The 56394-nt window shown below is 72.9% G+C and carries 53 protein-coding genes and 4 pseudogenes (2 of these 57 only partly in view); 26 read left to right on the top strand and 31 right to left on the bottom strand.

Annotated features, from left to right (window positions below; all coding sequences use genetic code 11):
- The 6 genes and pseudogenes from Prum_RS52595 to Prum_RS52585 form a co-directional block, all read left to right on the top strand.
- A protein-coding gene (locus Prum_RS52595; protein ID WP_178132681.1) for a glutamate-cysteine ligase family protein crosses the window boundary here: on the top strand, positions 1-140 show its 3' portion. It extends 352 nt beyond the left edge of the window; the window shows 140 of its 492 coding nt (coding positions 353-492); its start codon lies beyond the left edge, outside the window; the stop codon is at positions 138-140.
- Positions 137-1438 carry an ergothioneine biosynthesis protein EgtB gene (gene egtB / locus Prum_RS37890; protein WP_173081497.1) on the top strand — a complete coding sequence of 434 codons (1302 nt, stop codon included), beginning with the start codon at positions 137-139 and terminating at the stop codon, positions 1436-1438. Before Prum_RS52595 ends, egtB begins: the two co-directional genes overlap by 4 nt.
- Entirely contained in the window at positions 1438-2172 is a 735-nt protein-coding gene (egtC, locus tag Prum_RS37885) for an ergothioneine biosynthesis protein EgtC (RefSeq protein WP_173081495.1), read from the top strand. The genes egtB and egtC overlap by 1 nt, the downstream gene beginning before the upstream one ends.
- Positions 2169-3131, top strand: coding sequence for an L-histidine N(alpha)-methyltransferase (egtD, locus tag Prum_RS37880; protein ID WP_178132680.1), 963 nt, complete (start codon positions 2169-2171; stop codon positions 3129-3131). The genes egtC and egtD overlap by 4 nt, the downstream gene beginning before the upstream one ends.
- A 6-nt stretch (positions 3132-3137) precedes the next feature.
- Positions 3138-3785 (top strand): annotated as a pseudogene (locus Prum_RS52590) (aminotransferase class V-fold PLP-dependent enzyme); the annotation flags it as partial.
- The gene (locus Prum_RS52585; protein ID WP_246278683.1) at positions 3698-4303 is read left to right on the top strand and encodes an aminotransferase class V-fold PLP-dependent enzyme; all 606 of its coding nucleotides are present in this window, start codon (positions 3698-3700) and stop codon (positions 4301-4303) included. The pseudogene Prum_RS52590 and the gene Prum_RS52585, both read left to right, overlap by 88 nt.
- On the opposite strand, the gene Prum_RS37870 is transcribed toward Prum_RS52585, so the two are convergent.
- Complete coding sequence (locus tag Prum_RS37870; protein WP_173081493.1) at positions 4292-5494, bottom strand: S8/S53 family peptidase; 1203 nt, start codon at positions 5492-5494, stop codon at positions 4292-4294. The two genes, Prum_RS52585 and Prum_RS37870, sit on opposite strands and share 12 nt — an antisense overlap.
- Before the next feature lie 99 nt (positions 5495-5593).
- Between Prum_RS37870 and Prum_RS37865 the strand changes: the two genes are divergently transcribed.
- The gene (locus tag Prum_RS37865; RefSeq protein WP_173081491.1) at positions 5594-8170 is read left to right on the top strand and encodes a CHAT domain-containing tetratricopeptide repeat protein; all 2577 of its coding nucleotides are present in this window, start codon (positions 5594-5596) and stop codon (positions 8168-8170) included.
- 507 nt (positions 8171-8677) lie between these two features.
- On the opposite strand, the gene Prum_RS37860 is transcribed toward Prum_RS37865, so the two are convergent.
- The 8 genes from Prum_RS37860 to Prum_RS52575 all read right to left on the bottom strand — a co-directional run bounded on the left by Prum_RS37860 (position 8678) and on the right by Prum_RS52575 (position 17092).
- Positions 8678-9253, bottom strand: a complete 576-nt coding sequence (locus Prum_RS37860; RefSeq protein ID WP_371871320.1) for an RNA polymerase sigma factor — start codon at positions 9251-9253, stop codon at positions 8678-8680.
- Between the two features lie 128 nt (positions 9254-9381).
- Entirely contained in the window at positions 9382-10164 is a 783-nt protein-coding gene (locus tag Prum_RS37855; RefSeq protein ID WP_173081487.1) for an ABC transporter permease, read from the bottom strand.
- Positions 10161-11126 (bottom strand): ATP-binding cassette domain-containing protein, encoded by a 966-nt coding sequence (locus Prum_RS37850; RefSeq protein WP_173081485.1) that lies wholly within the window; start codon positions 11124-11126, stop codon positions 10161-10163. Before Prum_RS37850 ends, Prum_RS37855 begins: the two co-directional genes overlap by 4 nt.
- A gap of 31 nt (positions 11127-11157) precedes the next feature.
- Complete coding sequence (locus tag Prum_RS37845; RefSeq protein ID WP_246278362.1) at positions 11158-14163, bottom strand: AfsR/SARP family transcriptional regulator; 3006 nt, start codon at positions 14161-14163, stop codon at positions 11158-11160.
- A 294-nt stretch (positions 14164-14457) separates the two neighbouring features.
- Positions 14458-15015, bottom strand: a complete 558-nt coding sequence (locus Prum_RS37840) for a hypothetical protein (protein WP_173081474.1) — start codon at positions 15013-15015, stop codon at positions 14458-14460.
- The gene (locus Prum_RS37835; protein WP_173081473.1) at positions 15012-15533 is read right to left on the bottom strand and encodes a methylated-DNA--[protein]-cysteine S-methyltransferase; all 522 of its coding nucleotides are present in this window, start codon (positions 15531-15533) and stop codon (positions 15012-15014) included. Before Prum_RS37835 ends, Prum_RS37840 begins: the two co-directional genes overlap by 4 nt.
- 144 nt (positions 15534-15677) lie before the next feature.
- Positions 15678-16628 carry a glycoside hydrolase family 43 protein gene (locus tag Prum_RS52580; RefSeq protein ID WP_246278361.1) on the bottom strand — a complete coding sequence of 317 codons (951 nt, stop codon included), beginning with the start codon at positions 16626-16628 and terminating at the stop codon, positions 15678-15680.
- Positions 16571-17092: an RICIN domain-containing protein gene (locus tag Prum_RS52575; protein ID WP_246278360.1), complete on the bottom strand. Its 522-nt coding sequence runs from the start codon at positions 17090-17092 to the stop codon at positions 16571-16573. Before Prum_RS52575 ends, Prum_RS52580 begins: the two co-directional genes overlap by 58 nt.
- A 252-nt stretch (positions 17093-17344) precedes the next feature.
- Between Prum_RS52575 and Prum_RS37825 the strand changes: the two genes are divergently transcribed.
- Both Prum_RS37825 and Prum_RS37820 read left to right on the top strand, forming a co-directional pair.
- On the top strand, positions 17345-18001 hold the full coding sequence (locus tag Prum_RS37825) for a response regulator transcription factor (protein ID WP_173081471.1): 657 nt from the start codon (positions 17345-17347) through the stop codon (positions 17999-18001).
- A gap of 12 nt (positions 18002-18013) precedes the next feature.
- Positions 18014-19393: a sensor histidine kinase gene (locus Prum_RS37820; RefSeq protein ID WP_173081469.1), complete on the top strand. Its 1380-nt coding sequence runs from the start codon at positions 18014-18016 to the stop codon at positions 19391-19393.
- Here Prum_RS37820 and Prum_RS37815 read toward each other — a convergent pair.
- Entirely contained in the window at positions 19383-20372 is a 990-nt protein-coding gene (locus tag Prum_RS37815; protein ID WP_173081467.1) for a TAXI family TRAP transporter solute-binding subunit, read from the bottom strand. The genes Prum_RS37820 and Prum_RS37815 overlap by 11 nt on opposite strands.
- 199 nt (positions 20373-20571) lie before the next feature.
- Here Prum_RS37815 and Prum_RS37810 point away from each other — a divergent pair, with 199 nt between their 5' ends.
- Entirely contained in the window at positions 20572-21204 is a 633-nt protein-coding gene (locus Prum_RS37810; protein WP_173081466.1) for a hypothetical protein, read from the top strand.
- A gap of 322 nt (positions 21205-21526) precedes the next feature.
- Here the strand turns inward: Prum_RS37810 and Prum_RS37805 are convergent, their stop codons facing one another.
- Genes Prum_RS37805 through Prum_RS37795 form a run of 3 tightly spaced genes read right to left on the bottom strand, consistent with a single transcriptional unit; the run spans position 21527 to position 23252 of the window.
- A complete protein-coding gene (locus tag Prum_RS37805; protein ID WP_173081465.1) occupies positions 21527-21931 on the bottom strand; it encodes a hypothetical protein in 405 nt (134 codons plus the stop codon).
- 24 nt (positions 21932-21955) lie between these two features.
- Positions 21956-22402 carry an ATP-binding protein gene (locus Prum_RS37800; protein ID WP_173081464.1) on the bottom strand — a complete coding sequence of 149 codons (447 nt, stop codon included), beginning with the start codon at positions 22400-22402 and terminating at the stop codon, positions 21956-21958.
- Complete coding sequence (locus tag Prum_RS37795; protein WP_173081462.1) at positions 22389-23252, bottom strand: MEDS domain-containing protein; 864 nt, start codon at positions 23250-23252, stop codon at positions 22389-22391. The genes Prum_RS37800 and Prum_RS37795 overlap by 14 nt, the downstream gene beginning before the upstream one ends.
- A 104-nt stretch (positions 23253-23356) precedes the next feature.
- Between Prum_RS37795 and Prum_RS37790 the strand changes: the two genes are divergently transcribed.
- The 5 genes from Prum_RS37790 to Prum_RS37770 all read left to right on the top strand — a co-directional run bounded on the left by Prum_RS37790 (position 23357) and on the right by Prum_RS37770 (position 30633).
- Positions 23357-25897 (top strand): winged helix-turn-helix domain-containing protein, encoded by a 2541-nt coding sequence (locus Prum_RS37790; protein ID WP_173081460.1) that lies wholly within the window; start codon positions 23357-23359, stop codon positions 25895-25897.
- Between the two features lie 55 nt (positions 25898-25952).
- A complete protein-coding gene (locus tag Prum_RS37785; protein ID WP_173081458.1) occupies positions 25953-26633 on the top strand; it encodes an SDR family NAD(P)-dependent oxidoreductase in 681 nt (226 codons plus the stop codon).
- The gene (locus tag Prum_RS37780; protein WP_173081456.1) at positions 26630-28222 is read left to right on the top strand and encodes an MFS transporter; all 1593 of its coding nucleotides are present in this window, start codon (positions 26630-26632) and stop codon (positions 28220-28222) included. The genes Prum_RS37785 and Prum_RS37780 overlap by 4 nt, the downstream gene beginning before the upstream one ends.
- Positions 28223-28258: 36 nt before the next feature.
- Entirely contained in the window at positions 28259-28810 is a 552-nt protein-coding gene (locus tag Prum_RS37775) for a DsbA family protein (RefSeq protein ID WP_173081454.1), read from the top strand.
- A gap of 140 nt (positions 28811-28950) precedes the next feature.
- Positions 28951-30633 carry a dihydroxy-acid dehydratase gene (locus tag Prum_RS37770; protein ID WP_246278359.1) on the top strand — a complete coding sequence of 561 codons (1683 nt, stop codon included), beginning with the start codon at positions 28951-28953 and terminating at the stop codon, positions 30631-30633.
- Here the strand turns inward: Prum_RS37770 and Prum_RS37765 are convergent.
- Positions 30625-31584: an acetylxylan esterase gene (locus Prum_RS37765; RefSeq protein ID WP_173084615.1), complete on the bottom strand. Its 960-nt coding sequence runs from the start codon at positions 31582-31584 to the stop codon at positions 30625-30627. The two genes, Prum_RS37770 and Prum_RS37765, sit on opposite strands and share 9 nt — an antisense overlap.
- A gap of 157 nt (positions 31585-31741) precedes the next feature.
- Here Prum_RS37765 and Prum_RS37760 point away from each other — a divergent pair, with 157 nt between their 5' ends.
- The gene (locus Prum_RS37760; protein WP_173081452.1) at positions 31742-32263 is read left to right on the top strand and encodes a helix-turn-helix transcriptional regulator; all 522 of its coding nucleotides are present in this window, start codon (positions 31742-31744) and stop codon (positions 32261-32263) included.
- Positions 32264-32356: 93 nt separating this feature from the next.
- Here the strand turns inward: Prum_RS37760 and Prum_RS37755 are convergent, their stop codons facing one another.
- Together Prum_RS37755 and Prum_RS37750 are read right to left on the bottom strand one after the other, a co-directional pair.
- Positions 32357-33676 (bottom strand): glycoside hydrolase family 18 protein, encoded by a 1320-nt coding sequence (locus Prum_RS37755; RefSeq protein ID WP_173081450.1) that lies wholly within the window; start codon positions 33674-33676, stop codon positions 32357-32359.
- A gap of 27 nt (positions 33677-33703) precedes the next feature.
- Positions 33704-34273: a protein-tyrosine phosphatase family protein gene (locus tag Prum_RS37750; RefSeq protein ID WP_173081448.1), complete on the bottom strand. Its 570-nt coding sequence runs from the start codon at positions 34271-34273 to the stop codon at positions 33704-33706.
- 211 nt (positions 34274-34484) lie between these two features.
- Here Prum_RS37750 and Prum_RS37745 point away from each other — a divergent pair, with 211 nt between their 5' ends.
- The 3 genes from Prum_RS37745 (at position 34485) to Prum_RS37735 (ending at position 36007) form a co-directional block, all read left to right on the top strand.
- Positions 34485-35168 (top strand): GntR family transcriptional regulator, encoded by a 684-nt coding sequence (locus Prum_RS37745; RefSeq protein WP_173081446.1) that lies wholly within the window; start codon positions 34485-34487, stop codon positions 35166-35168.
- Positions 35168-35467, top strand: coding sequence for a cupin domain-containing protein (locus tag Prum_RS37740; RefSeq protein ID WP_173081444.1), 300 nt, complete (start codon positions 35168-35170; stop codon positions 35465-35467). The genes Prum_RS37745 and Prum_RS37740 overlap by 1 nt, the downstream gene beginning before the upstream one ends.
- Before the next feature lie 273 nt (positions 35468-35740).
- On the top strand, positions 35741-36007 hold the full coding sequence (locus Prum_RS37735) for a hypothetical protein (protein ID WP_246278358.1): 267 nt from the start codon (positions 35741-35743) through the stop codon (positions 36005-36007).
- A gap of 1125 nt (positions 36008-37132) precedes the next feature.
- On the opposite strand, the gene Prum_RS37730 is transcribed toward Prum_RS37735, so the two are convergent.
- Together Prum_RS37730 and Prum_RS37725 are read right to left on the bottom strand one after the other, a co-directional pair.
- On the bottom strand, positions 37133-37771 hold the full coding sequence (locus tag Prum_RS37730; RefSeq protein ID WP_173081440.1) for an SRPBCC family protein: 639 nt from the start codon (positions 37769-37771) through the stop codon (positions 37133-37135).
- A complete protein-coding gene (locus Prum_RS37725; protein WP_173081438.1) occupies positions 37768-38103 on the bottom strand; it encodes an ArsR/SmtB family transcription factor in 336 nt (111 codons plus the stop codon). Before Prum_RS37725 ends, Prum_RS37730 begins: the two co-directional genes overlap by 4 nt.
- Positions 38104-38203: 100 nt before the next feature.
- Here Prum_RS37725 and Prum_RS37720 point away from each other — a divergent pair, with 100 nt between their 5' ends.
- The gene (locus Prum_RS37720) at positions 38204-39154 is read left to right on the top strand and encodes a DUF6528 family protein (protein ID WP_173081436.1); all 951 of its coding nucleotides are present in this window, start codon (positions 38204-38206) and stop codon (positions 39152-39154) included.
- 65 nt (positions 39155-39219) lie between these two features.
- On the opposite strand, the gene Prum_RS37715 is transcribed toward Prum_RS37720, so the two are convergent.
- Positions 39220-40458, bottom strand: coding sequence for a vanadium-dependent haloperoxidase (locus Prum_RS37715; protein WP_173081434.1), 1239 nt, complete (start codon positions 40456-40458; stop codon positions 39220-39222).
- Between the two features lie 164 nt (positions 40459-40622).
- Between Prum_RS37715 and Prum_RS37710 the strand changes: the two genes are divergently transcribed.
- From Prum_RS37710 to Prum_RS54675, 4 genes are all read left to right on the top strand, one after another.
- A complete protein-coding gene (locus Prum_RS37710) occupies positions 40623-42548 on the top strand; it encodes a PPC domain-containing protein (protein ID WP_173081432.1) in 1926 nt (641 codons plus the stop codon).
- A 164-nt stretch (positions 42549-42712) separates the two neighbouring features.
- On the top strand, positions 42713-42925 hold the full coding sequence (locus tag Prum_RS37705) for a hypothetical protein (RefSeq protein WP_173081430.1): 213 nt from the start codon (positions 42713-42715) through the stop codon (positions 42923-42925).
- Positions 42892-43773, top strand: a complete 882-nt coding sequence (locus tag Prum_RS52570) for an AAA family ATPase (RefSeq protein WP_246278357.1) — start codon at positions 42892-42894, stop codon at positions 43771-43773. The genes Prum_RS37705 and Prum_RS52570 overlap by 34 nt, the downstream gene beginning before the upstream one ends.
- 104 nt (positions 43774-43877) lie before the next feature.
- Positions 43878-45668 carry a LuxR C-terminal-related transcriptional regulator gene (locus Prum_RS54675; protein WP_308785448.1) on the top strand — a complete coding sequence of 597 codons (1791 nt, stop codon included), beginning with the start codon at positions 43878-43880 and terminating at the stop codon, positions 45666-45668.
- On the opposite strand, the gene Prum_RS37695 is transcribed toward Prum_RS54675, so the two are convergent.
- Together Prum_RS37695 and Prum_RS55420 are read right to left on the bottom strand one after the other, a co-directional pair.
- On the bottom strand, positions 45573-46919 hold the full coding sequence (locus Prum_RS37695; protein ID WP_246278356.1) for a YibE/F family protein: 1347 nt from the start codon (positions 46917-46919) through the stop codon (positions 45573-45575). The genes Prum_RS54675 and Prum_RS37695 overlap by 96 nt on opposite strands.
- 634 nt (positions 46920-47553) lie before the next feature.
- Positions 47554-47975: pseudogene (locus Prum_RS55420) on the bottom strand (DinB family protein).
- 117 nt (positions 47976-48092) lie between these two features.
- Here Prum_RS55420 and Prum_RS37685 point away from each other — a divergent pair.
- Positions 48093-49876, top strand: a pseudogene (locus Prum_RS37685) (VanW family protein).
- Here the strand turns inward: Prum_RS37685 and Prum_RS37680 are convergent.
- From Prum_RS37680 to Prum_RS52550, 4 genes and pseudogenes are all read right to left on the bottom strand, one after another.
- Positions 49873-50616, bottom strand: a complete 744-nt coding sequence (locus tag Prum_RS37680) for a TIGR03089 family protein (RefSeq protein ID WP_173081428.1) — start codon at positions 50614-50616, stop codon at positions 49873-49875. The pseudogene Prum_RS37685 and the gene Prum_RS37680 overlap by 4 nt on opposite strands.
- A gap of 9 nt (positions 50617-50625) precedes the next feature.
- Positions 50626-50994 carry a winged helix-turn-helix transcriptional regulator gene (locus tag Prum_RS37675; protein ID WP_173081426.1) on the bottom strand — a complete coding sequence of 123 codons (369 nt, stop codon included), beginning with the start codon at positions 50992-50994 and terminating at the stop codon, positions 50626-50628.
- Position 50995: 1 nt separating this feature from the next.
- On the bottom strand, positions 50996-51373 hold the full coding sequence (locus Prum_RS52555; RefSeq protein WP_246278355.1) for a zinc-binding dehydrogenase: 378 nt from the start codon (positions 51371-51373) through the stop codon (positions 50996-50998).
- 323 nt (positions 51374-51696) lie between these two features.
- Positions 51697-51957 (bottom strand): annotated as a pseudogene (locus Prum_RS52550) (alcohol dehydrogenase catalytic domain-containing protein); the annotation flags it as partial.
- Between the two features lie 50 nt (positions 51958-52007).
- Between Prum_RS52550 and Prum_RS37665 the strand changes: the two are divergent.
- The gene (locus tag Prum_RS37665) at positions 52008-52769 is read left to right on the top strand and encodes a PH domain-containing protein (protein ID WP_173081424.1); all 762 of its coding nucleotides are present in this window, start codon (positions 52008-52010) and stop codon (positions 52767-52769) included.
- Here Prum_RS37665 and Prum_RS37660 read toward each other — a convergent pair.
- The 6 genes in view from Prum_RS37660 to Prum_RS37635 are tightly spaced (at most 19 nt apart) and all read right to left on the bottom strand, a layout consistent with a single transcriptional unit that may run on beyond the window.
- Positions 52732-53280, bottom strand: coding sequence for an NAD(P)H-dependent oxidoreductase (locus Prum_RS37660; RefSeq protein ID WP_173081422.1), 549 nt, complete (start codon positions 53278-53280; stop codon positions 52732-52734). The genes Prum_RS37665 and Prum_RS37660 overlap by 38 nt on opposite strands.
- 16 nt (positions 53281-53296) lie before the next feature.
- Positions 53297-53572, bottom strand: coding sequence for a hypothetical protein (locus Prum_RS37655; RefSeq protein ID WP_173081420.1), 276 nt, complete (start codon positions 53570-53572; stop codon positions 53297-53299).
- Entirely contained in the window at positions 53569-54126 is a 558-nt protein-coding gene (locus Prum_RS37650) for a heparinase II/III domain-containing protein (protein ID WP_173081418.1), read from the bottom strand. The genes Prum_RS37655 and Prum_RS37650 overlap by 4 nt, the downstream gene beginning before the upstream one ends.
- Complete coding sequence (locus tag Prum_RS37645; RefSeq protein WP_173081416.1) at positions 54126-55025, bottom strand: hypothetical protein; 900 nt, start codon at positions 55023-55025, stop codon at positions 54126-54128. Before Prum_RS37645 ends, Prum_RS37650 begins: the two co-directional genes overlap by 1 nt.
- Complete coding sequence (locus Prum_RS37640; protein ID WP_173081414.1) at positions 55013-56206, bottom strand: DNA polymerase domain-containing protein; 1194 nt, start codon at positions 56204-56206, stop codon at positions 55013-55015. Before Prum_RS37640 ends, Prum_RS37645 begins: the two co-directional genes overlap by 13 nt.
- A gap of 19 nt (positions 56207-56225) precedes the next feature.
- Positions 56226-56394, bottom strand: partial view of a TapB family protein gene (locus Prum_RS37635; protein ID WP_173081412.1) — the 3' end only. 590 nt of this gene lie beyond the right edge of the window; the window shows 169 of its 759 coding nt (coding positions 591-759); its start codon lies off the right edge, out of view; its stop codon occupies positions 56226-56228.

Below are 56394 nucleotides of genomic sequence, written 5' to 3'. Positions count from 1 at the left end.
ACGGCCTGGCCGATCCCGTGATCGCGGCGGTGGCGCCGCGACTGCGGGCGCTGGCGTGCGAGGCCCTCGCCGACACCGACCTGACGACCGAGACCGCCGAGGCCATCAGAGAACGCCTGACCCAAGGAGGCTTGTCATGACCGACACCGACGTCCGCACGCTGGTCGCCGCGGAACTGGACCGCGCCCGGGTCCGCAGCCTGGCGCTCACCGACGCGGTGGACGACGACGATCTGACCCGCCAGCACTCCCCGCTGATGTCGCCGCTGGTGTGGGACTTTGCCCACGTCGGCAACCAGGAGGAGTTGTGGCTGGTGCGCGACGTGGGCGGGCGCGAGCCGGTGCGGGCGGACATCGACCACCTCTACGACGCGTTCCAGCATCCGCGGGCGGACCGGCCGGCGCTGCCGCTGCTGGGGCCGGCGGAGGCGCGGGTCTACACCCGGACGGTGCGGGACAAGGTGCTGGACCTGCTCGACTCGGTGACGCTGGAGGGGCGGCCGCTGGTGGAGCGGGGGTTCGCGTTCGGGATGATCGTGCAGCACGAGCAGCAGCACGACGAGACCATGCTGGCCACCCACCAGCTGCGCGCGGGCCCGCCGGTGCTGCCGGCCGCGCCGCCGCCGCGGCCGGTCGCGCCCGTCGTCGGCGAGGCGCTGATCCCGGGCGGGTCCTTCAGCATGGGTACGTCGACCGAGCCCTGGGCGCTGGACAACGAGCGCCCGGCGCACACCGCCCGGGTCGGGGCGTTCCTGATCGACCGGGCGCCGGTGACGAACGCGCTCTATCAGGAGTTCGTCGACGCGGGCGGCTACGACAACCCGCGCTGGTGGAGTCCGGACGGCTGGGCGCATCGCAAGCGCGCCGGCCTGACCGGACCGATGCACTGGCACGGCGACGGGACGTACACGCGGTTCGGCCGGCGGGAGCCGATCGTGCCGGACGAGCCGGTGGTGCACGTCTGCTGGTACGAGGCGGAGGCGTACGCGGCGTGGGCCGGCAAGCGGCTGCCGACCGAGGCGGAGTGGGAGAAGGCGGCCCGCTTCGACCCGGCGACCGGCCGGTCCCGGCGCTACCCGTGGGGCGACGAGGATCCGGCCGAGCGGCACGCCAACCTCGGCCAGCGGCACCTCGCCCCGGCCCCGGTCGGCGCCTACCCCGAGGGTGCGTCGCCGTACGGGGTGCACCAGCTCATCGGCGACGTCTGGGAGTGGACGGCGTCCGACTTCCGGGGGTACGCCGGGTTCGCCGCGTTCCCGTACCGGGAGTACTCGGAGGTCTTCTTCGGGCCGGACTACAAGGTGCTGCGCGGCGGGTCGTTCGGCACCGACCGGTCGGCGTGCCGGGGCACGTTCCGCAACTGGGACTACCCGATCCGGCGACAGATCTTCAGCGGCTTCCGGTGCGCCCGCGACCCGCTGCCCGGCGAGGCGGCTTGATGTGCCGGCACCTGGCCTATCTCGGGCCACCTGTCAGCCTGGCGGCGCTGCTGCTCGACCCGCCGCACGGGCTGCTGCGCCAGTCCTGGGCGCCCCGGGACATGCGCGGCGGCGGCACCATCAACGCCGACGGCTTCGGCGTGGGGTGGTTCACCCCCCACGGCCCGGTGCGCTACCGGCGCGCGAGTCCGATGTGGAGCGACCCGGGCTTCGCGGAGCTGGCCCGGGTCGTGAAAACAAAAGCCACCCTGGCCGCGGTGCGCTCCGCCACCGTGGGCATGCCCGTCGCCGAGGGCGCCTGCGCACCGTTCGGGGAAGGCGATTGGCTCTTCAGCCACAACGGTGTCGTCAAGGGCTGGCCGCACAGCGTCGCCAAGCTCGCCGAGCGGCTGCCGGTCACCGATCTGCTCACCCTGGAGGCGCCCACCGACGCGGCGCTGCTGTGGGCGCTGGTGCGGCACCGGCTGCGCGGCGGCGCCGACCCGGCGGCCGCCCTGGCCACCACCGTGGCCGAGGTGACCGCCGCCGCGCCCGGCTCCCGGCTCAACCTGCTCCTGACCGGCGGCCGCCGGGCGTACGCCACGACGGCCGGGCACTCACTGTCCATCCAGGCCAGAACGGGCGCGGTGACCATCGCGTCGGAGCCGTCCGACGACGACCCCGCCTGGCAGACCGTTCCCGATCGCCGGCTCCTCGTGGCCGACCCCTTGACGTACACAGTGGAGGATCTGTGAGGCTCGACATCCATCTGACCGAGGCCGACCAGAGCCGGGCGCTGCGCGCGGACGCCCGCACCGGCCTGACCGCCTCGCCCAAGTGGCTGCCGCCGAAGTGGTTCTACGACAAGTGCGGCAGTGAGCTCTTCGAGCGCATCACCGAGCTGCCGGAGTACTACCCGACCCGGGCCGAGCGGGCCGCGCTCACCGCCCACGCGGCCGACATCGCCGCGGCGACCGGCGCGAAGACGCTGGTCGAGCTGGGGTCCGGCTCGTCCGACAAGACCCGGCTGCTGCTCGACGCGCTGCGCCGGTACGGCACGCTCGGGGCGTTCGCGCCGCTGGACGTGTCCGAGCCGGCGCTGCGGGCGGCCGCCACCGCGATCGACGCGGACTACCCCGACCTGGATGTGCACGCGATCGTCGGCGACTTCACCCGGCACCTGGACGAGATTCCGGCCGGCGAGGCGCGGCTCGTGGCGTTCCTGGGCGGGACGATCGGCAACCTGGTGCCGGCCGAGCGCGCCGAGTTCCTGTCCGGGCTGCACGCCGTGCTGGCACCGGGCGAGTGGTTTCTGCTGGGCACCGACCTGGTCAAGGACCCGGCCGCCCTGGTCGCCGCGTACGACGACGCGGAGGGCGTCACGGCCGAGTTCAACCGCAACGTGTTGTACGTGCTCAACCGGCAACTGGGCGCCGACTTCGACCCGGAGGCGTTCACCCACGTGGCGCTCTGGGACGCCGAGCGGGAGTGGATCGAGATGCGACTGCGCGCCGACCGGGACATGACCGTCCACATCGGAGAGCTGGACCTGGACGTGTCGTTCGCGGCCGGCGAGGAGCTGTACACCGAGGTGTCCGCCAAGTTCCGGCGGGAAGGGGTATTCGCCGAGTTGAGTGCCGCTGGCTTCGCGCCGCTGCACTGGTGGACCGACCCGGAGGGCAGGTTCGCGGTGACCCTGGCCCAAGCCCAGTGAGCCACTGTGACCTTGGACGTTGAGCGGGCGCGGCGGGAGACGCCCGGGTGCGCGCACGTCGTACACCTCAACAACGCCGGCGCGGCGCTCCCGCCCGCCGCGGTGACCGACGCCGTCGTCGACCACCTGCGCCTGGAGGCGCGGATCGGCGGGTACGAGGCGGCCGCCGCCGCCTCGCCCGCCGTGGAGAACGCGTACACCGCGATCGCCCGCCTCCTCGGGTGCGGGCCGCACGAGGTCGCGGTCATCGAAAACGCCACCCGCGCGTGGGACATGGCGTTCTACGCGCTGCGCTTCCGGCCCGGCGACCGCATCCTGACCGCCCGCAACGAGTACGCCAGCAACGTCATCGCGCTCCTGCAGGTGGCCGCGAGGACCGGCGCCCGGATCGAGGTGCTGGACACCGACGAGCACGGCCAGCCGTCCCTTGTGGACCTTTCCCGGCGGGTCGAGGGCGCCGCGCTGGTCGCCATCACGCACGTGCCCACGCACAGCGGGGTGGTCAACCCGGTCGCCGAGATCGGCGCGCTGACCCGGGCGGCCGGCGTGCCGTACCTGCTCGACGCGTGCCAGTCCGCCGGCCAGTTGCCGCTCGACGTCGGCGAGATCGGCTGCGACATGCTGGCCGCGACCGGTCGCAAGTTCCTGCGCGGGCCGCGCGGCACCGGCTTCCTGTACGTCTCGGAGCGGCTCGTCGAGCGCCTCGAACCGCCGTTCCTGGACCTGCACGCGGCCACCTGGACGGCCCCGACGAGTACGTCATCCGCCCGGACGCCCGGCGCTTCGAGACCTGGGAGACCAACTACGCCGGCAAGATCGGCCTCGGGGTGGCGGTGGACTACGCGCTCGGCTGGGGCCTTCCCGCGATCGAATCCCGGGTCACCGCGCTGGCCGCGCTGCTCCGGGAACGGCTGGCCGCACTGCCCGGCGTCACCGTACGCGACGAGGGCGTGCGGCGCTGCGGCATCGTCACGTTCACCGTGGACGGTGAGCCGGCCGAGCGCGTGCGGGACCGGCTCGCGGCGGCCAGGATCAACACGAGCGTGTCCCCCATCACGTACGCCCGCTACGACCTGGCCGCCCGCGGCCTGCCCGACCTGGTCCGCGCCTCGGTGCACTACTACAACACCGAGGACGAGCTGGACCAACTGTGCACGCAGCTACGGCAATAGCACCGCTCCGACGCCCGGCACCGCCTGCTCCCGCGCCTGCGCGAGCAGGGCGGCCGCCGCGGCCCGGCCGTTCTCGCCGGTGCGCGACATGCGCGCGGCGATCAGGCCGGCGACGAGCGGCGTGGAGAACGACGTGCCGCTCCACATCGCCATGCCGGAGAACTGCTCCACCCGCCCGACGTGCGGCGGCTCCTGGTAGGTGAACTTCCCGTTCGGGAACGCGTTGACCAGGTCCTGGCCCGGCGCGTACACGTCGACCCAGCCGCCGAAGTTGCTGAAGTCGGCCCGGCTGCGCCCGTCCGGGGCCAGCGCGCCGACCGACACCGTGTACGGCGAGGCCGCCGGCCAGAAGAACGACCGCTCGCCGTCGTTGCCGGCCGCCACCACCAGCGCCACGCCCTTGTAGTGGCTGAGCCTGTTCTCCCAGAAGACGTTGAACGCCAGCAGCCCGCCGTTCTGCGCGCGGGTACCGGCCGACATGCTGATGATGTCGGGGAACTCCTCGTGCAACGCCCGGTCCAGGTTTTGCACGAGGGTCGACTCCCAGGTGGCGCCGGCCCGCGGGAAGTAGTTCAGCACCCGCACCTCCGCGCGCGGGGCGACCGACCGCACCACGCCGGCGATGAACGTGCCGTGTCCCGCGTACGGCTCCAGCGTCCGGGGCGGGCCGGCCTTGACCAGCCGATCCTGCTCGCCGGTCACACCGTGCAGCCAGTGCGCCTTCGGCTGCATCGTGTTGTCCAGCCCGGTGTCGATGACCAGCACCTTCACCCCGGCGCCCGCGCCCGGGTCGGCCGCCGGCGGCGGGACCGGCGAGCCACCCGCCGACACCGGCTCCGGTTCGTTGGCCGGGCAGTTGGCGGCGTCCCCGGAGATGTGTACGACGTAGTCCGGCGCCGCACACCCGGAGCCGAGGCCGGCGATGTTGAGGTTTTCCTCCCCGTCGCGGATCACCCGCAGCGCGTCCAGGGTTTCGAGCCCGTCGAGGCGGAGCAGCCGGACCCCGGCGACCACCCGCTCGACGTCCGGGACATCGGTGGGCCGCGTCCGCGGCACGCCGATGCTCTCGCTGTACCGCAGCAGGATCTGGCGCGCCGGCTCCAGGTACTGCTCGCGGACCAGGATGTGCTTCTTCCGGTACAGGTACTGCATCTCCGGCGGGTCACCGTCGTTGCGGCCGACGCCCACCACGTCCCGCCCCCAAGCTGCCGGATGATGTGGTCGGCCTGAATCTGCTGCTTCGACCGCGCGTTGTCGGCCATTGCGTCCTCCCCCTCTACGATGATTCCCGTGGACGAGCCCCTGCTCGCGCTGGCGGTGTCCCGGCCGGCCGACGCTATCGCCAAGGCCGTCGCTTTGCTGTCCCAAAAGCCCGACGCGGGCACCCGGTCTATCGCCCATCAGGCCCGCGCGATCGTCCTGCGCGACTCCGGGCGGGTCGACGAGGCGATCGCCGAGCTGCGGGCGGCCCTGCGCGCGGCCAAGCGGTCCGGTTCGCCCGGCCGCGCGGTCGACGTACAGGCCACGCTGGGCCTGACCCTCGGGCTCGCCGGGCGCACGTCGCTGGGTCTGGCCACATTGGACACCGCCGTCGCGGGCAGCACCGGCGTCCTCGCCGGCCGGGTGCTGATGCGCCGGGCCAGCCTGCTGCGCCTGCTCGGCAAGTACGACGAGGCGCTGACCGACCTGCGGCGGGCGATCGGCCTGCTGCGCCGCGGCGGCGACCGGATCTGGGAGGCGCGCTCCCGCACCCACCGGTTCCTCGTGTACGCCGCCCTCGGCCAGGCCGCCCGCGGCGACCGCGACCTGGCGACCGCCGAACGCCTGCTCACCTCGGCCGGGCAGGAGATGGAGTCGGCGATGGTCGTGCACAACCGCGCCGACCTGGCCCTGCAGGGCGGCGACGTGCCGCGGGCGCTCGGCTTCCTGGACGAGGCGGCCGAGCGGTACGCGGCCATCGGCGTCGTCCGCCCGAACCTCGCGATCGACCGGTGCGCGGTGCTGCTCGCGGCTGGCCTGCCCGCCGAGGCGGTCGCGGTGGCCGACGCGGCGGTCCGCCGGGCCCGGTCCACCGGCGAGGCGACCAAGCTGGCGGAGCTGCTGCTGTCCGCCGCGCGCGCGGCGGTGGCGGCCGGGCAGCCCCGCGACGCCGCCGAGCGGGCCGCGTCCGCCCGCGACCTCTTCCGCCGGCAAGGCCGCCGCTGGTGGCAGGCCAGGGCCGCGTTCGTCGTCGTGCAGTCCCGGTACGCCGCGGGCGAGCGCGGCGGGCGGCTCCTTAGCCAGGCCACCCGGCTCGCCCACGAGCTGGACGCGGTACGGGCCGAGGAGGCGCCGGCGGCGCACCTGCTCGCCGGCCGGGTCGCCGCCGAGCTGGGCCGCGCCGCCGACGCCGACGCGCACCTGGCCCGGGCGGCGCGGTTCCGGCACCGGGGCCCCACGTTCGGGCACGCCGCCGGCTGGCTCGCGCACGCGATCCGGGCGCAGAGCCACGGCGCCACCGCGGCCACCCTGGTCGCCTGCCGGCGCGGGCTGGACGCCGCCGCCGAGCACCAGCGCACGCTCGGGGCGCCGGAGCTGCGCGCGCACGCCGCCGCGTACGGCACCGAACTGGTCGCCATCGCGCTGCGGCACGCCGTCCGCCGGGGCGACGCCCGGATGCTGCTCGGCTGGACCGAACGCTGGCGGGCCAGCGCGCTCGCCGTACCCCCGGCTCTGCCGCCCGACGACCCGGAGCTGACCGCGGAGCTCGGGGCGCTGCGCGACGTCGTACGCCGGCTGGATGGTGCGCACGCGGAGGGTGCGCCCACCGCGCGCCTGGAGCAGGACCGGGGCCGGCTGGAGGCCGCGATCCGGTCGCGGACCCGGCGCGCGGCCGGCGCGTCGGCCGGTCAGCTCTCCCGCTTCGACCTGGCGGCGCTGCTGGACGGCCTCGGCGACCACCAGCTCGTGGAGATCACCGCGGTGGACGGCGTCCTGTACGCGACGACCGTGGTCGGCAAGCGGGTCCGCATGCACCGGATCGGGGCGGTCGCCGACGCGGTCCGGGAGGTGGACTTCGCCCGGTTCACGCTGCGCCGGCTCGCCCACGGCCGGCCGCCGCTCGGGGCGCTGGACATGCTCGACCGCACCGGCGTGGCCCTGCAGCGGGCCCTGCTCGGCCCGGTCACGGTCGGCGATGGGCCGGTGGTCGTGGTGCCACCGGCGCAGCTGCACGCCGTACCGTGGGCGCTGTTGCCGGCGCTGCGCCGGGCGCCGCTGACGGTCGCCCCGTCGGCCGCCACCTGGCTGCGCGCGGGCGCGGTGCCGGCGCCGCGACGCCGCCGGGTCGCCCTGGTCGGCGGCCCCGGCCTTGCGGCGACCTCGGTCGAGGTGAAGCAGGTCGCGGCCGGCTACCCGGACCCGGTCGTGCTGAGCGACGGCGCCGCCACCGCGGCCGCCACGCTGGCCGCCCTCGACGGGGCGTGGACCGCGCACATCGCCGCGCACGGCACGTTCCACCGGGAGAACCCGCTCTTCTCCGCGCTCGCCCTCGACGACGGCCCGCTCATGGTGTACGACCTGGGCCGGCTCCGGCGGGCGCCGGTGCGGCTGGTGCTGTCCAGTTGCGAGTCCGGCGTCGCCGGCCCGGTCGCGGCCGACGAGCTCCTGGGCATGGTCAGCGCGCTGGTGCCGCTGGGCACCACGAGCCTGCTGGCCAGCGTCGTGCCGGTCAACGACACCGCCACGACCCCGCTGATGGTGGGCTTTCACGAGCGGCTGCGGGCCGGCGACTCGTTCGGCGCGGCGCTCCTCGCGGCTCGCGGCGAGGCCGCCGACGATCCGGTCGCCACCGCGACGGCCCTCTCCTTCCTCGCCCTCGGCCGCTGACGTCATGACCTCGTCGGGCTCACGGCGTGATCCACGCGGTCCGCACCAGGTCTCCGGTCGCGGACCGGTAGCGCAGGCGGACCGGACCGGCGGGTAGGTCCTCGACGGCGAAGCGGCCCAGGTCGTCAACGGCGACCGGGCGGCTCGTGCCGTCGCCCTGCTCAAGGGTGCACTCGGCGACGGGGCGCCGCTGAACTGGCCGATCAACCTCAGCCCGCCGCCGGACGGGCTGAGGTCGAGGTCGACCTGGACGCCACCCCCCTCGTACGACACCAGGCGGCTCTCCGTCTCGCGGGCGGGACCGCGGACGGCCTCGAAGGACCGGCCCAGGTCGGCGTCCGCGGAGTCGGCGACGAGCCGAGCCAGCTCGTGGTCGAGGTTTCGGGTCGTGATCGCGGCCCGCGCCGCGGCGACCACCACGGCGGGTACGGGGTCCGCCTCGCCGGCGACCCGGCGCAACTCGGCGATCAGAACGTCGTCATCGTCGGAGGTCATGGGGGTGCCTCCTCATGCGTTTCCGGGGGAAGGGGCTTCGAACGGGTGCGCACCGCGAAACATGATCTTGCGGAGCGCGTCGAGGCACCGGCGCCGCGTGGGGCCGATGCCGCCGATGGGCATGTCGAGTGCTTCCGACACCTCCGCGTACGACGGCGCCGGGTCGGCCATCAGCACCCGCAGCAGGGCCTGGCACCGGGGGCCCAGCGCGCGGAACGCCCGCCACAGCGCCGCGTCCCGCTCTTGCCGCAGGAGCGCGTCGTCGAGCGGGGCGGCGTCGTCGGGGATCAGGTCCCACCCCTCGGCGGCGACCGTACGGTTGCGCCGCCGCAGGATGGCCAGGCACTCCCGGCGGATCGTGGTGGCCAGCCACGCGCCGACCCGATCCGGGTCGCGCAGCGTGTCCAGCCCTTCCACGAGGTGCAGCCAGGTGGTCTGCACGGCGTCCGCGGCGTCCGCCTCGGACAGCCGCATGCCGCGGGCCACCGACCAGAGGAGGTTGACGTACCGGTCGGTCAGGGCGACCCACGCGGCCTCGTCACCGGCGCGCACCCGCTCGACGAGTTCGCGCGCGCCAGCCTCGCTCAACGGATCCATTCCATCCCCCAGGTTCGCCGGAACCATTCTGGCGAAGGGGGGACCAGCAAGTCCACGCGAAACGGATCCTGACATCACGCAAACAAGAGCAGCGACGCCCGAGCCTGATACAGACACTGTCAGCGGCTGAGCCGCCGGTACCGGCGTACCGCGAGCGGCGCGAAGACCGCGATGAGCACCACCGGCCAGGTCACGGCAAGCAGCAGCGGGTGCTGCGCCACCCACGAGTCGCCTCCGGCGCTCGGGTTGCCGAAGAGCTCGCGGCTCGCCGCCACGGTGGCCGAGAGCGGGTTCCACGCCGAGATCGCGCCGAGCCAGCCCGGCATGAGGTCGGGTGCCACGAAGACGTTGGAGATCGCGGTCAGCGGGAAGGCCAGCGGAAACACGATGATCGGTACGACGTCCGGGTTGGGCACGACCAGTCCCATGTAGATGCCCATCCAGGTCAGCGCGACCCGCAGCAGCAGGATGAGCCCGACCGCGACCAGCGCGTCGACCACGCCGTCGCGCCAGCGCCAGCCAACCAGCAGGCCACATACCACCAAAGTGGACATTTCAAGCAGGGCGCGCATCAGGTCGGCGCCGCTGCGCCCGGTCAGCAGCGCGGATCGGGCCACCGGCATCGACCGGAACCGGTCCACCACGCCCCTGTTGACGTCCAGCGCCACGGCGTTCGCGGTGGCGCCGAGGCCGTACAGCATGGTCATCACGAAGATGCCGGGCAGCAGGTACTCGCGATAGTTGCCGCCACCGGGCACCGCCATGCCGCTGCCGAAGACGTACCCGAAGACCAGCACGAACATGATGGGCAGGGAGAAGTAGATGACGATCTCCTCCGGCGCCCGCACCACGTGGGCCATGTTGCGCCGGGTCATCGTCCAGCCATCCACCAGGGCGGTCATGCCGCCACCTCCTCGCGCACGCGGTCGCCGGTCAGGTGCAGGAACGCCTCGTCGAGGGTCGGCCGGCGCAGGCCGATGTCCTCGACCCCGATGCCGGCGTCCTGCAACGCCCGCATCACGCCCGCCAGCGCGGCCACCCGGTCGGTGACCGGCGCGCCGAGCCGGCGTACGTCGATGTCGACCGCTGGCGTGGCCAAGCAGATCTCCCGGATGATCCCGGCGGCGGCGCCCAGGTCGGCCGCGTCGTGCACGACCACCTCCAGCCGGTCCGCGCCGATCCTCGACTTCAGCTCGTCCGGCGTGCCCTCGGCGACCACGTGGCCGGCGTCGACCACCGAGATCCGGCCGGCCAACTGGTCGGCCTCCTCCAGGTACTGCGTGGTGAGCAGCACCGTCGTGCCGCCGGCGACCAGCTCGCGGACCGCGTCCCAGAGCTGGTTGCGGCTGCGCGGGTCGAGGCCGGCGGTGGGCTCGTCGAGAAAGAGGACCTGCGGGGTCCGGATGAGGCTGGCGGCCAGGTCGAGCCGGCGGCGCATCCCGCCGGAGTACTCCCTGGCCGACTTGTCCGCCGCGTCCGCCAGCCCGAACCGGTCCAGCAGCTCGTCGGCCCGCTGCCGGGCGGCCCGCGGGCGCAGGTGGTAGAGGCGTCCGAAGAGGACCAGGTTCTGCCGGCCGCTGAGGATCTCGTCGACCGCGGCGTACTGCCCGGTCATGGCGATCAGGTCGCGGATCCGCTCCGGCTGGCGCGCCACGTCGTACCCGGCGACGAGGGCCCGGCCGCCGTCGAAGCGCAGCAGCGTGGACAGGATCCGCACCGCCGTGGTCTTGCCGGCGCCGTTCGGCCCCAGCAGCCCGTACACCGTGCCGGCCGGCACGCTCAGGTCGAAACCGTCGAGGGCGGTGGTCGCGCCGTACCGCTTGCGCAGCCCCTCGGCGACCACCGCGGGTGTCTCTGTCGTCATGCGGCTTACGGTCGCGGGCGGCGCTGACCGGTCACGCACCGTCCGCTGACAGCGCCCTGATCGCCTCCTCGCGGGTCATCGCGACGCCGCGGGCGAAGGCCGCGGCGTCGCCCGCCCGCTCCCGCCCGGCGTCCGCGTCCACCGCGCCCAGGGCGGCGCCCGCGCCGAGCAGCAGCGCGGCCCGCTCGCCCTCCGCGAGGCCGACCAGTCCCTCGACCGCGTCGGTCAGCGCGAACATGCTGCGCGTGCCGGCGGTGCCGGCCAACCCGCGCCGATACCAGGCACGCGCCGCGGCCGGGTCACCCTCCGCCTCCGCGATCCGACCAAGCGCCACGTGTACGGCGAACCGCGTCGCCTCCGCGCTGAACCACCCGGTCGGGCACTCGGCGAGCGCCGTCTCGCAGAGCGTCCGGGCCCCGGCCAGGTCGCCGCGGCGCCGGGCTACCTCGCCGAGCCCCAGGTGGGCCGCCGCCAGCAGCTCCAGCGCGCCCGACCGCCGGGCGTGGGCCACCGCCTGGAGGTAGTCGTCCCGCCCGCCATCCAGGTCGCCGGCGTACACCCGCCCGTCCGCGCGGATGCGCAGCAGGTCGGCGATGTCCACCGTGGAGTCCAGGGCCTCGGCCAGGCGCAGCGCCTCGCCCATCGGGGCGGCCGCCGCGGCGTGGTCGCCCCGCCAGTCGGCGAACTCGGCCAGCGCGGACAGGGCGACCATCATGCCCCAGCGCTCCCCCAGCGCCCGGAACCCGGCGAGCGCGGTGGCGATCTCCCGCTCGGCGGACTCGACGCGCCGGTAGTACAGCAGCGTCAGCCCGACGCCGATCGACCCCAGCGCCAGGATCCACGGATCCACGCCGAGCATGTCGCCCCACAGCTCGAGCATCTCGTTGCCGGACATGGGCCCGCCCTCCGGCGGCCCGGTGGCCAGCGCCGACAGGTACAGCAGGAACGGCTGCGCCGGCGGGCGATCGAGCTTGGGCAGGACCTCGCCGGCCGCCCAGACGCTGACCGGCAGCTGCGGGCACCCGGCCCCGCCCAACGAGGCGGTCAGCGCGCACAGCGCGTACTCCTCCGCCAGGCCGGGCGGTGGCTCGGTCCCGACCTGCGCCAACAACCGTGTGGCCAGCGCCGCGCTCTCCGTACGCAGGCCGCGCAGCCACCAGTAGAACGCCAGCGCCGCGACCAGCCGCAGCGCCGCCGGCGGGTCGTCGGCGGTCGCCCGGCGCAGCGCCGCGTGCAGGTTGTCGCGGTCCGCGTCCAGGCGGCGCAGCCACTCCAACTGCTCGGCGCGGCGCAGGTGCGGGTCCGCGGTCCGGGCCAGATCCAGGAAATACGCCGCGTGCGCGGCCCGCAGCTCCGCGATCTCGCCGGCCTCGGCCAGCCGCTCGGCGCAGAACGCCCGCACGGTCTCCAGCATCCAGTACCGGTCACCGGTCGCCACCACGAGCGACTTGTCGACCAGGCCGGTGAGCACGTCGACGTCCGCGCCGCACACCGCCTCGGCCGCGGCGAGCGTGGCCCCGCCCGCGAAGACCGTCAGCCGGCGGGCCAGCCGCTGCTCGGCCGCGTCCAGCAGATCCCAGCTCCACCCCACCACCGCCCGGAGCGTCTGGTGCCGCGGCTCGGCGGTGCGGCTCCCCCGGTTCAGCAGGCGAAACCGGTCGTCCAGGCGGGCCGCGACCTCCGCGACCGGCAGCGCCCGCAGCCGCGCCGCGGCCAGCTCGATGGCCAGCGGCAGACCGTCGAGGGTACGGCAGATCCGCAGCACCGCATCGTGGTTGTCGTCGACCGCGAAACCGGGTGCCACGTCGGCGGCCCGATCGGCGAAGAGCCGCACCGCCGGGTACACCACCAGCGCGTCCACGGCGTCCGGCGGCGGCACGGCGAGCCCGACGACCGGGCAGAGCGCCTCGCCGGTCAGGCCGAGCGGCTCCCGGCTGGTGGCCAGGATCCGCAGCCCGGGACAGGCACCGAGCAGCCGAGCGGCCAGCCGGGCGGCGTCCGCGACGACGTGCTCGCAGTTGTCCAGCACGATCAGCAGCCGGCGGTCGGCGAGCGCCGCGACCAGCCGTTCGGTGGCGTCCCGCCGGTCCGCCGTGCCGCGCAGGCCGGCCTCCCGCAGCCCGAGCGCCGCCAACACCGCCTGCGGCACGTCCTCGCCGGGCGCCACCGGTGCCAGCTCGACCAGGCACACATCGCCGTCCTGGCGGCCGGCGGCCTCGATGGCCAGCCGGGTCTTGCCCGCGCCGCCGGGCCCGTGCAGCGTGACCAGCCGCGCCTCGCCCAGCAGCTTGCCGACCCGGCGCAGCTCCTCCTCGCGCCCGACGAAGCTGGTGAGCTGGCCCGGCAGGCGCGGCGCTCGGATCGCCTCGTCCCGCAGGATGGCGACGTGCAGCGCGGACATCTCCGGCGAGGGGTCGACGCCCAGCTCCTCGGCCAGGATCCGCCGGCCCTCCTCGTACGCGGCCAGCGCCTCGGCCTGCCGCCCGCTGCCGTGCAGCGCGCCCATGAGGTGGACCCGCAGCCGCTCCCGCAGCGGGTGCGCGGCGACCAGGTCGCGCAGCTCGGCGACCAGCCCGGCGTGCCCGCCCAGCCCCAGCTCGGCCGCGACCTTGTCCTCGACCGCACCGAGGCGCAGCTCCTCCAGCCGGGCGGCCGGCGCGGTCGCGTACGGCGCGTCCGCCAGCGCGGGACCCCGCCACAGCTCCAGCGCCTCGCCCAGCGCGGCGGCCGCCCCGGCGAGGTCACCCGCCTGCAGCGCGCGCCGCCCCTCGCCGGCGAGCCGCGCGAACCGGTGCGCGTCGACGTCGTCCCGCTCCACCGCCAACCGGTAGCCCGCCGCCGGGTCGAACTCCACCCGGGCGTACTCGCCCAGCGTCTGGCGCAGCCGGGAAACCTGCGACTGGAGCGCGTTCGCGGCGCCGGCGGGCGGGTGGTCGCCGTACAGGCCGTCGATCAGCCGCTCCGCGGGGACGAGCCGGCCCGCGTCGAGCGCCAGCAGCGCGAGCAACGCCCGTACCCGCGGCCCACCGAGCGCCAACCGCCCCCCATCGGCCCCCGCACCTCCGTCCCGCCAAGCACCCCCACCCACACCCGCATCCCCCCATCCTCCCCACCCCCGTACGCCGCCCCGCCCTCCGCCGCCCCGCCCTCCGCCGCCCCGCCCTCCGCCGCCCCGCCCGGCACGCGCCGATCAAGGACTTTGGCGTCGATCAAGGGCAAACGGTCGTGGATCGGAGATCAAAGCACGGCCGTTCGCCCTTGATCGACGCCAAAGTCCTTGATCGGCGCGAACGCCGGCCGGCCGGTCGCGACGCGCGAGGCCGGGGCGGGGTCAGTAGCGGTACGAGTTTTCGTAGTCGCCGTCGTAGTTGTTGTCTTCCTTGACGAGGTCGAAACGCCCATCGCCGTTCAGGTCGTACGACAGGCGGTCGAGTTGCCCGTCGTAGTTGCGGTCCTCGGTCATCACGTCGTACGCGCCGTCGTGGTTGCGGTCGCGCGCCTCGAGGTCCATCACGCCGTCGAAGTTGGTGTCCCGCTTGTGCAGGTCCCAGCCGGGCTGCCCGTCCAGGTCGTACGTCAGGTGGTCGAACCGCCCGTCGAGGTTGGTGTCGAGCGCCCGCACGTCCCAGCGCCCGTCCTTGTTGATGTCCTCCCACGAGGCGTCGATGACACCGTCCTCGTTGCGGTCGTCTTGGACGACGTCGAACTGCCCGTCGTAGTTGGTGTCCTGCTCGTACCGCTCGTAGTGTCCGTCGCGGTCGTAGTCGTGGACCACGTAGTCGGTGAGCCCGTCGGAGTTCGCGTCGCTGCGGATCTCCGCCGGCAGCTCCGTGTACTGGTAGTTCTCGTGGTATTCGACAACGCCGGTGTCGAACGTGAAGTCGGTCATGGGTTTGAGGTTAGAAATAGCTCGACGCCCATTGATCCCAGCATCGTGCCACCCTCCAGGTTCAGCAGGTAGCGCTTGCGCTCCAGGCCGGCGGCGTACCCGGTCAGCTTGCCGTCCGCGCCGACCACCCGGTGGCAGGGGCGCAGGATCAGCAGCGGGTTCGCGCCGACCGCGGCCGCGACCGCGCGGATCCGGTCGCGCGGCGCCCCGACGCGCTCGGCCAGCGCGCCGTACGTGGCCGTCCGGCCGTACGGGATCGCGTCGACCGCGAGCCACACCCGCCGCTGGAACGCCGTGCCGCTGGCCGCGTACGGCAGGTCGAACGCGCGGCGCTCCCCCGCGAAGTACGCCCGCAGCTGGTGCCCCGCGTCGGCGAAGGCGTCCTGGTCGCGCCGCCACTCCGGCTGTGGTCGCGCGTCCACGGCCAGGCGGGTCAGCGCCGGGCCGCCGGGACCGGCCGACCCGACCAGCAGCAGGTCCCCGAGCGGGCTGTCGAATGTCGCGTAAACGGTTGCCATGACTCAAGTCTTCGCGGCCCGCGGACGAGATGCTGGCGGGTTTCGGACGTCACGCACAGGGCCACCGCCGCCCCCGAAGCAGAGGCGGCGGTGGCAGGCGACGCGGTCAGGCGGGTTCGCCGCTTGGTACGGCGAGTGCGGTGTTCAGGGATGCGGGGGTGCCGAAGTTGGGGTGCCGTCGGCGTTCCAGGTGAATTTTTGGGCGCGGGTGGAGCGGTTCATGTCGCAGCCGCCGCTGGTGGAGCTGTTGGCGTGGTAGACGATCCAGTCTTCGGTGCCGTCGGGGGATTTGAAGAAGCCGTTGTGGCCGGGTCCGTAGACGCCGTTGGCGTTGGAGCGTTGGAAGACGGGGTTGGCTGATTTGGTCCAGGAGGAGGACAGCAGGGGGTCGCCGCCGTTGTAGGTGAGCATGCCGAGTTTGTAGTCGGGGGTGGAGCAGTGTGAGGCGGAGTAGATGATGAAGGTTCTGCCGTTGCGTTGCAGGACTTCGCCGCCTTCGTTGACCGCGCCACCCACGGTTTCCCACGAGTAGGTGGGGGTGGACAGGGTCCGGCGGGTGCCGGACGCGGTCCAGGGGTTGGACAGCGGGCGGATGAACATGGGTTGGGATCCGTTGTAGAACGTGCCGAGCAAATAGAGTTGGCCGTTGAGTTGCAGGATGCCGGGGTCGAGTTCCCAGGTGTTGTCCGCGGTCGGGTCGAGCATGTCGGCCTTGAACGTGTAGGGGCCCATCGGGTCCAGGCCGGCGCTTTCCAGCACGTGGATGCGTTGGGTGCCCAGGTTGTAGGGCTCTTGGCCGGCGGTGTAGTAGAAGTACCAGCGTTGCCCGCTCGGCCCGTTGAGCAGATGGAACTCCGGCGCCCACATCGTGCCGGCACCGTTCGGCCGGGTCAGCGTGAACAGCAACGTGTCGGGGGCGGTGCGCAGCCCACCCAGCGTGGCCGACTTGCGCATCGTGATCGTGTTGTTCCACGTCGTCGTGGCCAGGTAGTAGAAGCCGTTGTAGTACGTCAACCACGGATCCGGACCCTGCACCTTCAACGGGTTGTTGAAGGTCCCCGTAGAGGTCCCGGCGTGTACGACGGCAGCCGCCATACCCGGGCGGTCGCGGTGGTGCACGGCAGCTGCACCAAGCGGTTGTCCGCCGCCGGCGCGATGCACTTGCTGGAGTGGACGGCTACCACGTTGAACGTGTTCGTCTGGCCGGCCACGGTCACCGCCTGCAGCCGGAACCGCTGGTTGTTGTTGCTGTGGCAGGCGTACTGGATGACGGTGGCGTTGTCCGCGGTCGAGGCGCCGAAGATGTCGACGCAGCTGCCGCTCGTCAGCGTCCGGATGTTGTACGTGTTGGCGACGCCGGCGACCGGCACGAACGTGAACGACTGCCGGGCCGCGCCGGACGCGCAGGTGGCCTGGGCGAGCTGCAGCGCACTGGTGGAGGCGCCGCCCGGCACCTCGGCGCACAGCCCGGAGCCCGAGTTGACGGCGGTACTGGTGAACGTGACCTCGGCGAGGGCCGGCGTGGCGGTCAGGACGGCCGGCGCGAGCGCAGCGACCAAGACGATTGGCAACGTAAAAGAGAGGGAGGACAAGCGGGGCACTGGGCATCACATCCCGTACGTGGACGATCGCTGCCCGGCTAGTCGGCAGCACTGTACCCCACCAAGCGGCGTCCACGATAGACGTCCACCGTTACCTTCCCGTTACCGAGCAGGCCCTATGGACGCCGATACGTTGAGGGAAACATCCGTGAGCTACATTCTCGGCCGCAAGCTGGAAAGGCAAGCATGACGGGCGATGGGCGGAAGCCGATGCGGATACTGCTCGTAGAGGACGACCTGCGGGTGACGGCGGTCATGACGTCGATGCTGCAACGGCGCGGGTACGACGTGGAGCACGCCGCGACGGCCAGTGCGGCTCTCGCGGCGGCCCCGTGCGACCTGGTGCTGCTGGACCTCAACCTGCCGGACGGCGACGGCGTCGACGTGTGCCGCACGCTCCGGGCGCGCAGCGCGCACCTGGGGATCATCGCCGTGACCGCGCGCGCCGAGGAGCGCGACCGCGTCACCGGGCTGCGCATGGGCGCCGACGACTACGTGGTCAAGCCGTTCTCGATGGCCGAGTTGCAGGCCCGCATCGAGGCGCTGCTGCGCCGGGCCGCCCGGCAGGCCCCGCCGCAGGAGGCCGTCGAGTGCGGGCCGCTGCGCATCGACCACGCCTGCCGGACCGTGGAGGTGAACGGCCGCGCGGTCTCGCTGACCCGCAAGGAGTTCGACATCCTGGCGTCGCTGGCCCGGCAGCCCGGCGTCGCGGTGACCCGCGAGCGCATCCTGCTGGACGTCTGGCAGACCACCTGGTCCGGCCGGCACACGCTGGAGGTCCACGTGGCGTCGCTGCGCGCCAAGCTCAGCCACCCCGACCTGGTGCAGACCGTCCGTGGAGTGGGCTACCGTCTGCGCACCGGGTAACAGGAGGCACCCTTGCGCAGGCGGCTCGTGAGCACGTACGTGCTGCTCTTGTGCTTGGTCCTGCTGGCCTTCGAGGTGCCACTGGCGGTGTCGCTGACCAACCGGGAGACGCAGCGCGTGCTCGCGGACCGGCTGGCCGACGCCACCCGGTTCGCCGCCCTCGCCGCCCCCGCGATGCGCAGCGGCGAGCTGGATTCGCTCACGGACGAGCTGCGCCGCTACCACGAGCTGTACGGCATCGGCACCATGCTGGTCGACCAGGATCAGCAGGTGTTGAGCGTGTTCGGCGCGCCGGCGCCCGACCCCGAACGCACCCAGGTCGCGATCCGCGGCGCGCTCGCCGGCCGGCAGGTCGGCACCCCGCCGACGCTCTGGCCGTGGCAGGAGCACCCGCTGGTCGTGGCCGTGCCGGTCAGCGACGGCGGCGCCGTACTCGGCACCGTGCTCACCGTCTCGCCCACCTGGCGCAACCGCCGCGAGGTCATCTCGTCGTGGCTGGAGCTGGGCCTGGTCAGCCTGCTCGCGCTCGCCGCGTGCGTCATCATGGCGCTGCGCCTGGCCGGTTGGGTGCTGCGGCCGGTGACCCGGCTCGACGCGGCCGCCCACGAGATCGGGGCGGGCGACAGCGCCGCGCGCGTCCAGCCCGGACTCGGGCCGCCGGAGCTGCGCCGGCTCTCGGCCAGCTTCAACGAGATGGCCGACGCGGTGGCCGAGGCGCTCGAACGCCAGCGCGCCTTCGTCGCCCACGCCAGCCACCAGCTGCGCAACCCGCTCACCGTGCTGCGCCTGCGCGTCGAGGACCTGGGCACCAAGCTCGTCGACGCGGACGACCGCGCCGACCACGAGATCGCCCTCGCCGAGACGGACCGGCTGGCCGACGTACTCGATGGGTTGCTCGCTCTGGCCCGGGCCGAACGCGGACAGCAGCGCGTCGAGGTCGTGGACGCGGTCGCCGTCGCGCGGCAGCGCGGCGAGGCGTGGGGGCCGCTCGTCGAACGGCGCGGCATCGAGCTGGTCACCCTCGTCCCGGACGAGCCCCGGTACGCCCGGCTCGTCGCCACCGCGCTCGACCAGTCCCTGGACGCCCTGATCGACAACGCGCTCAAGTTCACGCCGGCCGGCGGGCGGGTCGAGGTGGAGGTGGCGTCCCGGGACGGCGGCGTGGAGGTGGCCGTCCGGGACACCGGGCCGGGGATGACGCAGGAGCAGTGCCGGCTGGCGACCGAACGCTTCTGGCGCGCCCCCGACGCCCAGAACGTCGACGGCGCCGGCCTCGGCCTGCCGATCGTGACGGTGCTGGTGGAGGCGTCCGCCGGCCGCTTCACGCTGGCGCCCGCAGAATCCGGCGGCCTGGAGGCGCGGGTCTGGTTGCCGGCTGCTACTAAGGCTTGACCGACTTGAAGTAGCGGGCCGCGCCCGGATGCAACGGCACCGGCAGCGTGGCGATCGCCGAACGGATGTCGAGGCGCTCCGCCGCCGGGTGCGCGGCCGCCAGCACGTCCCGCCGCTCCATCAGCAGCCGGGCCAGGTCGAACGCCAGATCGTCCGGCATCGACGCCGGCACGACCAGCAGGTTCGGCACGGCGACCGTGGCCACCGGCGGCAGCTGGTACGCCGACGTGGGCACGTCGCGCACCACGTACACGTCGCTGTAGGCGGCGCGCAGCGGGGCGGCCCAGTCGGACAGGTCGATGATCCGGGTAGCGGACGCGCCGCTGAGCTTCTTGATCCCGGCGACCGGCAACCCGCCGGAGAAGAAGAACGCGTCGATCTCCCGGTTGGACAGCGCGCGGACCGAGTCGTCGAGGCTGAGCCGCTCCTGCCGGATCACCCCGGGCTCGGCCATGCCGGCGACCGACAGCAGCCGCCCGACGGTCACGCCGGTGCCCGAGCCGGGCGCGCCGACCGAGACCCGCCGGCCGCGCAGGTCCTGCAGCCGCGTGATCGGGCTGTCCGCGCGCACCACCAGGTGCAGCAGGTCGTCGTACACCCGGGCCAGGGCGGCCATGTTGGGCGCCGGTGAGACGCCCGAGACCAGGATGTCCGCCTGCGTGAACCCGATCTCCGCGGCGTTGCTCGACACCAGCTGCACGTTCTCCGCCGACGCCGCGGTCACCAGCACGGTCGCGTCGACCTCCGGCAGCTCCTGCTCGATGACGGACGCCAGCGCGGTGCCGACCGCGTGATAGACCGCCGTCGGGCTGCCCGTGGCGATGCGGATCTGGCGGTGCTCCGGCGTACCCCCGACGCAGGCCGCGGTGAGCGCCAGGACGATCAGGGCCTGTATCAAAGTGGGGGCCGGAGCGAGGCGAGGCCCAGGCGGCGATCCGGCGCCGCCGGTCGTCGTCTGGGTCCGCCGCAGCCCGGTCATCCACTTTGATACAGGCCCTAAACCCGACAGCGAGGCGCGGCGCGCGGCAGCGCGACGCCGGTGGGGTCTGGTGTGGGGGTCACCCAATGTCCCTCGGGTAGCGGTCCGCGCAAGTTTCCCTCAAGTCCTCGCCGCCGGTGTACCGGCCGAACGGTTCGATCGGCGACGGTGGACCCGTGACCGCCGGAAGGGGACAACCATGAACCACCAGACGGTGCCCGCCGACCTGCTGCCCGCCGCGTTCGAGTCGGCGTCGCTGATCCAGTGCACGGACGCCGGCCGCCCACCCGCGCGCCGGCGCCCCATGAGTGGAGTCGTCCACGCCCCGCGCCCCTTCGCGGAATTCGATCACGAAGACGCCGCCGGCCGCTTGGCCGGGCTGCTCGACGAGCTCGGCCTCGACGCCACCCACGAGGCGCGCATCGGGGGCGGCCGGCGGCGCTACACCGTCCAGCGGGTGCTGGTGCCACCCCGCCGCCGCGAGGACGCCGACCGGCTGCTGGCCGCCGCCTGGCACCAGGGCCGCCGCATGCTGCTGAGCACCGACCCGCTCGGCGCGTCCTCGCCGCGCAACGCCCAGCGCGTCACCCTGGCACGCGCGGCCTGGCGCGCCGCCCTGCTCGCCGGCGGCCGCCGGCTCCGTCCCGACTTTTTGGGGGTACGCCTTGGCGGTCAGGAGATGGCGGCGATCCTTGTGCGTGCGGCGCGGGTGCTCGGCGCGACCGCGACGGTCATGTCCCGCCCCGGCTGCATCCTGGTGACCGTCGCCGACCCCACCGACCGCACCCGGGTCCTCACGACCCTGACCCCCCGCCTCCCCCAAGCCGCCTAACCCCGCCCGCGCGCCCCTCCCCTCCCCGCGCCCCCTCCCCGCGCCCCCTCCCCTCCGCGCGCCGTCCGCGCGCCCCGCCTCCTCCTCCGCGTCGATCAAGGGCAAACGGCCGTGCTTCGATCTCCAAACCACGACCGTTTGCCCTTGATCGACGCGAAATCCCTTGATCGGCAAGGCGGGCAAGGCCGGAGCGGGGCAGGGCGGATTGGGCTGGGCCCACCGGTGATCATGGGGTTGGCGGTGGAGAGAGCGCTTGCCCGGACGCTAACTTCATGATCACCGCAGCGATCTGGCCCCTACCAGGTGGCGAGGCGGTACGTCGCTACGCCGACCACCAGGAGGGCGGGGATGGTGAGGACGTTGAGGGTGAGCAGGGTACGGGCGAAGGTGGGCACCGTGGCGGTGTAGCGCCCGAGGTCCATGTCGAACGGGGACACGTCGGGGCGCCGGGGCCGGCGACGATGCGGTTCGCGACCGCCCGGTACAGCTGCCGGTACAGGCGCTCCCCGCGCAGGTAGTACGCGTCGAGGCCCCAGAAGACCAGGGCCGGTACGAGGGCGATCGGCGCCAGCCCGGCGGAGCTGTCCTGGGTGCTCAGCACGGCGAGCACCACCGAGACGAGGCTGACCGACCAGCCGCGCACGGTGAACGAGTTCTGCGCCAGGCGGGTGATGATGCCCTGGATGTGGTCCAGATGCCGGAGCCGCAGTTCCTCGTCGCTGGTCATCCGCCCATTGTGGACCGGCGACGCTCAGCGGTCGATCGGGATCGCGGCGGTGACGGTGGCGCCGCGCGGGCCGGTGGTGACGTCGACGTCCCGGGACATCTGCCGGACCACCCACAGGCCGCGCCCGCCGTACGCGGTCAGGGGCGCGCGTTCGTGGCCGGCGGCGGGGTCGACGCCCGGCCCGCCGTCGCTGACCTCGCAGCGGATCACCGGCCCGTCCCGCCACAGTCGCAGCCGGCCGGCGCCGCCGCCGTGGCGGATCGCGTTGGTGGCCAGCTCGTTGGCGATCACCACGAGCTCCTCGACGGTCTCCTCGCCGGCGCCGAGCTGGGCGGCGTGGGCCGCGACGGCGGCGCGCAGGGCGTACAGGCCGTCGGCGTCGAACCGCTGGTCGAGGGCGGTCACGGCGTCCGGAGCCACCGGCGGGCTCGACCCGTCGTGGAAGCGCGCTGCGTGGTCACGGCCGACCATGGACCACCCTTACCCGAACGGCCGGCAACTCACTCGCGCCGACCAGGGCGAACATCTTGGCCACCAGGCGCGGGCCGGTGACGACCATCGAGCGGCCGGGCGGGAGCCCCGCCGCGGCCCTGCCGATCGCCGCCGCGGCGGCCGCGTCGAGGAAGCGCAGGTGTACGAGGTTGACGTGGATGTCGCCGCCGAGGCGCAGCGCCTCGGCGAGCGCGTGGTTGAGCTCCGGCAGGCGCTGGTAGTCGATCTCGCCGGCCAGCCGGATGCCGGGCGGCACGTGTTGGCGGCAGATGCGCAGCAGCGGGTCTTCGTAGTAGACGGCGGCGGCGACCGCACGCGGGTGCGCCTTGGCCGCGAAGGCGAGCGTGACCTGGTCGAAGCTCTGCCGGTCGTACTGGCAGATCGCGGTCAGCCGGCCACCGGTGAAGAGCCCGGCGACCTTGGACTCGAAGACGAGCAGCTCGTCGACCGCCGCCACCGGCTGGGTCGCCCAGCACATGTCCGCGGTGACCCGCAGCCCCGCGTACCCCTGCTGGTCGGCCATCGCCAGCTCGCCGGCCAGCACGTCGATCATCCCGGCCGCGGACGCCCGGCCGGAGCCGATCCAGGATCGCTCGTTGTCGCGCACGGTGAGCTGGCCGCGGCGTGGCGCCCGCACCTCCCGCTGCGCGAGCTCGCTGGCCAGGTCGGTCATGCCGGCCTGGTCGGTGAAGCAGACGACCTTCTGCCCCGCGCCGAGCCCGTCCCGCACGAACGCCGCCACGATGTCCAGCCGCTCCTCCGCGTCGGAGTACGTCAGGCAGGCGTGGTCGCCCGGGCTCAGGTCGTCCACCGAAACTGAACTGGTCATCGCGGTCACCATAGACGAGCTGCCCGGAATCCACCGTGCGGCCGAGCCAGAAGTGTTAGTTTTATTCGGCTTTGCCCGAGTTCGTTCCCTAGGGGGTGGAACGAATGGACGATGCCCTCCCCCTGCTGGCGTCGAAGCTCACGGCGCCGCCCCCACCCGAGGTGCTGGTCCCGCGGCCGCGGCTGACGCGGCTGCTCGACGCCGGGGTGTGCGGCCCGGTGTCGCTGATCGCCGCGCCGGCCGGCTGGGGCAAGACGGTGCTGCTGGCCTCCTGGGCCCGCGCGCAGGCGGCGGAACGCGCGGTCGGCTGGGTCTCGGTGGAGCCGAACGACGGCGCGGAGGACTTCTGGGCGTACCTCCGCGCCGCGCTCGCCACCCTGGACGTGGACAGCGGCGGCGACTCGGTACGACGGATGGCCGACGCGCTGACCCGGCTGACCCGGCCCGCCGTCGTCATCCTCGACGACCTGCACCTGGTGACCGACCCGGGCGTGCTGGACGGCCTGGACTTCCTGCTGCGGCACGCCGAGGGGCGGCTGCGGCTGGTCGTCGGGGCGCGCGCCGAACCCACGCTCGGGCTGCACCGCTGGCGCCTCGACGGCGGGCTCACCGAGCTGGCCGCCCACGACCTCGCCTTCACCCGGGAGGAGACGGCCGCCCTGCTGGCCCGCCACGGCGTACCCGCGTCCCGGCGGCAGGTCGACGACCTGCAGGTACGCACGGAGGGCTGGCCCGCGGGCCTGCGGTTCGCGGCGCGCGCGCTGCGCGCCCACCCGGACCCGGACCGGTACATCGCCGGGTTCGGCGGCGACGACCCGAGCGTGGCCGGCTACCTGGTCAACGAGGTGCTGCGCGGGCAGCCCGCCGAGGTGCGGGACGTGCTGCTGCGCACCTCGATCGCGGAACGCGTCTGGAGCGACCTCGCCGACGCGCTCACCGGGCGGCACGACGCCACTCGGGTGCTGGCCGAACTGGAGCGCACCAACGGGTTCGTGGTGCCGCTGGGGACTCGGCCGGCGGCGTACCGCTATCACCGGATGTTCGGCGAACTGTTGCGCGCCGAGCTGGGCCGGCACGCCCCGGAGCAGCTGACCGACCTGCACCGCCGGGCCGCCGCCTGGCACGCCGCGCGGGACATGTCACCGGACGCGCTCCGGCACGCGCTCGCCGCCCAGGACTGGGACCGCGCCACCAGCGTGCTGCTGCGGCACTGGCCGGAGCTGGTGCCGTACGACCGGCGGGCCGTGCCCTCCGCGCCCACGCCACCCCCGCCGCCGGACGCCGTGCGCGCCGACCCCGAGCTGGCCCTGGCGTACGCGGCGGAGCTGCTCGACGGCCGCGACCTGGCGACGGCCGACGACTACCTGCGCCTGGCGCACCGGCACCGGGACCGGCTCGCGGACGATCGCAAGCCCCGGTTCACGCTGATCGCCGCCGCGCTCCGGTTCGCGGAGGCGCAGCTCGGCGGCGACCGGGACGCGGTGCTCGGAGCCGCCCGCCGGCTCCTGGACCTGGTGCGCTTGACCGACCCGGCGGAGGCCGGCACGCGGGCCGTCGCGCTGACCGCGATCGCGGTGGCCGAGCTGGACGCCGGTGACCTGGTCGCCGCCGAGTCGGCCCTGACCAGCGGGCTCACCGACGCGCGGGACGCCGGACTGTCCCGGGCCCGGCTCGCCTGCGCCAGCCGGCTCGCCCTGGTCCGGGCGGTACGCGGCGAGCTGCGGGCCGCCGAAGAGATCGCTCGCACGGCGCTGGCCGCGCCGGCGTACTCGGAGATGGACCGTGGTTTCGCGCACCTGGCGCTGGCGGTCGTGGCCCTGCACCGCGACCGGCTGGCCGACGCGGAGGCCAACGTCGCGCTCGTGCCGCACGGGCCGGGGCCGGCGCTGGTCGCGCTCGCCGCGATGCTCCGCGCGGAGCTGCTGCGGTCCCGCGGCGATCCGGCCGCGGGCTACCGGGCGCTCGCCGCGGCCCGGGACGAGCTGGCCGAGCCTCCGCCGGGGGTGGCGCGGTGGCTGGCCACCGCGGAGGCCGAGCTGCGCACCGCGCAGGGCGACCCCGTGGCGGCGCGCGATCTGCTCGGCGGCGCGGAGGGGCATGCGGCGCGGCTCGCGCTGGCCCGCGCCCACCTGTGCGCGGGCGACCCGGTCGCCGCCGCGCGGGCGCTGCCGGCGGCGCCGGACCTCCCACTCCTGGTCCGGGTCGACGCCGGCGTGCTCGACGCGGTCGCCGCCCGCCGGGCCGGCGACCACCGCCGGGCCGCGCGCACGCTGGAGGCCGCGCTGCGGCTGGCCGAGCCGGAAGGGTTGCGGTACGTGTTCACCCGGGCGGGTCCGGAGGTACGCGAGATGCTGGCCGACCATCTCGACGCCGGTACCGCCCACTGGCCGCTGGTGTCCGCGCTGGTCGCCGCGGTCGAGCCCGGCCCGCCGGAGGCCGCCGCTCCGGCCGGCGACGCGCTGACCGACCGGGAGCTGACCGTGCTGCGCTACCTGCAGAGCATGCTGTCCAATGTGGAGATCGCGCGGGAGCTGTCGGTGTCGGTCAACACGGTCAAGACCCACGTGCGCAACATCTACCGCAAGCTGGCGGCCACCCGCCGGCGCGATGCCGTACGCCGCGGGCGCGAGCTGCGCCTCATCTAATCTCACCCAGCTTGGGTGAGCTCGCGTCACCTTTCCGGCGGTGATCCTGGCCCGTGTGAGGACTTTTGTCGTTGTCGGCGGCACCAGCGGTCTCGGGCTCGAAGTGGCCCGGATCCTCGTCCCCGACCACCGGGTCGTCGTGCTCGGCGACCAGCCCGAGGAGGTCAAGCAGGTCGCGGCCGATCTCGGCTGCGACGGCATGGCGTGCGACGTGGCCCGGTACGACCAGGTGCGGAGCGCCTTCGACGAGATCGGCGGTGAGCTGGACGGCCTGGTCCACTGCGCCGCCAGGTGGATCGGCGGCCGGCTGGAGGACCTGGCGCCGGAGGCGATCCAGCGGGCCGTCGAGGTCAACGTGCTGGGCACCGCGTACGTCCTGCGGGAGGCGCTGCGCCGCATGCACCGGCACGGCCACGGCAACATCGTGTACGTCGGCGCCGTCGCGGTGGACGTGCCGCGGCCCGGCATCCCGGTCTACCGGGCCACCAAGTGCTTCGGCGCCAGCCTGGTGGAGTCGCTCGCCCAGGCCACCGGCACGAACGGGATCAAGGTGATGCAGCTGCACCCCGGCCCGATGCCGACCCGGTTGCAGGAACGGGTGGGCGCCGAGTTTCTCGACACCGTCTACACCCCACCGGCCCAGGTGGCCCGGGAGGTCGTCCGGCTGCTGATGCTGGACGCGGACGACCCGTACGTCTCCGACCTGAGGGTGCTGCGGGCCGACGGACGGTGGTGACCGCAACGCGGGAAGGAACGGCGTGGGCGCCGCTGCGCATCGCCGCCTACCGCAACCTCTGGCTGGCCCTGCTGGCGGCCAACATCGGCACCTGGATGCAGACCGTCGGCGCCCAGTGGCTGCTGGTCAGCGAGTCGGACGCGGCCACCCCCGTCGCCCTCGTGCAGACCGCGAGCATGCTGCCGATCCTGCTGCTCGCGCTGCCCGCCGGGGTGCTGGCCGACGCGTTCGACAAGCGCCACCTGCTGATCGCCGTGCAGCTCGCGCTCGCCTGCGTCGGCCTGATCATGACCGTGCTGACCGCCACCGGGCACATGGGCGCGCCGCTGCTGCTGACGCTGACGTTCGCGCTGGGCACCGGCCAGGCGCTCACGCTGCCCGCCTGGGCGGCCTCGATCCCCGAACTGGTGCCGCGCGGCCTGTTGCGGTCCGCGTCCGCCCTGGGCTCCATCAGCGTGAACGTCGCCCGCGCGATCGGCCCGGCGGTGGCCGGCCTGCTCATCGCCGAGACGGGCGTGACCGTGGTGTTCGCCCTGAACACGGTCTCGTTCCTGGCGTTCGCCGCGGCCCTGGTGCGGTGGCGCCCCGGCGACACCCGGTCGGTCGCGGAGCCGGAACGCTTCACCGCCGCGCTGCGGGCCGGCGGCCGCTACGTGCGCCACTCCCGGGCCGTCCGCCGCCTACTGCGCCGGGTGGTGCTCTTCATCCTGCCCGGCAGCGCCCTGTGGGCGCTGCTCCCGCTGGTCGCCCGCCATCTGCTGGGGACCGGCTCACACGGGTACGGCGTGCTGCTCGGCGCGCTCGGCATCGGCGCGATCGGCGGCGGGCTCGCCCTGACGTGGGTGCGCGGCAAGGTCTCGGCCAGCCAGTTCCTGGCCACCGCCGGGTCGCTCTTCGCCGGCGTGCTGCTCGTCGTCGCCGCCGTCCGCGACCTCGCGATCGTCGCGGCGGCGCTGGTGCCCGCGGGCGCCGCCTGGGTGATCGTCCTGGCCAACCTGAACGCCGAGATGCAGCTCTTCCTGCCCGGCTGGGTACGCGCCCGCGGGCTCGCCGTCTACCAGGTCGTCTTCGCCGGCGGGCAGGCGCTCGGCGCGCTCGCCTGGGGCCTGCTCGCCGAGGCCGCCGGCCTGGTCAACGCGTTCATCGCCGCGGCGGCCCTGATGCTCCTGGACGCGATGTGGATGGCGGTCCGGCCGCTGCCCGACCTGCGCGGCGTGGACCGCGAACGCGCCACCGTCTGGCCGGAGCTGCGGATGGCGTTCGACCCGGACCCGCACGCCGGACCGGTGCTGGTCACCGCCGTCTACACGGTGCGCCCGGAACAGGAGGAGGCGTTCGTCAAGGCGATGCGGAAGGTACGCGGGTCGCGCCAGCAGACCGGCGCCATGCGGTGGGGCCTGTTCCGGGTGGGTGAGGAGCCGCAGCGGTTCGTCGAGGTCTACCAGCTCGCGTCGTGGGACGAGCACCAACGCCAGCACGGCGAACGGATGACCGGCGCGGACCAGGAGACCGAGCGGCGGGCCGTCGCCCTCGCCGAGGGCCCCGCCGACGTGCGGCACCTGCTGCCCGCGCTCACCCGTCCGGAATGAGGCGCCCTCACCCGCGCCGGTCCGACCATTTCCGACATGAGCGATCCGTTCCGATTGACAATGAGCCGGCTCCGCGGGCCGATCACCGAGGAGGACCACGTCCTCGGCAGCTCGTACGCCCCGGTCACGCTCGTGGAGTACGGCGACTACCAGTGCCCCGAGTCCGCCGCGGTGCACGTCATCGTGCAGGAGGTGCTGCGCCAGCGCCCGACCACGGTCGCGTTCGTCTTCCGGCACTTCCCGCTGACCGACGTCCACCCGTACTCCGAGATCGCCGCCGAGACCGCCGAGGCCGCCGCCGCCCGCGGGCACTTCTGGCAGATGCACGACTGGCTGTTCACCCACCAGGACCAGCTCAAGCCGCTGCACCTCGCGCTGGCCGTGGACCGGATCGGGCTGGACGTCGAGCGGATCGGCCGCGCCCTGAACGGCCACCTCTACCTGGACCGCATCCGGCGCGACTTCGGCAGCGGCGTACGCAGCGGCGTGGCCGGCACCCCGACGTTCTTCGTCAACGGCATCCGCCACGACGCCCCCAACTCCCTAGCCGCCCTCCTGACCGCCGTAGACGAAGCCGCCTCCGCGTGACCACCCCTCCCTCCCCGGTGATCAGGGAGTAGCTCGGGCGGGTCGCGGCGTGTCGACGGAGCTGCTCCCTGATCACCGCGATCTTGAGGGCCTCAGGGCCGGCGTGGGTACGCTCGCGTCATGGATCTCCGCAGCGCGCAGTGGTACGCCGGCACCGACCGCAACGCGTACATCCACCGCGCCTGGATGCGCCGCGGCCTCCCGGACTCCGCCTTCACCGGCCGCCCCACATCGCCATCGCCAACACCGCCTCCGACCTCACCCCCTGCAACGCCCACCTCGACGAGGTCGCCCGCAGCGTCGCCAACGGCGTCCACGAGGCCGGCGGCGTCCCGCTGAACCTCCCGGTCGTCTCGCTCGGCGAGACCCAGGTCCGCCCCACCGCCATGCTCTGGCGCAACCTCGCCGCGATGGCCATCGAAGAGATGCTGCGGGCCAACCCCATCGACGGCGTCGTCCTGCTCGGCGGCTGCGACAAGACCATCCCGGCCCTGCTCATGGCCGCCGCGTCCGTCGACCTGCCCGCCGTGGTCGTACCCGGCGGGCCGATGCTCACCGGGCACTTCCGCGGCACCCCGCTCGGCTGCGGCACCGACGTGTGGCGACTGTCCGAAGAGGTCCGCGCCGGCACGCTGTCGCAGGAGGCGTTCCTGCGGTCCGAATCCGCCATGATCCGCAGCAAGGGCCACTGCAACACCATGGGTACGGCGTCCACGATGGCCTGCATGGCCGAGGCGCTCGGCACCACCGTCCCCGGGATCGCCGGCACGCCCGCGCCGGACAGCCGGCTGCTGGCGCTCGCGCAGGAGACCGGCCGGCTCGCCGTCGAGCTGGTCGCCGAGGACCGCCGGCCGAGCACCATTCTCACCAGCGGCTCGTTTCGGAACGCGATCGTCACGCTGGCCGCGATCGGCGGCTCCACGAACGCCGTGGTCCACCTGCTGGCCATCGCCGGCCGGCTCGGCATCGACCTGACGCTGGACGACTTCGACCGTACGGGCTCCGGCGTGCCCCTGCTGGTCGATCTCCAGCCGGCCGGCCGCCACCTCATGGACGACATGTACCGGGCCGGTGGACTCCTCGCCGTCCTCAACGAGGTGCGCGATCTGCTCGACCCGGAGGCGCTGACCGTCACCGGCCGCCCGCTCGTCGAGCAGCTCACCGACGCCGAAATCTGGGACGAGTCCGTCATCCGCCGCCGCGCCGATCCGCTGCTGCCGGACGCCGGCATCGCCGTCCTGCGCGGCAACCTCGCCCCCGACGGCGCCGTCATCAAGCCGGCCGCCGCGTCGCCGGAACTGCTGCGGCACCGGGGCCGCGCGGTCGTCTTCGACAGCGTCGAGGACCTGCACGCCCGGCTGGACTCCCCGGATCTGGACGTCGACGAGACGTCCGTGCTCATCCTGCGCGGCTGCGGGCCCAAGGGCTATCCGGGCATGCCCGAGGTGGGCAACCTGCCGCTGCCGGCCAAGCTGCTCGCGAAGGGCATCCGCGACATGGTACGCGTCAGCGACGCCCGGATGAGCGGTACGGCGTACGGCACGGTGGTGCTGCACGCCGCACCCGAGGCGGCGATCGGCGGCCCGCTGTCGCTCGTACGCACCGGCGACATCGTCGTGCTGGACGTGCCCGCCCGCCGCCTCGACGTCGAACTGTCCACGGTGGAATTGGGACAGCGCCAACCGGCCGACGTGCGCGCCGCCGCCCCCGCGCGCGGCTGGGAGCGGCTCTACATCGACCACGTGCTACAGGCCGACAAGGGCGCCGATCTGGACTTCCTGGTGGGCTCCAGTGGGGACAGGGTCAGCCGGGAGTCACACTGACATCAGATTGGCCAGGTACCGGATCTGGGCCTGCCGCTGGAACGCCTGCCCGCCCTCGTGCCCGTTGTACGCCCACACCTTGATGTCCTTGTCGGCGGCGTAGTGGTTGTACGCGGCGTACACAGTGGATGGTGGGCACACCGCGTCCATGAGCGCGACGGAGAAGAGCGCCGGGGCGGTGGCCCGCGCCGCGAAGTTCACCCCGTCGAAGTAGCGCAGCGTGTCGAAGACCTGCTCGACCTGGTCCCGGTGCACCTTGCAGTACGTCCTCAGCTCCTGGTACGGGTACTCGTCGGTGATCTCCGTGGCGCGCCGGTACTGGCACAGGAACGGCACGTCCGGCATCGCCGCGACCAGCCCGTCGACGAGCCCTGCCACCGCGAGGGTGATGCCGCCGCCCTGGCTGCCGCCGCCGATGACCACCCGCCGCGCGTCGACCAGCGGGTGCTCGCGGGCCGTCTCGACCGCCCGCACCCCGTCGGCGAAGACCCGCCGGTAGTAGTAGTGCGCCGGGTCGAGAACGCCGCGGGTCATGAAACCGGGCGTCTGCGGTGCGCCGGACGCGTCCGGGTCGGGGGTGTCGCCGCTCAGGTAGCCGCCACTGCCCTGGCCCCGGGTGTCCATGACGAAGTGGGCGTACCCGGCCGCGCTCCAGTGCAGCCATTCGTGCGGCAGGCCGCGGCCACCGCCGTACCCGATGAACTCCACGACGCACGGCAACGGGCCGGTGGCGCCGCGCGGCGCGATGAACCATGCCTTGATGGGCTGGCCGGCGAAGCCGCTGAACGTCACGTCATGCACTTCCACAGTGGACAGTCCGCTGTCGTACGGCCGGAACGTCGCCGGCGTGGCGGCGGCCCGGGCCTCGTCGAGCGTGGCCGTCCAGAACGCGTCGAAGTCGGCGGGCTCGTCCCGGGTGGGCAGGTACTGGCGCAGCTCGTCCAGCGGCATATCGACGAACACGGCGCTCCCTTCATGATCGCGATTGCGACCACCCTAACCGGGCGGACGCGGACTCGGGTAGCGCCAAAAGGCGACGCGAAGAACTTATTGTCCTAAGGACCCCTTGTCCTACACCACCCACGGGCTCGCCCGGCATACTCCCGGGATGCCAGCGAGCATTGACGTCACCACCGGTGCCGGTCGCAGCGTGGCCCGCCTGCTGTGCCTGGTCTGCGCCGAGCTGCGCGACCAGGACAGCCTGATCCATGAGCCGGTCATGGCCAGCCGGATATGGCAGGGCGTCCTCACCGGACTGCTGCTCGCCGCGGACCACCCGTACCGTGGGACGGCGGCCGCACCGAGCCGGCCCCGCCACGTCAAGCGGGCGCTCGACGCGATGGAGGCGGACCCCGCCCGGCCGTTCACCGCCCACGACCTCGCCCGGATCGCCGGCGTGAGCGTGCGCGCCCTCCAGGAGGGCTTCCACCGGCACGTCGGTGTGCCGCCCATGACGTACCTGCGGCGGCTGCGCCTCGCCGGCGCGCACGCGGACCTGTGCCGGGCCGCGCCGGGCGAGGTGACTGTCGCGGCGGTCGCGCACCGCTGGGGCTTCGCCCACCTCGGCCGCTTCGCCGCCGAATACCGCCGGGAGTACGGGGTGTCCCCCGTTACGACGCTGGCTGGCTAGCCTCGCCTACGGATTTCGACGTCGATCAAGGGCGAACGGCCGTGGATTGGAGATCCAACCACGACCGTTCGCCCTTGATCGACGCAATAAGAACTAGCGGCCTAGCGTGTGGGAGATGGTCTTCGTGAGAGTGGCCTGGTCGTCGTCGCCGTCCAGGGACCAGACCATGGCGCCGCCCAGGCCCTTGGCGCGGATGTACAGGGACTTCTGCGCCACCACGATCGGGTCGTCGTACGTCCAGAAGGTGGTGCCGTCGAAGAGCCAGGCGTGCCCGGCGCGGAGGTCACGGTGGACGGTGAAACCGTTGGCCGGCAAGGTCTTGAGCTTCTTGTAGTCCTCGTACCCCGCCTCGAAGGTGGCCGGCGCGGGCCCGGTCGACGTACCGAACAGGCCGTTGGTGCCGCCGGTGACGCCGGTCCAGCCGCGGCCGTAGTACGGGATGCCGACCACGAGCTTGCCGCGCGGTGCGCCGCGCAGGAGCCAGGCGTTCACCGTGTTCTCCACGGAGAAGTCCGGGTTGTCAGGCGCCCCGGCCGGTACGCGCAGCGCCGACTGCTGGTTGGCCCGCGCCTCCCAGGTGCCGTGGAAGTCGTACCCCTGAAGGGTCCCGAAGTCCAGGTACTTGAAGATCTTCCGGACCTCGAAGCCGGCGTCGATCGTCGCCGGCGCGGCCGGCAGGAACGCGGTGAGCTGGTAGTGCTTGCGGGACGAGCGGCCGAACGCGTCGAGCTGGCGGCGGAACTCGGCGACCAGCAGGGTGAAGTTCTGCTTGTCCTCGGGGCGGACGACGTTGCCCGGCTCCCCGTCCGAGCCCGGCCACTCCCAGTCCAGGTCGATGCCGTCGAAGACGCCGGCGAGGGCCCCGGGGCCGCCCGAGCCGCCGTCCGGGTTGGGCAGGTTGCCCTTGAGGTAGAGGTCGATGCAGGAGGACACGAACGCCTTGCGGGAGGCGTCGGTAAGGGCCGCGTTGGAGAAGTACGTCGACCAGCTCCAGCCGCCGAGCGAGATGAGCACCTTCAGGTCGGGGTGCTTGGCCTTGAGCTTCTGCAGCTGCCCGAAGTTGCCGTTGAGCGGCTCGCCCCAGGTGTCGGCGACGCCGTCGACGCTCTCCTCGGCGGGCACCGGACGCTGGTAGTCGGCCCAGGAGTCGCCCTCGCCGGGACCGCCGTCGACGTAGCAGCGGCCGTCCGGGCTGACGTTGCCGAACGCGTAGTTGACGTGGGTGAGGCGGCTTGCGGCGCCGGACGTGTCGAGCTTCTTGACCGGGAACGCCCGGCCGTAGATGCCCCATTGCGTGAAGTACCCGACCTTGACGTACCCGTCGCGGTGGGATGACGACGCCGCGGCCGGTGTCCCGGCGGCGGCGACGAGGAGCGTGGCGATGGCGACGCCCGCGCCGAACAGTCTGCGCATGGGCAGAACAGTAAGTAAGGTTTCCTGTTAATTCAAGAGGCGCAGCCTGCCGATCGGGAGCGCGCCCGCCTTCAGCCAGCGCTCGACGCTGGCGGTGTACGCGGCGACGATGCGGGCCTCGACGCGGTGCCGCGACAGCAGGTCGACCGCGTCGTCGGCACCGAGCCCGCGCAGCCGCAGCACGGCGTACGCGAGCATGATGGACCGTCGGCGACCCTGCTGGCAGTGGACGAACACCCCGGCGTCCGGGTCGTCGGTGAGCACCCGCGCGGCGAAGAGCGCCGCCCCCGACCACAGGCGCGGCGGCTGCGGCCGGCCGAAGTCCCACATCGGCGCGTGCACCACCCGCGCCGGCCCGAACACCGCCCGCTCCGCGGCGAGATCCTGGGAAATCCACGTCTGCGGGGTCGAGCGGCAGTTCACGACGTGGGTGACGCCGTCGTCGACCAACCGGAGCAGGGTCGCGGCGGTGGGCAGGTGGCCGACCGCGATGCGCTGGTCACCGATCCAGCTCAGCGGCGTCGTACCGCGGCTCGGGCCGTATAGCCGGGTGCTGTAGCGGTGGAACTTTTCCCGCCAGCCGTCGACATATCGCATACCCACCCAGCTTACGCAGGCACTGATGCAAGGAAGGGCACCTTGTTAACGCTTTCTGCATAGGAAGGGCCCCCTCCTAACACTTGCCGGCCAGGCGCGGAGGCCGGCCATGACCACCGCCAGAGATCTTCCCAGCGCGCCATGAGGTAGCATCGGGCCCGCTTGGCAGAGGCATGACAATTCCGCTTGATATTTGATCTAGGAGGGCTTGATGCCCCCGGGCAGGCCGGCACCCCCCACTCACCGCACGCTCGCCGACGCCGCCACCGCGCAGCTGCACGAGGCGATCCTCGCTGGCGACCTCGGCGCCGGATCCCCGCTGCGCCTCACCGACCTGGCCGACAGCCTCGGGATGAGCATGATGCCCGTCCGCGAGGCGATCCGCCGGCTGGAGTCGCTGGGGCTCGTCGAGGTGATCCCCCACAAAGGAGCCTGGGTACGCGAGCTTACCCTCGACGACGCCCACGACACGCACGAGATGCGGCTCCTGTTGGAGGTCACCGCGGTCGAGCGCGCGGCACCGCGGTTCACCGACCGCGACACCGAGAAGGCGAAGGCCGCGCTGGACCGGCACGTCAACGCCGCGCAGATCGGCGACCAGGTGACCGCGCGGCAGGCGCACACGGACTTCCACTTCGCGATCTACGCCGCGGCCGGCTCCCGCTGGCTGCTGCACGCGCTCGAACCGGTGTGGCAGAACAGCGAGCGCTACCGCTTCGCCGGCACCCGCAGCGCCGAGGCCCAGGCCGACCGGCTCAAGGAGCACCAGGCCATCCTGGCGGCCTGCATGGCGCGCGACGCGGTGGCGGCCGCCGAGGCGCTGCGCGTACACATCCACAACTCCCGTTCCCGCGTCATCCAGAAGATGACCCGGCTCGACGAGAAGGACGCCTAGTGACGGAGCTTGGCCCGGTCGGCTACCGGATCATCCTGGAGAACGAGCACGTCCGGGTGTGGCAGGTGGCGCTCGGTCCCGGGGAAACGCAGCCGCTGCACTATCACGAGCACCCGTACCTGGTCATCGCGATCGAGGGCGCCATCAACCTGGTCGAGACGGCCGACGGCCAGCTGCGGGACGCGCCCGAGCCGACCGGCGGCGTCGTCTTCCGTCCACCGGGCGACACCCACACCCTGACGAACGTAGGCGAGACCCGTTACGTGGCCCGGATCGTGGAGCTGAAGACGGTGTCTTAGTTCGCGAGTGCTAGGTAGAGGAGGACGACCACCAGCACCGCGAACGCCACCAGCAGTCCGCCCACCAGCAGCGTCTCGCCGATACCGCGACCCTCTTCGTTCGGCATCCTTGCTCCCCAGGTTCTGATATTTGATCAGATCGCGGAGGATCATAGCAGGGCCGGCGGGTGGCGCGTTTCGGGGAGCAAAGTGTCGTACCCGCTCGGGAGAATCGAAGACAACCGAAGAAGTGGACGGACCTGGTGGGTAGTCATGTACGCAGTTACGTACAGAGTGGATCTGGCACACCGATGCGAGGCGCTGTTCGCCTCTGACCTTCAGTACTCGCAGCACCCCGCTCCGCAGGACGTACGCGCCGCGGTCATACGCACCCTCGACCGCCTCGGCGAAGCCGCCTGCCTGGCCCGGATGGCGCAGGAGTTCGGCGACCACCCGGACACCGCCGCGGCCCGCATGCGCTGGGCCCGCGAGGCCGTCGCGCTGGCGTACGCCGAGGCGCCCATCCCCACCCAACGCGCCTGCCTCGTCCCCACCGCGTAACACCCCTACTGGCCGCGCCCATCCCGGCCCTCGCCGCGCCCGCCCCGGCCCTCCTCGCGGCCCCTTCCCCACCCGCACCCGCACCCGCTCGGCCTCGCCCCCGCGCCCACGCCGCGCCCGCCCGGCCTCGCCCCGCGCCCACCCAGGCCCGCGCCCCCGCGCCCGCCCTGGCCCGCACGCCGCGCCCGCCCCGCCCGCCCCGCCCGCCCCGCCCGCCCCGCTCGCCCCGCCGATCAAGGGCAAACGGCCGTGCTTTGATCTCCAAACCACGGCCGTTTGCCCTTGATCGACGCAGAATTCCTTGATCGACGGGCGTGGGCGGCGCCCAGACCGGCACGGGTGTGTGGCGAGCACGCCCAAGCGGGCAGCCCAACCGCGCCGACACATGGTGCACGCGACGCGAAACGGTCGGCCGCCACCAAACCCCCCGTTACCGCCCAGTAGGGCGCCTCTGTTGGGGGTTGGCGCGTGAGTGGGGCGCCCTCAAGGCCGGGTAGTTAAGGGAATCAGGTCCATGTCAAGCGCTGATGTGACGCGGCCATCGCCCTCGACTTTGGCGACTGTGTCGAGAAATTGCCCTCCCAGGGGCAACTGCTCACCACAGTCACGGCATACGTCGACCCCGCCGCCGAACACACCACCGGCCCAGTCGGCGGACCCAGATCCAGCAGCCGGTTATATCGGATACATCCGGGTACAGGCCCGGCCCACCCCCAGCCAAGTCGAAGCTGGCAGTAGATCTAGACAAGTTAGGGCTCAATGTCAGCCATAACTCGTCTAGATCTACCCCGCCTTGGCTCCTGCGGTGATCATGAAGTTGGCGCCGGGGAGAGCCCTTTCCCTGCGGCTAACTCCATGATCACCGCAGGCTGGCGTCGGCTCCAACGCTCGGGAAGCGATCAGCCGCGCGGCTTGACAGCGCCCAGGAATCCTTGACTACCCGGCCTTGAGGGCGCCCCCATCACCGCCTGGTAAGGAACAGGCGCCCCTCCTCACGCCCCAGCCCCAACAGGGGCGCCCTACTGGGGAGTAGGCCAACACGCGCCGGAGCACACGTGAAGGGGGCGGCGGTCACCGCTGCGCTGGGCGTCACATCAACGACGCGGGCCAGATCCTGGTGGGCGGCTACGCCGAAGGTGCGTAGAACTGCGTGGTGGCCTGGACCGCGGCCGCGACCTGCTCGTCGCTGGCGCCCGACGCCCGCAGCGACTCGCCCCACGCCTGGCTGCTGCGCGTGCTGAACTCCCGCGCCTCCGGCGAGGACTCGAACTCCTCGTGGTCCGGGATCGACTCGCCCCGCAGGTGCATGCTCAGGCCGAGCAGCGAGAGGTCCCAGCCCACGCCGGTGGCGCCCGGCCCGTACTGCGACCACATCTCCTCGGGTACGACGGCGGTGTGCACCAACTCGAACTCGGTCGCACCGTCGCCGCCGGGCGCCAGGCGCACCTCGACCTCGGTCACGTCCTTCTCGGTGGGGTTCTCCCCGAACACCCACGTGACCTTCAACAGCCGGGGCGGTTCGCAGCGCAGGATCTCGCCGCCGGCGTTCCCCTTGAGCTGGTAGCTGCCGCCGACCTTGAGCTCGCCGGTGACCGGCATGAACCAGCGGTTGATCCGCTCGGGATCGGTGATCGCGTCCCAGACGTCGTCGATCTCCGCGTCGTACCGGCGGCGCAGCACCACGGTGCGGCCCTCGCCGGCCGGGATCCGCCCGTGACCGGTCTCCCGGTGTACGGCGGTCAGCTCATCGAGTATGTCCCTCATCGCTGTCTTCTCCGCTCTCGCTTTCCGCGCGCCAGCTCGGTCGCCAGCGCGTCCAACCGCTGGTTCCAGAAGGCACGGAACCGGTCCAGCCACGCGTCGACCTCCCGCAGGGGCGCGGCGTCCATCGTGTACAGACGGCGGGTGCCCTCGGCCCGGACGGTCGCGAATCCGTTGTCCCGCAACACCTTCAGGTGCTGCGACACGGCCGGTTGGGAGATCCCGAACTCCGCCTGGATGACCGTGGTGAGCGCCCCGGAGGTCTGCTCCCCCGCGGCGAGCAGCTCCAGGATCCGCCGCCGCACCGGGTCACCGAGGACGTCGAACGCGTGCACACTGGCGACTATGCCACCGCCCACTTATATAAGTCAAACATGGGATAGCAGGTTCGTGGCACACTGTTCGCCGCATCATCATGATCATGGGAGGCTCTTGATGCAGCGACGCTCCATCCTGCGCGGCCTGGCCGCCGGCGCCATCGCCGGCCCGTCCGCCGCGCTCCTCGGCAACACCCCGGCCCAGGCCGCGACCAGCTACTACGTCGCCACGACCGAGCAGGTCAAGAACAGGGTGCTGGTCTTTCACAAGAACGGCGCCTTCAGCGACGCGAACATCCACTGGAGCTTCAGCCCCGGTGGCGGCTCCTGGGCCAACCTGTCCGACATCAAGATCCGCAGCACGGCGGCGCAGGGCTGGATCGCGCTGGTCGTGGCGTCCGGCGGCAAGGCCGGCATCATCAACATCGGCAGCGAGAAGCACACCGAGCTCAACGACCTCAAGTGGCAGGCCACGCCGGGCGGCAATCCCCATGCCATCGAGCGCATTCCCGGAAACGGCTCCGTCGTCGTCGCCAGTTCCGCGGGCCATCTGACCGTGTACGCCCCGAGCAGCGTCAGCAACCTCGCCAGCCTGGCCAAGGTGCAGACGGTCAACCTCGCCGGCGCGCACGGCGTGCTGTGGGACCCGACGTACAAGCTGCTGTGGGCGATCGGCAAGGGCACGGTGCGCGGGTACGCCGTGGAGGGCTCGGGCCGGGGCACCCGGATCCGGCACTACGGCGCCGCGGTGAGCCTGGGCAGCAGCAACCTCGGGCACGACCTGCAGCCGGACTACAGCAACACGCAGCGGATGCTGTGCACCGCCACGGACGGCGTGTACGAGATCAGCACCGCCGGTGGGTCGTTCAGCAAGCGGAAGATCTCCAGCGAGACGCGGGTCAAGGCGTACGTGCGGCACTCGTCGGGCGAGGCCATCTCGGTACGCGCCGACAACACCGGCGCCCGTACCTGGGGCAGCCCGACGGTCCGCTTCTCCGCCTCCGCCGACCGCACGCGCGGCGGTGCCGAGTTCTACAAAGCGCGCATCTGGACCCCCGACTTCCAGTAGGGACCAGGCGTTAGGAAGGGCCCCCTGCTATGCAAAAAGCGATAACAGGGTGCCCTTCCTTGCACTCAGCGCGGGAGCAGGCGGGTGGTTAACACCTCGCGGGCCACACTCCGGCCGAGCGCCAGCCCGGCCTGGTTGCTGAACTCGAAGTGCTGGCCGCCGAAGACCCGGGACCGCCCAGCCTCGGCGGCCGCGACCGAGAAGCTCGGATAGCGACGCGCCACACCACCCGGCGCGCTGTCCGTGGCGTACTCGAATCCGATGTGGTCCTCGCGGAAGAACCCGGACAGGACCGCGGCGGCCGCGCCGCTGTACGAGCTGTGGCCGGAGACGTATTCCGGCGTGCCGCCGGCGCTGCCGGCGCGGGCCGACCAGGCCGGGTTGGGCGCGGTCAGCGGGTTGCCGTCGGTGTCGGCCTCGCGGATCGCGGTGGTCGGCCGCCAGTGGCGGTTGTCGAACTTGGTACGCACCGTGGCCACGGTCGTGTCGGCCAGCGCCATGCTCAGCAGGGCCAGCAGCCGCGCACCGTCGGCAATGGACAGTCCAGGTGAGACGGTGAGCGCGATGCCGATCCACGCGCCGGCCGGCTGGGCCGAACCGGCGGGCAGCGACCAGAACTGGTAGGTGGCGAGCTTGTCGTCCGCCGGGATCGCGGCGTCGCCGAGCAGGGCCACCTCGGCGAAGGCCGCCGCATAGTCCAGTGTGTCCAGTGCCGGCGGCGGGCCGGGCACGTGCGCGACCGGGTCGGCGACCGCGAACGGCCGCACGTCCCGATACTGCACACCCGACCAGGCGGCCCGGAACACGCCGGGCCCGGTGCCGGCCGGCTGGGCCCGCACCGGCGTGGACCCGTCGCCGGTGCGGGCAGCCACCACCCGGGCGCCGACCTGCCCGCCCCAGCGCGCCCCCTCGACGCGCCGGGGTCCGGGACGCAGGCCGGCGAGGTCCGCGTCGAGCCGGGTGTCGTACGCCGCCGCGCGGTCCGGGTCGAGCCGGATCAGCACGGCGTGCGCGGCGGCTACGGCCGCGGCGCGGGTGTCGGCGCCGCGCGGCCCCGGCTCCGGCACGAGCGCGGGCGCCCGGTCCCCCGCCAGGCCGTTGACCGCGTCGTAGATCGCCACATTCACCATCGCGTAGAGCCGGGCGGCGTCGGCGTCGGTCGCGCGCAGCGCCCGGACGGCGTCCAGCGCCAGCCGGTTCCACGCCGCGACCAGGTCGAATCCGGCCCGCCCGGCATCCGCCCGAGCGGGCGCACCCAGGCCCACGAGGACAAGGACCAGCACCACGGCGAGGGTCTTGCGCATGCGTGTACCTTGCACCCGCCCAGCGTGGACGGGGGCTGATACGTCGGCTACCGGACTGAAGTGATGACGAACTATTGAAATATCTATCTATTCTTGACCATTGTGACTAGTCTCGCCGGTGCCGTCCGAGGCGGGGGCCTCGGACTGGCTGAAGGGGAGACACCATGCGTCGAACCATCGCGATGCTGGCTGCCTGCGTGCTGGCGGCCGCAACTCTCGCACCGGGCGAAGCGTCCGCACAGGCGGCCAAGCCCAGTCCCGACGACCGGAAGGCGCTCGCCGCCGGTCTGCAGGTCGCCGACAAGGCGCCGGTCACGGCCAAGGCGCCGCCCGGCGCGAACCCGTACCTGTCGCTGCTGCCCAACCCGGCCAAGGCCGACCTCGCGGCCTGGGACAAGTACCTCGCGGCCAAGGGCAAGGAGCGCGCCAAGCAGAAGGCCGCGCAGCTTCGCGCGCTCGCGGCGGCCTCGCCGATCCTGGTCGACGAGGACGAGCCGGACGGCATCCGCGGCTCCAACGACAGCCCCGCCACCGCCCAGCCGGTGCCCGGCTTCGGCACCGCCAACCGGCAGAACCCGCGGGCTCGCGTGCTCGGCACGCTCTCGCCCGAGGTGGTCACGGCCGTCACCGTGCCGGCGAACGCGGAGGACGACGGGTCCATCCCGCTGGCCGGCGACACCGGCATCGGCTCGTCCCGCAACGGCATCAAGACGTCCGCGACCATCGGCGACGGTCCGCACGGCAGCGCCGGCTCCGGCTCCGGTGACTTCGACGTGTACCAGTTGGACGCCACCGCGGGCGAGAGCATCACCGTCGACATCGACACCCCGACCGGTTCGCTGGACTCGGTGGTGCTGCTGATCGACGCCACGGGCGAGATCATCGCCGCCGCTGACGACACCCCGGAGGGCTTCGACAGCCTGCTGCAGTTCCAGTTCACGGCCGCCGGCACGTACTACGTGTTCGTGACCGGGTTCCTGGCGCTGCCGAACGACCCGTTCGACTCCGGCAGCGGCACGGGCGCCGACAGCGAGGGCCCGTACGACGTGACCATCCTGGTCGGCGAGGCCGATGTGGACTTCTTCGCCGTACGGCTGCGCAAGGGCGACGTGCTGGGCGCCACGGTGACCGGCTCGCCGGCCGTGCTCAGCGTGTACGACACGGTGCCGCGACTGGTGCATGGCTCGTCCCAGGACGCGTCGTTCATCTACCCGGCCAACACCCCGCTGCCCGGCGGCGGCAACGCGGTCGTGGACTACGTCGCGGAGAAGGCCGGCCTGCACTACGTCGCGGTCAGCTCCGGCAGCGGCAACTACGACATCACCGTCGAGGCGTTCCGGCCCGCGCTGGAGGGCGCACCGCCGGTGCAGACGCTGTTCCTGGACTTCGACGGCGCCCGCCTCAACACCGCCCCGTTCGGCGGGCCGGGTGTGCGCACGCTGAGCCCGTTCAGCGCCTTCCTCGGCCGCTGGGGCCTCACCCGCGCGGACGAGAACGCGCTGATCAACGCGATCATCGCCGAGGTGACGGAGAACGTGCGCCAGGACCTCATCGCCAGCGGCCTGAACAACCGGTTCCAGATCCGGATCCGCAACAGCCGCGACCACGCCGACACCTTCGGCCAGGCGAACGTCAGCCGGGTCATCGTCGGCGGCACCATCGACGAGTCCGGCATCCCGACGATCGGCATCGCCCAGTCCATCGACCCGGGCAACTTCGAGACCGAAGAGTCGGCGCTCGTGCTGCTCGACGTGCTGAGCGACCCGGCCGGTGACGACGCGTCGCTGAACACGTACCTGACCAGCGCGAGCAACCGCATCGCGTTCATCGGGCAGGCGGTCGGCAACGTGGTCTCGCACGAGGCCGGGCACTTCTTCGGCAACTGGCACGTCGACCAGTTCAACGACATCGCCAACCTGATGGACCAGGGCGGCAACTTCCCGTTCCTGTACGGCGTCGGCCCGGACGGCGTCGGCGGCACCGCCGACGATCCCGACGTCGACTTCGGCGAGGACGAGTTCAACCCCAATGAGGGCTTCACGGGTACGGAGGACACCCTGAGCCGGGTGGTCTTCGGAGTCACCAGCTAACTAAGTAGTGGGCCGGCCGTCTAGGCATACCTAGTGGGGTGCTTAGGCGGCCGGCACCGCCTCGCTAAGCCGGCGGGGCGGCCAAGATAGGTAAACGCTCCCGATGTGTGTGGCCCCTTGCCAACCGAGGATTGATACATCAGCGGTTGACAAGGAGAAAAGCCATGATGATGCACCCGGATCTCTTGCTGGCCCAGGCGAACGACCGCCGTCGCGAGCTGATCGCCGAGGCCGACCAGGAGCGCCTTCTGAACATCGCCCGGCTGGCCCGCCGCGCCCGCCGCGCCCGCCAAGCGAAGCAAGACCCCGCGGCCCGGGGCCGGCCCGCCGGTACCCTGGCCTCGTGCGAACCATCCGCGGCGGTGCCAGCCCGGTGATGATCGGGCGAGGGAGCGAGCTGCGCCGGTTGGGGCAGCTCGCTTCGGCGCGTGAGCCGGCCGTCGCGATCATCGCGGGCGAGCCCGGCATCGGCAAGACCCGCCTCGTGCAGGAACTGCTGGAGCGCCTCTCGCCCGACACCGTCGTCCTGGTCGGCCAGGCCGAGCCCGGCTCGCTGTCCCGGCCGTACGAGGTGCTGCTGGACGCCATCGACGCCCGCCCGGAGGTTGATGCCGAGCAGCTCGCCGCGCTCGGCGACCCGCGCCGCAGCCCGGTCGAGCGGCTGCACACCGGCCTCGCCATCGTGTCCGACCTGGTCGGCGACGCCCCTGCGGTGCTCGTGTTCGAAGACCTGCACTGGGCCGACTCGGAGAGCGCGGCCCTCTTCGAGCGGATCGCCGACCAGCGCGGGCCGCGGCTGCTGATCGGCACGTACCGGCCGGACGAGGTGACCCGCCGGCAGCCGGTGGCCGGCCTGCTCGCCCGGATGGAACGCCGGCACGCCGTCACCCACGTACGCCTGGACCGGCTGAGCCCGTCGCAGACCGCGGCGATGCTCGCGGCGGCGACCGGCGCGCCGGCCTCCCCCGGGCCGCGGCCGCGCTGCACCACCGCACCGGCGGTAACCCGTTCTTCCTGGAGGAGCTGCTGCGCGGCTTTCCCGGGCTCGACTCGGAGGCGCTGGTCGACCAGCCGCTGCCGTGGAGCCTCGCCGACGTGCTGCGCCGCCAGGTCGACGACCTCGACCCGGTCAGCCACCGCATCGTCGAGGCGGCCGCCGTGCTCGGCCAGCGGATCCCGTTCGACCTGCTGGCGGGCGTGGCCGGGGCGACCGAGGACGAGCTGATCGGCGTGCTGCGCGACCTGGTCACCCGGGGCGTGCTGGTCGAGTCGGGCGAGGACGAGTTCGCCTTCCGGCACGCGCTGGTCCGGGAGGCGATCGCCGAGCAGATGCTGGGCCGGCAACGCAGGCGACTGCACGAGGCCGCTCTCGACGTACTCCTGAAAGGTGGCGCGTCGGACCCGGCGCTGGTCGCGCACCACGCGCACGGCGCGGGCCGGTATGACGACATGGTGGCCGCGGCCCGGCGCGGCACCGCGCTGTATCTGTCGATCGGCTCGGCCTATCAGGCGCTGCAGCTGGCCGAGCTTGGCCTGGAGGAGTCGCCGGACGACAGCGACCTGCTCGCCGGCGCCGCGCGGGCGGCGTGGCTGGCCGGGCTGCTGGACGAGGCGCTGCGGTACGGGCGGCGCTGGCGGGACGGCGCCGACACGACGACCTACCGGGCCGAGTCGCTCTACGTGCTGGTGCGGATCGCGTGGGAGTCCCGCGAGTTCGACGAGATGCGGGCCATGACCCGCCACATCGAGACGCTGATCGCGCAGCTCCCGCCGGGCGCCGACCAGGCGCGGGCGATGACCGCGATCGCCCAGTCGGCCTACCTGCTCGACGATCTCGACGCCGCGCTGCTGTGGTCGGACCGGGCGCTGGCGCTCGCCGACGAGTTCGACCTTCCTTTGGTACGCCTGGCGGCGCTGGTCGAGAAGGGTTCGACGCTGACCGAGCGGCCGGACCGGGCTGCCGAGGGCCGGGAGATCCTGGCCGGCCTGGTCGACGAGGCGGAGAAGGCCGACGAGTGGGTGCTGGCCGCGCGGGCGCTCAACCACCTGGTGCAGGAGCCGCCCGCGTCCCCGGTCGAGCAGGCCGAGCGGCTGGAACGGATGCGGGTCGACGCGGAACGGGCCGGGTTCGAGTCGCTGGCGGTGTCGTCGTACTTCCAGGGGCGCGCCCGGCTCGCCATGTGGGCCGGCGACCTCGCCGCCGCCATCGCCGCCCTGGAAGAGGGGCGCGAGCAGGACCGCGGCTACCGGCGCCGGGGCCGGTGGGCCGACTACCACGGCGTCTTCCTCGCCGGGCTCTATCTGGAGGCCACCGAGCTGGACAAGGCCGAGCGGGTCATCGCCGACCTGGTGGCCGTGCCGGACAACCCGCCGACGACGATCCCCGGGCTGGCGTTCCACCTGGCCTGCCGCCGCGGCGACCTGGCCCGCGCCGAGGCGACCCTGGACCAGTTGCTGACGGCGTTGGCCGCGCAGACCTGGCGCAGCGGCGACCAGGCCCACGACCTGATCTCGGCCGCCCTGGAGCTGGGGCTGCCGCAGCCGCGCCTGGACTCGCTGGCGGGCACGTTGCTCGACGACAACACCTGGGACGCGTACCGCACGCTCGTCGACGCGCAGCTCGCCGAAGCGCGCGGGCGGCACGCGGAGGCGCTGGCCGGTTACCTGTCGATCGCCGAGGCGCCGGTCATCGGGCCGGCGATCCGCGGCACCATCCACGTCGGCGCGGCCCGCTGCCTGCTCGCTTCTCCTTCGGCCTCGTCGGCTTCGTCCGGCTCGTCGGGCTCGTCGGCTTCGTCGGCGGGGGCGTCGGCGCAGGTGGAGGCGGCCACCACGCTGCTGGCCGGGTGGGGCGGATGGCGGGTGGCGCAGCTGGAGCAGGTGCGCGCCCGGCTCGGCATGGCGCCCGCCGACGCGCCGCCGGCTGTCACCGGCCCCGCCGCGCTCACCCCGCGGGAACGCGAGGTAGCGGTGCTGATCAGCGACGGGCTCACCAACAGCGAGCTGGCCCGGCGCCTCTACATCTCACCGAAGACCGCCGCCGTGCACGTCTCCAACATCCTGCGCAAGCTGGGCGTGTCGTCCCGGACGGAGGTGGGCGACCTCGTCCGGCGCGGCTGAGCTCCAATCGATCTCTGCCCTGCGCCTTTTCGGCACCTTTGCCGGCTTTTGTGGCCTCTGTCGGGCCATGAGTGCGGCCAGCGCCGTCGTGATCGGGACCGCGGCGATCAGGCCCATCGTGCCCACCACACTGCGGACGATCTCCTGGGCCAGCATCTGCGTGGTGAGCACCTGACCCAGCGGCGTGTGGCCGGCCGCCAGCAGGATGAGCAGTGGCAACGACGCGCCCGCGTACGCCAGCACGAGTGTGTTGATCACGCTGGTGATGTGCGCGCGGCCCACCCGGGACGCCGCCCGGTAGAGCCCGACCGCGGACAGCGACGGGTTGGCGTGGGAAAGCTCACTCACCGTCACCGCCTGGGTCACCGCCACATCGTCCAGTACGCCCAGCGACCCGATCAGGATGCCCGCCAGCAGCAGGCCCTGCATGTTGACGTCGCTGAAGGTGAGGCTGAGGAAGTTGGTCTCCTCGGTGCCGACGCCGGTGAGGTGCAGCGCGGCCGTCGCGAGCGCGGCGAGCAGCCCGGTCAACGTCAGGCTGGTGAGCGTGCCCAGGACCGCCACCGAGGTCGGCACCGTGAACCCGTGCGTGAGGTACAGCACCGACAACATGATCGCGGCCGAGCCGACCACCGCCACCAGCAGCGGCGAGCGCCCGTCCAGGATCGCCGGCACGATGAAGAAGAGCAACACGCCGAACGTGATCGCCAGCCCGCCCAGCGCCGCCAGCCCGCGCCACCGCCCGAACGCGACCACAGCGAGCGCGAACGCGATGCCGAGCACCCACAGGCCCGTACCACGCTGGTGATCCATGATCTGGTAGTCGGCGCCGGAGGCCGAACCCTCCGTGACGATCAACACGAGGTGGTCGCCCGGCTCGACCCGCGGAGCACCCGGTCCGGCCGGGATGTCCGTCTCGACCTGCTTGCCCTTGTCCGCGCCCTCGGTCAGCGTGATCGCGACGGTGCCGCAGATCCGCTGACCGCCGCCGGGCAACTCCGGCTGGTCGGCCGGGCACTCGGCCTGCGTGACCGCGACCACATCCCCGGTGACCTGGACCGCGTCCCCGCCCGCGTTCGGATTTCCGGCGTCGCCGCGCGGCCACAGCAGGACCATCGCGATGAGCGTCACAGCGGCCGCGCACGCCAGCACGGTGAGCGCGAACCGCCCCGCCCGCTGGTGCGCCGGCCCATCCCCAGCACCGTGCGCGTGCCCGTGATGGTGCCCGCTGACGTCCACCTCGCCGTCCATTGCACGCACGCTACCGCGCCCCCATCTCCCTCCCCTCTTGCGCCCTCTTCTCCGGGCCTCGCCCGTCGATCAAGGGCAAACGGCCGTGCTTTGATCTCCAAACCACGACCGTTTGCCCTTGATCGACGGCGTTGCCCTTGATCGGCGAGGTGGCCAGGCCGAGGGGACGGGCGGGGCTGGGCTGGGGTTCGGCAGCAGCTGTTACGTGTGAGTAGGGCGCCCCCACCGGGGCTGCGCGGGAGGAGGGCGCCCCCCAAGGCCGGGTAGTTCCCCGGTGCTGTCAAGCGGCGCCGGCTGGTCGCTTGCCGGCAAGTGGACCTGGTGGGGCAGGGCGGGATCTTGCGTCCGGATGTATCCGACCGACGCCAGCCTGCGGTGATCATGGGGTTAACGGTGGGGAGAGCGCTTGCCCTGACGCTAACTTCATGATCACCGCAACAATCGGGCCCTGCCCCCGACCCAGGCGAGCCCCCACCCACCTCGCCCACCGCGTCGATCAAGGATTTCGCCGTCGATCAAGGACGAACGGTCGTGGATTGGAGATCAAACCACGACCGTTCGCCCTTGATCGACGCAAAAGCAAGGCGCAAAGCAACGCGCAAGAGCAAGGCGCAAAAGCAAGGCGGGAGAGAGGTCACTCCTCGTGGTCGCCGGTGCGGCCGTCTAGGAGTTCGCGGAGGATGTCCAGGTGCCCGGTGTGGCGGGCGGTCTCCTCGATCATGTGGATGAGCGCCCACCGCATCGACACCTGCTCGCCGAACCAGGCCGTACCCAGGTCCTCGATCTCGACCTCGGCGATCACCTGGTCGGCCGCCGCCCGGGCGCGGGCGTAGAACGCGAGCACGTCGTCGGTGCTCTCGTGCGGCTCCACGCGCAGGTCCGCGTTCTCGTCCTCGTCGTCGAACGGGAGGGCTCGGTCTCCCGCCCGAATGTCTGGCAGAACCAGGCGTACTCGTTGGCCGCCAGGTGCTTGACCAGGCCGAGCAGGTTGGTCCCCGACGGAGTGACCGGCTGCCGGAGCCGCTCGTCGTCCAGGCCGCCGACCTTCCACAACACGACCTCGCGGTGACGGTTGAGGCTGGCGTGCAGGCTGAGCTTCTCATCGCCGGTGTAGGGCACACGTAGAACCACCAGGGGACCCTAACAGCGGGCTGTCGCGTACCATCGGCCAGCGTGACTTCACAAGGCCAGCGACCGTTCGCCGACGAGGCGCCCACCGTGCAGCTCGCGGCGGTCCCGGCGGAGGCGCCCGCGCCGGCGCCGCGGGCGGGCAAGGGCGGCGGCGGGTGCTGCTCGCGGGCGGGATCGCCGCGGCCGTCCTGCTGTCCGTGGGTGGTGCTTCGGCTTACGCGTACGCCGGGGAGGTGCCCCGGGTACGACGGTGCTCGGCATCAAGATCGGCGGCAAGAGCAAGGCCGAGGCGGCGCAGGCGCTCCAGGCGGGGCTGGGCGGGCTGGCCGGCCGGCTCGAGGCGGCGATCCCGGTGCGGCTGGGCGACAACGAGCAGACCACCGAGGTCCAGCCGGCCGAGGTCGGGCTGGGCGTGGACGTGGAAGCCACCGTGGCGTCGGCCGCGAAGGGCGGGGCAACCCGTTGAGCCTGCTCTTCGGCTCGCGCACGGTCGAGCCGGTGGTGACCGTCGACCCGGCGAAGGTCGACGAGGTGCTGCGCAAGAGCCTGGGCAAGGACGCGCAGGCGATGAAGCTGCCGTCGATCACGTTCACCGGCACCACGCCGAAGGCGACGTACCCGCAGCCGGGCAAGGGCCTGGACGCGGACAAGGCGGCGCAGGCGCTGCGCGAGGGCTGGCTGGGCATCCACCCGGTGGCGGTGCCGCTGGTCGAGGTGCACCCGGCCACCACCAAGGAAGAGGTCGACAAGCTCGTCGCCGACCTGGCCACGCCCGCGGTCGCGAGCCCGGTCACCGTCACCACCGACCGGGGCACGGTCACCGTCCCGCCGGCCGCGATCGCGAAGAGCCTGGTCCTCACCGCGGACAAGACCGGCAAGATCAACCCGCGGGTGGACGAGAAGAAGCTGCGCGCCGCCCTCGCGACCCCGCTGGCCAAGGTGGAGGTGCCGGCCAAGGACGCCACCGTCGCGCTCAAGGGCGGCAAGCCCACGGTCGTCGCCGGCGCCGACGGCCAGCAGGTGGACACCGCCGCGCTGAGCACGGACCTGCTGGGCGTACTGCCGAAGGCGGACGGCCGGACGGTGACCGGCACGCTGACGAAGGTGGCGCCGAAGACCACCACGGAGACCGTGGCCAAGCTGGGCATCAAGGAGCGCGTCTCCACGTTCACCACGAAGTTCCCGGGCGGGCTGTCGTCTCCCCGCAGCCAGAACATCGTGCTGGTGTCGAAGGAGGCGGACGGCGCGCTGGTGCTGCCCGGCCAGACGTTCTCGCTCAACACGCACACCGGCGAGCGGAGCTACGACCAGGGCTACAAGGACGCGCCGACCATCGTCGACGGCAAGCTGGTCCCGGGCCCGGCGGCGGCGTCTCGCAGTTCACGACCACGCTGTTCAACGCCGTCTACTACGCCGGCATGCAGGACGTCGAGCACAAGCCGCACTCGTACTACTTCTCCCGGTACCCGCCGGTGATCGAGTCGACGATCTTCCCGCCGTACCTGGACTTCAAGTTCAAGAACAACACCGATTACGGCGTGCTGATCGACACCTCGTACACGTCCAGCACGCTCACCGTGTCGGTCTGGAGCACCAAGGTCTACGACAGCGTCACCACCGAGTGGAGCGCGCGGCGCAACATCACCCAGCCGAAGACCACGTACCTCGAGCCGGGCCCCAAGTGCATCGAGACCGCCGGCCTGCCCGGGTTCACGCAGGACGCGTACCGGATCTTCAAGAAGGGCGGCAAGGTCGTCAAGCGGGAGAAGTTCAGCTGGACGTACAAGGCCGAGCCGAACTTCGTCTGCGGAAAAGCGCCGGCCTAGCCGCGCAGCACGCGGGTCACCTTCTCGGCCCGGGTACGGGCGTCGAGCGCCCCGGCGTCGAGGTTGGCGCACAGGACCAGCGTGGCGCCGGCGGCGAGCGGCGCCAGCAGCCACTGGATGGGGTGCTCGAACCTCGCCGCGTCGATGAGCACCCGGTCGCCGGCGCGGATGTCGTACGCCTCCGCGACGCCCCGGGCGCCCCGCCCCCACTCCTCGTACGTCGTGCCGTCCACCGTGGCCGCGTCCGTGTACCGGACCTGGGCGTCCGGGCGGAACGTGTCGGCGTGCCCGCGCACCTGCGCGACGTAGTCCAGGTAGCCGTCCGGCACCTCGCGCAGCGGCGTGGCCATCGGGCCGAGGCCGAGCACGAACCGGTGGTCGGCCTCCGGCACGTCCTCGATGATGTCGCGGACCCGGTCGAGGGCGGCGAAGACGGCGCCGACCGGCTCGTCCGCGCCCGGTCCGATCCGCGGCAGCCCGGCCGTGGCCGCGCTGTGGAAGGCCACCTCCACGCCGGCCGACCAGCAGCCGAGCAGTACGGCGGCGGTCTGCCAGTGCGGCGGCAGGAGCACCGCGGCCCGGTCCCCCGCCACCAGCCCGCAGGCGGCGAGCAGGTTGGCCGTCTTGGCGACCCAGTTGGTGAGCGTCACGCCGGAGACCTCGGTGCGCTCGCCTGTCGCGTCGTCGTAGTACGTCAGCAGCGGGCGGGCGGGATCCGCCACGGCCAGGGAGGCGAGCACCGGCCGACCCTACCCGGCGACGCGCTCGTCGTACGCGGCACGGGCGGCGGCGATCTCGTCCTGGTGATCCTCGGTCCAGGTGACCAGCGACTGGATGGTGGCGTGCAGGGTCGCGCCGAGCGGGGTCAGCTCGTAGTCGACCCGCGGCGGCACGACCGGGTGCACGGTACGGCGGACCAGCCCGTCGCGCTCCAGCTGGCGCAGCGTCACGGTCAGCATCCGCTGGCTGATGCCGTCGATCCTCTGGCGCAGCTCGGTGAAGCGCAGCGTACGCCGTTCGAGCAGCGCGATGACGAGCAGCGACCACTTGTCCGCGACCCGGTCCAGGATCTGGCGGACGGCACAGTCCTCCGGCGCGTACCCCTCCACAGGGGTCATGCTACGGAATGAGCAAAAGCTTCCCCGTCGTCCGTCGGGACTGAAGGTCGTCGTGCGCCCGGGGCGCGGCGGCCAGCGGGTAGCGGCCGCCGACCGTGATGGTCAGCGTGCCGTCGGCGACCCAGCCGAGCACGTCGGCGGCGCGGCGAGCCAGTTCGTCGTCGCGGGCGATGAAGTGCGCGAGCGTCGGCCGGGTCAGCGACAGCGAGCCGCCGGTCGCCAGGCGGTTCAGGTCGAACGGCGGCACCGGACCGCTGGCGTACCCGTAAAGGGCCAGCGTGCCGCGGACCCGCAGGCTGGCGAGGCTGGCGTCGAAGGTGGCGTGCCCGACGCCGTCGTAGACCGCGGCCACGCCCTCGTCCGCGGTGACCTGCCGCACGTGGGCGGCGACGTCGTCGTACCCGATGACCTCGGCCGCCCGGCCTGCCGGGCGAGCTTTTCCTTCTCCGGCGAGGAGACGGTGCCGATGACCCGCGCCCCGAGCTTGGTGGCGAGCTGGGTGAGCAGCAGGCCCATCCCGCCGGCGGCGGCGTGCACGAGCACCGTGTCGCCGGGGCGTACCGGATAGCTGTCGTGCAGCAGGTAGTGGGCGGTCATGCCCTGCAGCAGCGCTGCGGCGGCCTGCTCGTCGCTGACCTCGGCGGGCACCGGCACGACCCGGTTGGCCGGGGCGACGGCGAACTGGGCGTACGCGCCGGCCAGGTTGGTCGACGCCACCCGGTCGCCGACCGCGGGCCCGGTGACGTCCGGGCCCACCGCGACCACGGTGCCGGCGCCCTCCGAGCCGGGCGTGAAGGGCGGCACGGACGGATACAGGCCGGTGCGGTGGTACGTGTCGACGAAGTTGACGCCGGTGGCGGACAGCCGCACCAGCACCTGGCCCGGCCCGGGCTCGGGGGTCGGCGTCTCGACCAGGGTCAGCACCTCGGGGCCGCCGTGCTCGTGTACGCGGATCGCGTCCATCGTGAACCTCCCTCTCGAAGGCCAGGCTATCCGGGCCTCATACTTCACGCGTGAAGGTGCGCGCTCAGTTGCTCGTGGCGGCGACGGTGCTACTCGCGGTGGCCTGGCTCGCCGGCAGCGCGTGGCAGACCTCGCCGACGGGGACCAGCCTGGTGCTGGGCCTCCTGCTCCCGCTGGTGGTGCTCGGCGGCCTGACGACGGTGTACGTGGTGCAGCTGACGCGATCGCGGCGTCCGGCCACCCTCGAAGTCCGGGCCGGAGCGTTCGTCGCACCGCCCGCCTACCTGCGGGTCGCGGTGCACGCCTCCGTGTTCCTCGCCATCGGCGCGATGGTGGCCGGCCAGGCATTGCGGGACCTCGCGGACGTCCCGGCGATCAGCGTGCCGCTACTCGCGCTCGCGTCCCTCCAGATCCTGCTCTACGTGCCGTCGGTGCGGGCGGTGTTCGGGGACCAGCCGCGGGTCGAGCTGCGGCCGGAGGGGCTGAAGCTGTTCAACGTGCTGGGGACCCGGGCCATGCCGTGGGAGGCGATCGCGGTCGGCCCGTACCCGCGGCAGCGCCGGCAGGACGTCAACGAGATGGCCATCGGCCGGCCCGAGCTGGTGCACCGCAGCGGCCTGGAACGCTGGCTGGGGCAGCGGAAGGTGATGCTGCCGCCGCTGGTGGCGACCGACCCGATGTTTCTGGCCGCCGCGGTGAACCACTACCTCTTCCACGCCGAGCACCGCGCCGCGATCGGCACGCCGGCGGAGTACGCCCGGCTGTACGGCGTGCTCACCGGGCGGCCGGACGCACCGCCAGCGCCTGCGTGACCTCGTCACCGTGCCGGTCCGCCCACCCCGCCACGTAGGCCGTGGGGGTGGCGTGCGCCCCGAGCGCCTGCGCGCCGAACGCCGACTCGGGCACCGCGAGCGCCGGCGCCGGCACGCTGGCGCCCAGCTCGACCAGCAGGTCGCGCAGCGCCGCGCTCACCGAGGCCACGTGCGGCTCGGACGCCGCGATGGTCACGGGTACGGCGACGACGCCGGCCAGCGCCCCCGGGCCGAACTGATCCAGGAACACCTTCAGCAGCCCGGTGTAGGTGCCTTTGTAGGTGGGGGTCGCGACGACCAGCAGCCGCGCCGACCGCACCAGCGCGAACAGGTCCTCGCCGGAGGTCGAGCCGTACGCCGGCTCGGGCCCGAACGAGACACCGACGACGTCGGCCAGCTCCAGCACGCGGGTGTCCTCGATCGGCGCCAGCCGGGCCGCCAGCGCCTCGGCCAGCGCCCGGGTCCGCGAACCGGGGCGCGGATTGCCCACCAGCACAACGAGATCGGTCATGCTTAGACCCTATCTCCTATCGGGATAGTAGTCTACCGGCGGTCAGCGTGTGCGACGCCACCAGCGCCTGACCGGACAGCGTCACCCGGTACAGCGCCGGGCCCCACACCCGGGCCAGCTCGTCGTCGTCCAGCGGCACCGCCTCCACCGCGGGCGTGAGCAGCGCCGGGTCGTACCGGATCGCCAGGCCGCCGGCGTGCAGCAGGCCGGGCGCGACGACCTCGACCGGCGCGGCGGCCAGCAGCCGCAGGTCGACCCGGCCCGGATCGGCCAGCTCCCACGCGTCGGTCACGACCACCGCCGCCGGATCGCCGCGGTCCAGCCGCAGCGTCCGCCGCCACGACCGGATGCCAGCCCCCATCGGGTACGCGTCGCGCAGCTCCATGGCCAGCCCGGTGCCCTCGCAGACCACGTCCGTGGCCCGGTGGGCGGGGCCGGGGCCTGCTCGCGGCCGTTCATCTCGGGGACGTTGTGGTGGGTGCTGCGCATCGTCCAGATCTCGTACCGCCGGTCGGAGAACGTCTGCCGGGTGTACCGCCCGACCCCGGCGTCGACGAGCACCGGCCGGCCGTCCAGGGCCACGATGAACGTGCCGACGTCGTTGTGGTTGTGGTTTTCCGCGTTGTGCCCGCCCTTGGCCGCCAGGAAGAGCCCGTCGGCCCGGCCCGGCCGCTCCCGGACCACGAGGACCTCGGTGTCGGGCAGCCACTCCCGCCCCACGTACGGAAAGTCCCCTGTGGACGGTGGCGGGTCGAAGAGGGCGGCCAGTTCGCGCGCCAGCGACGTGGCGGGGTGGCGCGGCACCGCCGACCGGGGCGCACCGGCGAGCGCCGCCGCGTGCGCCATCACCTCCGGGTCGCCGACCGCCCGCCCGAAGCGGTACAGCAGCGCGGGTGCCTCGCTGCCGGGCTTGGGCCGGGCCGGGCCGTCCGCGAAGTTGACCTGCCACTCCCCGCGACGTGGGCCACCAGCGGGTAACGCGCCATCCTGCGCAGCACCGGATCGTAGCCGCGGCCCAGCAATTCCGCACATTCGAAGAGCGACGCGGCCGCCCGCCACCAGTACGCCACGCCCTCGTCGCAGCCGCCGTCCGGTGGGCACACGGCGAGGTAATTGTCCAGTCCGGTTCGGACCCGCGCGAGGGTCTGGTCCACATCGGACGGACCCAACAGCAACGCGACGGCGAGCACGTTGCTGTGGATCCACGGGTTCCAGTTGTTGAGCGGGCTACCGACGCCGGCGTACCACCACTCCTCGCGCTCGTGGTAGGGAGCCAGGATCCGGGACCGCGCCGCGCGGCGCAGCCGCTCCCGCGTACCGGGCGCCACCGCCTCGATCCGCGCGCCCAGCACCAGATCCGTGTACGCGAGCAGCCCGCCCGTCTCCGCGGCGAACAGGTCGAGCACCGGCTTGTCCGGGTCGGGCAGGGGTGCGCGCTCGTGCGCCGGGAGGCACCAGGTGCTCTCCTCGCACAGCAGCCAGATCCCGTCCACGACGTCGTCGAGCAGGTCGTCGCGGCCGGTCATCGCCGCGGCGAGCACCGCGGTGGCGAGCCGGTCCCGGCGGGCGAAGTACGGCGTCTCGTAGCCCACCCGGTCACCGTCGCGCCGGTAGCGCAGGTAGCCGGTCGCGGTGAGCTCCGGCCACGACTGCCCCAGCGCCTTGCTCGCGGCGTCCACGATGGACTGGTCGTGGACCGCGGCCCACGCCGGGTCGCCCGCGGCCGGAAAGCTCAGTGGGTCCACGGGTTGTAGTCCACTTCGAGGGGCTCCTGCTCCGGGCGTTCGTCCTCGGGCACGTGCTGGAGGTTGACCCGGATCCGGTACCAGATCGAGCTGCGGCCCCGCATGCCGTCCACCAGCACGTCGGCCGGCTCCAGACGTTCCACAGTAGACGGATGGCGGGCCTTCCAGCGGTCCAGGCCGGCGAGCGCCTCGTCCTTGGTCTTCGCGCGCGCGATCTCGATGAGCGGCATCGTGGACTGCCGGCGGCCGGTGCCCTTCGGCGGCTTCTCCGCCGGGCCGAGCCGCTTGGCAAGGTCGAGCAGCCCGAGCAGCGACCCGGACGACTCGTCCATGCCCTGCCAGGGGTCGCCGATCGCCGCGTACCGGTCGACGACCGCCGGCACGGTGAAGTCCTCCGGGCGGCACTCCGGCACCTCCGCCCAGGTCAGCGGCGTCGACACGCGGGCGTCCGGGGTCGGCCGCACCGAGTACGCCGAGGCGACCGTGCGGTCCTTGGCGTTCTGGTTGAAGTCGACGAACACGCCCTCCCGCTCCTCCTTCCACCACTTGCTGGTGGCCAGGTCCGGAGCCCGGTTCTCCACCTCGCGGGCGACCGTCTCGGCGGCCAGCCGCACGTCCCGGTACGACCAGTGCGGGTCGACGCGCGCGTAGATGTGGAAGCCGCGCGACCCGGACGTCTTGGGCCACCCGGTCAGCCCGTGGTCGGCCAGCACCTCCTGGGCCACCATGGCCACGTCGAGGATCTGTCGCCAGGGCACGCCCGGCACCGGGTCCAGGTCGATCCGCAACTCGTCCGGGCGGTCGAGGTCCTCGGCGCGTACCGGGTGCGGGTTGAGGTCGACGCAGCCCAGGTTGACCACCCAGGCCAGCGCGGCCGCGTCCCGCACGACGACCTCCTGCGCCGAGCGGCCGGACGCGTAGTGCAGCTCCGCCACCTCGGTCCAGTCCGGCCGGTTGGCGGGCACGCGCTTCTGCCAGACCGCCTCCTCCTCGATGCCCTTCACGAAGCGCTTGAGGATCATCGGCCGGCCGTACACCCCGCGCAGCGCCCCGTCGGCGACCGCCAGGTAGTACCGCACCAGATCCAGCTTCGTGTGCCCAGCGGCCGCGAACACCACCCGCTCGGGGTTGGTGATCGTCACCTCGCGGCCGGCGACCTCCAGGACCGTCGGCTTCGACATGTCCCTACCATAATCATGGCTAGGCCAGCGGGACGGTCGTCGAGGTCAGCTCGGTGGTCATGGTGAGGCCGCCGACCCCGGTCTCCTGCTTGACCAGCCCGAACCCGGGCCGGAACCAGAACCGCGCGGTGCCCTGCGTGATCCCGGCGATGGCGGTGCCGAACTTCACGTCCAGCTTGACCAGGTAC

It is taken from the genome of Phytohabitans rumicis, assembly GCF_011764445.1.
Lineage (GTDB): Bacteria > Actinomycetota > Actinomycetes > Mycobacteriales > Micromonosporaceae > Phytohabitans > Phytohabitans rumicis.
Note: the sequence above shows the minus strand (reverse complement) of the source record. Positions and strands in the feature narration are given on the sequence as shown.

Excerpts from the sequence above, each read along its gene's own strand:
- egtB (WP_173081497.1), top strand. The coding sequence starts at position 137 with ATGACCGACACCGACGTCCGCACGCTGGTCGCCGCGGAACTGGACCGC.
- egtC (WP_173081495.1), top strand. The coding sequence starts at position 1,438 with ATGTGCCGGCACCTGGCCTATCTCGGGCCACCTGTCAGCCTGGCGGCG.
- Prum_RS37855 (WP_173081487.1), bottom strand. The coding sequence starts at position 10,164 with ATGACCGCCCTGGTGGATGGCTGGACGATGACCCGGCGCAACATGGCC.
- Prum_RS37850 (WP_173081485.1), bottom strand. The coding sequence starts at position 11,126 with ATGACGACAGAGACACCCGCGGTGGTCGCCGAGGGGCTGCGCAAGCGG.
- Prum_RS37840 (WP_173081474.1), bottom strand. The coding sequence starts at position 15,015 with ATGACCGACTTCACGTTCGACACCGGCGTTGTCGAATACCACGAGAAC.
- Prum_RS37835 (WP_173081473.1), bottom strand. The coding sequence starts at position 15,533 with ATGGCAACCGTTTACGCGACATTCGACAGCCCGCTCGGGGACCTGCTG.
- Prum_RS52580 (WP_246278361.1), bottom strand. The coding sequence starts at position 16,628 with ATGGCGGCTGCCGTCGTACACGCCGGGACCTCTACGGGGACCTTCAAC.
- Prum_RS37825 (WP_173081471.1), top strand. The coding sequence starts at position 17,345 with ATGCGGATACTGCTCGTAGAGGACGACCTGCGGGTGACGGCGGTCATG.
- Prum_RS37815 (WP_173081467.1), bottom strand. The coding sequence starts at position 20,372 with ATGACCGGGCTGCGGCGGACCCAGACGACGACCGGCGGCGCCGGATCG.
- Prum_RS37810 (WP_173081466.1), top strand. The coding sequence starts at position 20,572 with ATGAACCACCAGACGGTGCCCGCCGACCTGCTGCCCGCCGCGTTCGAG.
- Prum_RS37805 (WP_173081465.1), bottom strand. The coding sequence starts at position 21,931 with ATGACCAGCGACGAGGAACTGCGGCTCCGGCATCTGGACCACATCCAG.
- Prum_RS37800 (WP_173081464.1), bottom strand. The coding sequence starts at position 22,402 with ATGGTCGGCCGTGACCACGCAGCGCGCTTCCACGACGGGTCGAGCCCG.
- Prum_RS37795 (WP_173081462.1), bottom strand. The coding sequence starts at position 23,252 with ATGACCAGTTCAGTTTCGGTGGACGACCTGAGCCCGGGCGACCACGCC.
- Prum_RS37790 (WP_173081460.1), top strand. The coding sequence starts at position 23,357 with ATGGACGATGCCCTCCCCCTGCTGGCGTCGAAGCTCACGGCGCCGCCC.
- Prum_RS37775 (WP_173081454.1), top strand. The coding sequence starts at position 28,259 with ATGAGCGATCCGTTCCGATTGACAATGAGCCGGCTCCGCGGGCCGATC.
- Prum_RS37765 (WP_173084615.1), bottom strand. The coding sequence starts at position 31,584 with ATGCCGCTGGACGAGCTGCGCCAGTACCTGCCCACCCGGGACGAGCCC.
- Prum_RS37760 (WP_173081452.1), top strand. The coding sequence starts at position 31,742 with ATGCCAGCGAGCATTGACGTCACCACCGGTGCCGGTCGCAGCGTGGCC.
- Prum_RS37755 (WP_173081450.1), bottom strand. The coding sequence starts at position 33,676 with ATGCGCAGACTGTTCGGCGCGGGCGTCGCCATCGCCACGCTCCTCGTC.
- Prum_RS37750 (WP_173081448.1), bottom strand. The coding sequence starts at position 34,273 with ATGCGATATGTCGACGGCTGGCGGGAAAAGTTCCACCGCTACAGCACC.
- Prum_RS37745 (WP_173081446.1), top strand. The coding sequence starts at position 34,485 with ATGCCCCCGGGCAGGCCGGCACCCCCCACTCACCGCACGCTCGCCGAC.
- Prum_RS37730 (WP_173081440.1), bottom strand. The coding sequence starts at position 37,771 with ATGAGGGACATACTCGATGAGCTGACCGCCGTACACCGGGAGACCGGT.
- Prum_RS37720 (WP_173081436.1), top strand. The coding sequence starts at position 38,204 with ATGCAGCGACGCTCCATCCTGCGCGGCCTGGCCGCCGGCGCCATCGCC.
- Prum_RS37715 (WP_173081434.1), bottom strand. The coding sequence starts at position 40,458 with ATGCGCAAGACCCTCGCCGTGGTGCTGGTCCTTGTCCTCGTGGGCCTG.
- Prum_RS37710 (WP_173081432.1), top strand. The coding sequence starts at position 40,623 with ATGCGTCGAACCATCGCGATGCTGGCTGCCTGCGTGCTGGCGGCCGCA.
- Prum_RS37705 (WP_173081430.1), top strand. The coding sequence starts at position 42,713 with ATGATGATGCACCCGGATCTCTTGCTGGCCCAGGCGAACGACCGCCGT.
- Prum_RS54675 (WP_308785448.1), top strand. The coding sequence starts at position 43,878 with ATGCTGGGCCGGCAACGCAGGCGACTGCACGAGGCCGCTCTCGACGTA.
- Prum_RS37695 (WP_246278356.1), bottom strand. The coding sequence starts at position 46,919 with ATGGACGGCGAGGTGGACGTCAGCGGGCACCATCACGGGCACGCGCAC.
- Prum_RS37675 (WP_173081426.1), bottom strand. The coding sequence starts at position 50,994 with ATGACCCCTGTGGAGGGGTACGCGCCGGAGGACTGTGCCGTCCGCCAG.
- Prum_RS37660 (WP_173081422.1), bottom strand. The coding sequence starts at position 53,280 with ATGACCGATCTCGTTGTGCTGGTGGGCAATCCGCGCCCCGGTTCGCGG.
- Prum_RS37650 (WP_173081418.1), bottom strand. The coding sequence starts at position 54,126 with ATGGCGCACGCGGCGGCGCTCGCCGGTGCGCCCCGGTCGGCGGTGCCG.
- Prum_RS37640 (WP_173081414.1), bottom strand. The coding sequence starts at position 56,206 with ATGTCGAAGCCGACGGTCCTGGAGGTCGCCGGCCGCGAGGTGACGATC.